The sequence below is a fragment of the Serratia sp. LTN-2 genome (assembly GCF_059740205.1).
This window is the reverse complement of record NZ_JCAXDO010000007.1, coordinates 1-56,739: the sequence shown is the minus strand read 5'-3', so window position 1 is coordinate 56,739 and position 56,739 is coordinate 1. Positions and strand designations below refer to the sequence as shown.

At 59.8% G+C, this 56,739-nt stretch carries 53 protein-coding genes and 1 other RNA gene (1 of these 54 only partly in view); 14 read left to right on the top strand and 40 right to left on the bottom strand.

The features are described 5' to 3' along the window. The 9 genes from ydcS to purL all read right to left on the bottom strand — a co-directional run. Positions 1 to 270, bottom strand: the start of a protein-coding gene (ydcS, locus tag AC6BYQ_RS15110) for a putative ABC transporter substrate-binding protein YdcS (RefSeq protein ID WP_019452335.1). It extends 885 nt beyond the left edge of the window; 270 of the gene's 1,155 nt are visible here — the first part of the coding sequence; the start codon lies at positions 268 to 270; the stop codon falls past the left edge of the window. Positions 271 to 343: 73 nt separating this feature from the next. Next, entirely contained in the window at positions 344 to 1,807 is a 1,464-nt protein-coding gene (locus tag AC6BYQ_RS15105) for a gamma-aminobutyraldehyde dehydrogenase (RefSeq protein WP_498057121.1), read from the bottom strand. Positions 1,808 to 1,922: 115 nt separating this feature from the next. Further along, positions 1,923 to 2,846, bottom strand: a complete 924-nt coding sequence (locus tag AC6BYQ_RS15100) for a LysR substrate-binding domain-containing protein (RefSeq protein ID WP_074055553.1) — start codon at positions 2,844 to 2,846, stop codon at positions 1,923 to 1,925. A gap of 216 nt (positions 2,847 to 3,062) precedes the next feature. Further along, entirely contained in the window at positions 3,063 to 3,401 is a 339-nt protein-coding gene (glnB, locus tag AC6BYQ_RS15095; RefSeq protein WP_004847623.1) for a nitrogen regulatory protein P-II, read from the bottom strand. Between the two features lie 11 nt (positions 3,402 to 3,412). Continuing rightward, positions 3,413 to 5,035, bottom strand: coding sequence for an NAD+ synthase (locus AC6BYQ_RS15090; RefSeq protein ID WP_019452332.1), 1,623 nt, complete (start codon positions 5,033 to 5,035; stop codon positions 3,413 to 3,415). 130 nt (positions 5,036 to 5,165) lie between these two features. Further along, a complete protein-coding gene (gene glrR / locus AC6BYQ_RS15085) occupies positions 5,166 to 6,503 on the bottom strand; it encodes a two-component system response regulator GlrR (RefSeq protein ID WP_019452331.1) in 1,338 nt (445 codons plus the stop codon). Then, positions 6,500 to 7,372, bottom strand: coding sequence for a two-component system QseEF-associated lipoprotein QseG (qseG, locus tag AC6BYQ_RS15080; protein ID WP_498057120.1), 873 nt, complete (start codon positions 7,370 to 7,372; stop codon positions 6,500 to 6,502). Before qseG ends, glrR begins: the two co-directional genes overlap by 4 nt. A gap of 3 nt (positions 7,373 to 7,375) precedes the next feature. Then, positions 7,376 to 8,812: a sensor histidine kinase gene (locus tag AC6BYQ_RS15075; protein WP_019452329.1), complete on the bottom strand. Its 1,437-nt coding sequence runs from the start codon at positions 8,810 to 8,812 to the stop codon at positions 7,376 to 7,378. An 887-nt stretch (positions 8,813 to 9,699) separates the two neighbouring features. Beyond that, on the bottom strand, positions 9,700 to 13,590 hold the full coding sequence (purL, locus tag AC6BYQ_RS15070) for a phosphoribosylformylglycinamidine synthase (RefSeq protein ID WP_498057119.1): 3,891 nt from the start codon (positions 13,588 to 13,590) through the stop codon (positions 9,700 to 9,702). Between the two features lie 277 nt (positions 13,591 to 13,867). Here purL and mltF point away from each other — a divergent pair, with 277 nt between their 5' ends. Beyond that, positions 13,868 to 15,328, top strand: a complete 1,461-nt coding sequence (mltF, locus tag AC6BYQ_RS15065; RefSeq protein WP_019452327.1) for a membrane-bound lytic murein transglycosylase MltF — start codon at positions 13,868 to 13,870, stop codon at positions 15,326 to 15,328. On the opposite strand, the gene tadA is transcribed toward mltF, so the two are convergent. Continuing rightward, the gene (gene tadA, locus AC6BYQ_RS15060) at positions 15,329 to 15,835 is read right to left on the bottom strand and encodes a tRNA adenosine(34) deaminase TadA (protein WP_019452326.1); all 507 of its coding nucleotides are present in this window, start codon (positions 15,833 to 15,835) and stop codon (positions 15,329 to 15,331) included. Between the two features lie 117 nt (positions 15,836 to 15,952). On the opposite strand from tadA, the gene AC6BYQ_RS15055 reads away from it, so the two are divergent. Further along, positions 15,953 to 17,005, top strand: coding sequence for a DUF2157 domain-containing protein (locus tag AC6BYQ_RS15055; protein WP_074055555.1), 1,053 nt, complete (start codon positions 15,953 to 15,955; stop codon positions 17,003 to 17,005). Between the two features lie 48 nt (positions 17,006 to 17,053). Here the strand turns inward: AC6BYQ_RS15055 and yfhb are convergent, their stop codons facing one another. The 3 genes from yfhb to murQ are packed head-to-tail and all read right to left on the bottom strand — an operon-like array spanning position 17,054 to position 19,993. Continuing rightward, positions 17,054 to 17,710: a phosphatidylglycerophosphatase C gene (yfhb, locus tag AC6BYQ_RS15050; RefSeq protein WP_019452324.1), complete on the bottom strand. Its 657-nt coding sequence runs from the start codon at positions 17,708 to 17,710 to the stop codon at positions 17,054 to 17,056. Between the two features lie 3 nt (positions 17,711 to 17,713). Continuing rightward, the gene (locus AC6BYQ_RS15045) at positions 17,714 to 19,081 is read right to left on the bottom strand and encodes a PTS transporter subunit EIIC (RefSeq protein WP_198637077.1); all 1,368 of its coding nucleotides are present in this window, start codon (positions 19,079 to 19,081) and stop codon (positions 17,714 to 17,716) included. Positions 19,082 to 19,099: 18 nt separating this feature from the next. Next, positions 19,100 to 19,993: an N-acetylmuramic acid 6-phosphate etherase gene (gene murQ, locus AC6BYQ_RS15040; RefSeq protein ID WP_498057118.1), complete on the bottom strand. Its 894-nt coding sequence runs from the start codon at positions 19,991 to 19,993 to the stop codon at positions 19,100 to 19,102. A 167-nt stretch (positions 19,994 to 20,160) separates the two neighbouring features. Here murQ and AC6BYQ_RS15035 point away from each other — a divergent pair, with 167 nt between their 5' ends. Next, positions 20,161 to 21,009 carry a MurR/RpiR family transcriptional regulator gene (locus AC6BYQ_RS15035; protein ID WP_063919905.1) on the top strand — a complete coding sequence of 283 codons (849 nt, stop codon included), beginning with the start codon at positions 20,161 to 20,163 and terminating at the stop codon, positions 21,007 to 21,009. Positions 21,010 to 21,061: 52 nt separating this feature from the next. Further along, a complete protein-coding gene (locus AC6BYQ_RS15030; protein WP_019452320.1) occupies positions 21,062 to 21,322 on the top strand; it encodes a YfhL family 4Fe-4S dicluster ferredoxin in 261 nt (86 codons plus the stop codon). 46 nt (positions 21,323 to 21,368) lie between these two features. Here AC6BYQ_RS15030 and acpS read toward each other — a convergent pair whose 3' ends face one another. The 7 genes from acpS to lepA form a co-directional block, all read right to left on the bottom strand. Further along, on the bottom strand, positions 21,369 to 21,749 hold the full coding sequence (gene acpS / locus AC6BYQ_RS15025) for a holo-ACP synthase (protein WP_019452319.1): 381 nt from the start codon (positions 21,747 to 21,749) through the stop codon (positions 21,369 to 21,371). Next, a complete protein-coding gene (gene pdxJ, locus AC6BYQ_RS15020; RefSeq protein WP_154747508.1) occupies positions 21,749 to 22,480 on the bottom strand; it encodes a pyridoxine 5'-phosphate synthase in 732 nt (243 codons plus the stop codon). Before pdxJ ends, acpS begins: the two co-directional genes overlap by 1 nt. A 71-nt stretch (positions 22,481 to 22,551) precedes the next feature. Beyond that, positions 22,552 to 23,283 (bottom strand): DNA repair protein RecO, encoded by a 732-nt coding sequence (recO, locus tag AC6BYQ_RS15015; RefSeq protein WP_019452317.1) that lies wholly within the window; start codon positions 23,281 to 23,283, stop codon positions 22,552 to 22,554. 6 nt (positions 23,284 to 23,289) lie between these two features. Continuing rightward, positions 23,290 to 24,198 carry a GTPase Era gene (gene era / locus AC6BYQ_RS15010; protein ID WP_004929162.1) on the bottom strand — a complete coding sequence of 303 codons (909 nt, stop codon included), beginning with the start codon at positions 24,196 to 24,198 and terminating at the stop codon, positions 23,290 to 23,292. Beyond that, complete coding sequence (rnc, locus tag AC6BYQ_RS15005; RefSeq protein ID WP_004929158.1) at positions 24,195 to 24,875, bottom strand: ribonuclease III; 681 nt, start codon at positions 24,873 to 24,875, stop codon at positions 24,195 to 24,197. Before rnc ends, era begins: the two co-directional genes overlap by 4 nt. Before the next feature lie 236 nt (positions 24,876 to 25,111). Further along, positions 25,112 to 26,089, bottom strand: coding sequence for a signal peptidase I (gene lepB / locus AC6BYQ_RS15000; RefSeq protein ID WP_063919908.1), 978 nt, complete (start codon positions 26,087 to 26,089; stop codon positions 25,112 to 25,114). 32 nt (positions 26,090 to 26,121) lie between these two features. Then, on the bottom strand, positions 26,122 to 27,921 hold the full coding sequence (gene lepA, locus AC6BYQ_RS14995; RefSeq protein WP_019452315.1) for a translation elongation factor 4: 1,800 nt from the start codon (positions 27,919 to 27,921) through the stop codon (positions 26,122 to 26,124). Between the two features lie 519 nt (positions 27,922 to 28,440). Here lepA and AC6BYQ_RS14990 point away from each other — a divergent pair. After that, positions 28,441 to 29,277: a hypothetical protein gene (locus AC6BYQ_RS14990; protein WP_498057117.1), complete on the top strand. Its 837-nt coding sequence runs from the start codon at positions 28,441 to 28,443 to the stop codon at positions 29,275 to 29,277. On the opposite strand, the gene rseC is transcribed toward AC6BYQ_RS14990, so the two are convergent. Genes rseC through rpoE form a run of 4 tightly spaced genes read right to left on the bottom strand, consistent with a single transcriptional unit; the run spans position 29,274 to position 31,965 of the window. Further along, positions 29,274 to 29,750: a SoxR-reducing system protein RseC gene (rseC, locus tag AC6BYQ_RS14985; protein ID WP_019452313.1), complete on the bottom strand. Its 477-nt coding sequence runs from the start codon at positions 29,748 to 29,750 to the stop codon at positions 29,274 to 29,276. The genes AC6BYQ_RS14990 and rseC overlap by 4 nt on opposite strands. After that, positions 29,750 to 30,706, bottom strand: a complete 957-nt coding sequence (gene rseB, locus AC6BYQ_RS14980; protein WP_498057116.1) for a sigma-E factor regulatory protein RseB — start codon at positions 30,704 to 30,706, stop codon at positions 29,750 to 29,752. Before rseB ends, rseC begins: the two co-directional genes overlap by 1 nt. Continuing rightward, positions 30,706 to 31,359 carry an anti-sigma-E factor RseA gene (gene rseA, locus AC6BYQ_RS14975; protein ID WP_019452311.1) on the bottom strand — a complete coding sequence of 218 codons (654 nt, stop codon included), beginning with the start codon at positions 31,357 to 31,359 and terminating at the stop codon, positions 30,706 to 30,708. Before rseA ends, rseB begins: the two co-directional genes overlap by 1 nt. Before the next feature lie 30 nt (positions 31,360 to 31,389). Continuing rightward, the gene (gene rpoE, locus AC6BYQ_RS14970) at positions 31,390 to 31,965 is read right to left on the bottom strand and encodes an RNA polymerase sigma factor RpoE (protein WP_004929136.1); all 576 of its coding nucleotides are present in this window, start codon (positions 31,963 to 31,965) and stop codon (positions 31,390 to 31,392) included. A gap of 214 nt (positions 31,966 to 32,179) precedes the next feature. Between rpoE and nadB the strand changes: the two genes are divergently transcribed. Beyond that, positions 32,180 to 33,781, top strand: coding sequence for an L-aspartate oxidase (nadB, locus tag AC6BYQ_RS14965; RefSeq protein ID WP_197830839.1), 1,602 nt, complete (start codon positions 32,180 to 32,182; stop codon positions 33,779 to 33,781). A gap of 38 nt (positions 33,782 to 33,819) precedes the next feature. Here the strand turns inward: nadB and trmN are convergent, their stop codons facing one another. Next, complete coding sequence (gene trmN, locus AC6BYQ_RS14960) at positions 33,820 to 34,599, bottom strand: tRNA(1)(Val) (adenine(37)-N(6))-methyltransferase TrmN (RefSeq protein ID WP_498057115.1); 780 nt, start codon at positions 34,597 to 34,599, stop codon at positions 33,820 to 33,822. Positions 34,600 to 34,698: 99 nt separating this feature from the next. On the opposite strand from trmN, the gene srmB reads away from it, so the two are divergent. Further along, positions 34,699 to 36,021, top strand: coding sequence for an ATP-dependent RNA helicase SrmB (gene srmB / locus AC6BYQ_RS14955; protein ID WP_498057114.1), 1,323 nt, complete (start codon positions 34,699 to 34,701; stop codon positions 36,019 to 36,021). 52 nt (positions 36,022 to 36,073) lie between these two features. Here srmB and AC6BYQ_RS14950 read toward each other — a convergent pair whose 3' ends face one another. From AC6BYQ_RS14950 to grcA, 3 genes are all read right to left on the bottom strand, one after another. Further along, positions 36,074 to 36,829 (bottom strand): ankyrin repeat domain-containing protein, encoded by a 756-nt coding sequence (locus AC6BYQ_RS14950; RefSeq protein WP_498057113.1) that lies wholly within the window; start codon positions 36,827 to 36,829, stop codon positions 36,074 to 36,076. Further along, on the bottom strand, positions 36,822 to 37,784 hold the full coding sequence (locus AC6BYQ_RS14945) for a Tle-like phospholipase domain-containing protein (protein WP_498057112.1): 963 nt from the start codon (positions 37,782 to 37,784) through the stop codon (positions 36,822 to 36,824). Before AC6BYQ_RS14945 ends, AC6BYQ_RS14950 begins: the two co-directional genes overlap by 8 nt. Before the next feature lie 188 nt (positions 37,785 to 37,972). Then, the gene (grcA, locus tag AC6BYQ_RS14940; protein ID WP_004929114.1) at positions 37,973 to 38,356 is read right to left on the bottom strand and encodes an autonomous glycyl radical cofactor GrcA; all 384 of its coding nucleotides are present in this window, start codon (positions 38,354 to 38,356) and stop codon (positions 37,973 to 37,975) included. Positions 38,357 to 38,702: 346 nt separating this feature from the next. Here grcA and ung point away from each other — a divergent pair, with 346 nt between their 5' ends. Continuing rightward, on the top strand, positions 38,703 to 39,386 hold the full coding sequence (gene ung / locus AC6BYQ_RS14935) for a uracil-DNA glycosylase (RefSeq protein WP_033635636.1): 684 nt from the start codon (positions 38,703 to 38,705) through the stop codon (positions 39,384 to 39,386). 56 nt (positions 39,387 to 39,442) lie between these two features. Here ung and grpE read toward each other — a convergent pair whose 3' ends face one another. Next, the gene (gene grpE / locus AC6BYQ_RS14930) at positions 39,443 to 40,027 is read right to left on the bottom strand and encodes a nucleotide exchange factor GrpE (protein WP_025159545.1); all 585 of its coding nucleotides are present in this window, start codon (positions 40,025 to 40,027) and stop codon (positions 39,443 to 39,445) included. A 125-nt stretch (positions 40,028 to 40,152) separates the two neighbouring features. Here grpE and nadK point away from each other — a divergent pair, with 125 nt between their 5' ends. The 3 genes from nadK to bamE all read left to right on the top strand — a co-directional run bounded on the left by nadK (position 40,153) and on the right by bamE (position 43,358). Further along, positions 40,153 to 41,031 (top strand): NAD(+) kinase, encoded by an 879-nt coding sequence (gene nadK / locus AC6BYQ_RS14925; RefSeq protein WP_019452304.1) that lies wholly within the window; start codon positions 40,153 to 40,155, stop codon positions 41,029 to 41,031. Positions 41,032 to 41,117: 86 nt separating this feature from the next. Next, positions 41,118 to 42,779 (top strand): DNA repair protein RecN, encoded by a 1,662-nt coding sequence (gene recN / locus AC6BYQ_RS14920; RefSeq protein WP_074055568.1) that lies wholly within the window; start codon positions 41,118 to 41,120, stop codon positions 42,777 to 42,779. A 240-nt stretch (positions 42,780 to 43,019) separates the two neighbouring features. After that, positions 43,020 to 43,358, top strand: a complete 339-nt coding sequence (gene bamE / locus AC6BYQ_RS14915; protein ID WP_004929101.1) for an outer membrane protein assembly factor BamE — start codon at positions 43,020 to 43,022, stop codon at positions 43,356 to 43,358. Positions 43,359 to 43,476: 118 nt separating this feature from the next. On the opposite strand, the gene AC6BYQ_RS14910 is transcribed toward bamE, so the two are convergent. Then, positions 43,477 to 43,761 carry an RnfH family protein gene (locus tag AC6BYQ_RS14910; RefSeq protein WP_019452302.1) on the bottom strand — a complete coding sequence of 95 codons (285 nt, stop codon included), beginning with the start codon at positions 43,759 to 43,761 and terminating at the stop codon, positions 43,477 to 43,479. Continuing rightward, positions 43,754 to 44,188: a type II toxin-antitoxin system RatA family toxin gene (locus AC6BYQ_RS14905; RefSeq protein ID WP_025159544.1), complete on the bottom strand. Its 435-nt coding sequence runs from the start codon at positions 44,186 to 44,188 to the stop codon at positions 43,754 to 43,756. The genes AC6BYQ_RS14910 and AC6BYQ_RS14905 overlap by 8 nt, the downstream gene beginning before the upstream one ends. 161 nt (positions 44,189 to 44,349) lie before the next feature. On the opposite strand from AC6BYQ_RS14905, the gene smpB reads away from it, so the two are divergent. After that, positions 44,350 to 44,832 (top strand): SsrA-binding protein SmpB, encoded by a 483-nt coding sequence (gene smpB / locus AC6BYQ_RS14900; protein WP_004929094.1) that lies wholly within the window; start codon positions 44,350 to 44,352, stop codon positions 44,830 to 44,832. 49 nt (positions 44,833 to 44,881) lie between these two features. Continuing rightward, positions 44,882 to 45,245: a transfer-messenger RNA gene (ssrA, locus tag AC6BYQ_RS14895) on the top strand. 133 nt (positions 45,246 to 45,378) lie between these two features. Here the strand turns inward: ssrA and AC6BYQ_RS14890 are convergent. From AC6BYQ_RS14890 to AC6BYQ_RS14880, 3 genes are read right to left on the bottom strand one after another with little or no spacing between them, the layout of a single operon-like run. Continuing rightward, entirely contained in the window at positions 45,379 to 46,515 is a 1,137-nt protein-coding gene (locus AC6BYQ_RS14890; RefSeq protein ID WP_498057111.1) for an HlyD family secretion protein, read from the bottom strand. A 9-nt stretch (positions 46,516 to 46,524) separates the two neighbouring features. Continuing rightward, complete coding sequence (locus tag AC6BYQ_RS14885) at positions 46,525 to 46,869, bottom strand: DUF3302 domain-containing protein (protein ID WP_498057110.1); 345 nt, start codon at positions 46,867 to 46,869, stop codon at positions 46,525 to 46,527. Between the two features lie 38 nt (positions 46,870 to 46,907). After that, positions 46,908 to 47,561, bottom strand: a complete 654-nt coding sequence (locus tag AC6BYQ_RS14880) for a DUF3313 domain-containing protein (RefSeq protein ID WP_498057109.1) — start codon at positions 47,559 to 47,561, stop codon at positions 46,908 to 46,910. Between the two features lie 135 nt (positions 47,562 to 47,696). Here AC6BYQ_RS14880 and AC6BYQ_RS14875 point away from each other — a divergent pair, with 135 nt between their 5' ends. Further along, positions 47,697 to 48,632 (top strand): LysR family transcriptional regulator, encoded by a 936-nt coding sequence (locus tag AC6BYQ_RS14875; protein ID WP_498057108.1) that lies wholly within the window; start codon positions 47,697 to 47,699, stop codon positions 48,630 to 48,632. Positions 48,633 to 48,660: 28 nt separating this feature from the next. Here AC6BYQ_RS14875 and AC6BYQ_RS14870 read toward each other — a convergent pair whose 3' ends face one another. The 6 genes from AC6BYQ_RS14870 to AC6BYQ_RS14845 all read right to left on the bottom strand — a co-directional run. Next, the gene (locus AC6BYQ_RS14870) at positions 48,661 to 49,971 is read right to left on the bottom strand and encodes an L-cysteine desulfidase family protein (protein WP_498057107.1); all 1,311 of its coding nucleotides are present in this window, start codon (positions 49,969 to 49,971) and stop codon (positions 48,661 to 48,663) included. Positions 49,972 to 50,001: 30 nt separating this feature from the next. After that, entirely contained in the window at positions 50,002 to 51,333 is a 1,332-nt protein-coding gene (locus tag AC6BYQ_RS14865; RefSeq protein WP_498057106.1) for an SLC5/6 family protein, read from the bottom strand. A 337-nt stretch (positions 51,334 to 51,670) separates the two neighbouring features. Next, a complete protein-coding gene (locus tag AC6BYQ_RS14860) occupies positions 51,671 to 53,332 on the bottom strand; it encodes a DUF2534 family protein (RefSeq protein ID WP_498057105.1) in 1,662 nt (553 codons plus the stop codon). Between the two features lie 71 nt (positions 53,333 to 53,403). Continuing rightward, the gene (locus AC6BYQ_RS14855; RefSeq protein WP_498057104.1) at positions 53,404 to 53,820 is read right to left on the bottom strand and encodes a DUF2946 domain-containing protein; all 417 of its coding nucleotides are present in this window, start codon (positions 53,818 to 53,820) and stop codon (positions 53,404 to 53,406) included. Positions 53,821 to 54,184: 364 nt separating this feature from the next. Beyond that, complete coding sequence (locus AC6BYQ_RS14850) at positions 54,185 to 54,607, bottom strand: LuxR C-terminal-related transcriptional regulator (protein ID WP_498057103.1); 423 nt, start codon at positions 54,605 to 54,607, stop codon at positions 54,185 to 54,187. A 1,899-nt stretch (positions 54,608 to 56,506) separates the two neighbouring features. Beyond that, the coding region (locus AC6BYQ_RS14845) for a response regulator transcription factor (RefSeq protein WP_498057102.1) at positions 56,507 to 56,739 on the bottom strand (233 nt) is incomplete at its 5' end.

The following is a 56,739-nucleotide window of genomic DNA, read 5'->3' as shown; positions in this document are numbered from 1 at the left end:
GCCACCCTTGGCCATCAGGCTGACCATTTCATCGGAGGTGGCGGCGGTCTTCACGTTCACCGCGCAGCCGGTTTGCTTTTCAAACTGGGTGACCCAGTCGTAATTTTTGTCGGACTGGCCGCGTTCGATGTAGCCGGGCCAGGCGATGATATCCAGCCGGCCTTCGCCTTTGCCCAGCGACTGCGGCAGATCGGCCGCCTGGGCCAGGCCGCACAGCACGGTGAGGCAGAGCGCGGAGACGGTGGTGGTGACTGCGGTAGTTTTTCCCATCGTAATTACCCCTGTGTTGCTTATCGGTGTGCGGCAGGGAACGGCTGCCGCCTGATTTTTCTTGATATAACCGTTAGAAGCTGGCTTTGAACTTCGCCATAACGTGCCTGACAACGCTGTAATCCTGCAGCGAATCGCTGGACAGATCCTTGCCGTAGCCGGAGCGTTTCAGGCCGCCGTGCGGCATCTCGCTCGCCAAGGTGAAATGGGTATTGATCCAGGTGCTGCCGTACTGCAGATGGGCGGCGATGTGCAGCGCCCGGTCGATATTTTGCGTCCACACCGACGAAGCCAGCCCGTATTCCGAGTCGTTGGCCCACTCGACCGCCTGCTCCAGGTGCTCGAAGCGCGTGACGCTGACCACCGGGCCGAACACCTCGCGCTGCACGATTTCGTCGCTTTGCAGGCAACCCGCCAGCAGGGTCGGCTGGTAGTAGAACCCCGGCCCGGAGTGGGCCGCGGCGCCGGTGATCAATTCGATATGCGGTTGGCTGAGCGCCCGCTCGACAAAGCTGGCGACGCGATCGCGCTGGCGGCTACTTATCAACGGGCCGATCTCGTTGTCCTGATCGCGCTTGCGGGCGAAGCGCAGGCTGGCGACCGCCTCGCCCAGCGCGTCCACCAGTTTGGGATAGATGCCGGCCTGCGCGTAGATGCGGCAGGCGGCGGTGCAGTCCTGGCCGGCGTTGTAATAGCCGTAGGTGCGAATGCCGTTGACCACTTCGTCGAGATCGGCGTCGTCGCAGACGATCACCGGCGCCTTGCCCCCCAGTTCCAGGTGGGTGCGCTTGACGCTTTTGGCCGCCGCCTGAAGAATTTTTTGCCCGGTGACGATATCGCCGGTGACCGACACCAGCCGCACCTGCGGGTGCCCTACCAGCTGGCTGCCGACCCCTTCACCGCCGCCGTAGACAATGTTCAGCACGCCCGGCGGCAGGATCTCCTGCAACGCCGGCACCAGCGCCAGAATGGTCAGCGGCGTATGTTCGGAGGGTTTAAACACCACGGTATTGCCCGCCGCCAACGCCGGCGCGATCTTCCACGCCGCCATCATCAGCGGATAGTTCCAGGGGGCGATCGAGGCCACCACGCCGACCGGATCGCGGCGGATCATCGAGGTGTGTCCCGGCACATACTCGCCGGCCAGCTGCCCTTGCTGCGTGCGGACCGCGCCGGCGAAGAAGCGGAACACGTCGACCGCCGCCGGCAGATCGTCATTGAGCGCCTGATGCAGCGGTTTGCCGCAGTTGAGGGCTTCCAGCTGCGCCAGCTGCGGTGCCTGCCGCTCGATGGCGTCGGCGATGCGCAGCAATAAGGCGGCGCGCTGGCCTGGCGTGGTGCGCGACCAGTGGCCGAACGCCTGCTGCGCGGCTTTCACCGCGCTGCTGACCTGCGCCGCAGAGGCTTCGGTCAGGGCGATCAGCGTCTCGCCGTTGGCCGGATTGACAATGCACTCCTGCTGGCCTTCGCCGTCGATAAGCTGACCGTTAATGAACTGCTGACAGGACAAACCCGAGAGAACCTGCACATCTGCCATCGCCTGACGCCCCTAAGTGACAAAAACGTTAACCAAATGTGAATAAGTTAGTTTTAATCAGCCTAAGCGAGCCTCTAGCGGGCAACAAATTCTAAATACTGAACGCCGCGTTCGATTAAATCGAATGCTTAAGTCCGGCGGCGTGCTTGCTGCCGTTCTCGCGCGCAATGGTCAGGAACGGCGTCACCAGCTCCGGCCGCGCGCTGCCGCGCCGCCACGCCAGCCCGATATCCAGCGGCTCCAGCAGATCGTCCAGCTTGCGCGCCTCGATCATGTTGCCCTCCAGCGACCAGGCGCGATACGCCATGTCCGGCTGGATAGACACCCCCATCCCCGCCGCCACCAGGCTGCGCACCGCCTCGGTCGAGGCGGTTTTCATGGCGATCTCCGGCTTCAGCCCGGCGCGCGACCAGATACGCCGCGCGTGCACGTCCATTTCATCGGCGTTGAGCTGGATCAGCGGCTGTTTGGCCACGTCCGCCAGGCTAATGCTCTCGTGATCCAGCAGCGGGTGCAGCGGCGGCAGCCACAGGCGATACGGCGAGTGCATCAGCACCTCGGTCTGCAGCGCATCGCGGTCTTCGATGTTCGACAGGATCAGCACGCCGATGTCGATCTCGCCGCTGACCAGCAGATGCTCGATATACGGGCGCTCGTCTTCAACCACCTGCACGGTGACGTTGGGATAGGCCGATTTAAAGCGCGTGAGCAGTTCCACCAGGAAGTAACCGGCCACCAGGCTGGTGACGCCAACAGTCAGCTTGCCGGTCAGGCTCTCGGTGCCTATCTGCAGGCTGCGCTTGGCGTTGTCCACCGTCGCCAGGATCAGATACGACTGGCGCAAGAACTGGTGCCCCTGATGGGTCAGCGTCATGCCCTTGGCGTGGCGATCGAACAGCCGCACGCCGATCTCGGTTTCCAGCTGCTGGATCGCCAGCGTCAGCGAAGACTGGGAGACAAACACCGCCTGGGCGCCGGCGGAGATCGACCCGGTTTCCGCCACGGCGATAAAGTGGCGAATTTGGCGTAACGTCATCATGGGGGTGATTCCTCAAGCAAAAACATTGCGTTGAGTGTAGACACAGGCCGTGAAGCGATCGGGAAAAGTATCAAAAACGCGATAGCGTTCGCTTTTTTAGAATGCCGACAGGCAAAAATGGGGGAAACAATGAGGCGAAGAAGTGCGATGTGCGGGGAACAGAAATGACAAGGGCGCAGCATGCTGCGCCCTGATGGCCGAGGACCCTTGCGAGGATCAGATCGCTTCTTCGTCCTGCTCGCCGGTACGGATGCGCACCACGCGTGCCACGTCGAAGACGAAGATTTTGCCGTCGCCGATCTTGCCGGTCTGCGCGGTTTGCATGATGGTTTCCACGCAGGTGTCGACGATGTCGTCGGCAACCACGATCTCGATCTTCACCTTAGGCAGAAAATCGACCATGTATTCGGCGCCGCGGTACAGCTCGGTGTGGCCCTTTTGGCGGCCGAAGCCTTTGACTTCGGTGACCGTCATGCCGGTGATGCCCACTTCGGCCAGCGCTTCGCGGACGTCATCCAGTTTGAACGGCTTGATAATCGCGTCGATCTTTTTCATCTTCTTTCCTTTTACCAATTTTTGCGGCCAAAACCGGATGTGATGGGGTAGCGGCGGTCTTTGCCGAAGTTACGGGCGGTGATGCGCGGCCCGACGGCGGCCTGACGCCGCTTGTATTCGTTGATGTCCACCAGGCGGATCACCTTGCGCACGATCGCTTCGTCGAACCCTTCGGCCACCAGATCGGCGACCGACTTGTCGCGCTCGACGTAACCTTCCAGGATCGCATCCAGGATATCGTACGGCGGCAGGCTGTCCTGATCGACCTGATCCGGCGCCAGCTCGGCGGACGGCGGACGATCGATCACCCGCTGCGGGATCACGTAGGAGACGGTGTTACGGTATTCAGACAGCTTGAACACCAGAGTTTTCGGCACGTCTTTCAGCACGTCGAAACCGCCGGCCATATCGCCGTACAGCGTGGCGTAACCCACCGCCATTTCGCTTTTGTTGCCGGTGGTCAGCACGATGCTGCGGCGTTTGTTGGACAGCGCCATCAGCACCACTCCACGGCAACGCGCCTGCAGGTTCTCTTCGGTGGTGTCGCGCTCGGTGCCGGCGAACATCGGCGACAGCTGGCCCATAAAGGCATCGAACATCGGCTCGATGGAGACGATATCGAACTCCACGCCAAGGATTTCCGCCTCTTCTTTGGCGTCGGCGATGCTGATATCCGCGGTATAGCGGAACGGCATCATCAGCGCCTGCACCTTGTCTTTGCCCAGCGCATCCACGGCGATCGCCAGCGTCAGCGCCGAGTCGATGCCGCCGGACAGGCCCAGCACCGCGCCTTTAAAGCCGTTTTTGGTCACGTAGTCGCGCACCGCCAGCACCAGCGCCTGGTACACCTGCGCCAGCTGCGGCAGCTCAGCGGCCGGATCGGCCATCGGCACCACGGCCAGATCGTTGAATTCCAGGCGGGTCACCTGCTCGTCGAAGGCCGCCAGACGGTGAGTCATGGTGCCGGCGGCGTCGAAGACCTTGGAGCAGCCGTCGAAGATCAGCTCATCCTGGCCGCCGACCTGGTTGAGGTACACTAGCGGCAGCTGAGTGCGCTGGCAGTGGCCGGCCATCAGCGTTTTGCGGATATACGGCTTTTCGCGGTTATACGGCGAGGCGTTGATCGACAGGATAATCTCCGCACCGGCCGCCTTGGCGGCGTCGATCGGCTCAGGGAACCACAGATCTTCGCAGATCAGCAGCCCCAGACGGTACCCTTTCAGCTCCACCACGCAGGTGTCGTTGCCGGCGTGGAAATAGCGCTTCTCATCGAACACGCCGTAGTTCGGCAACTGCTGCTTGAAGTAGCGGGTCAGCAGGCGGCCCTCGGCGAACAGCGACAGCGCGTTGTACAGCTTGTCGCCTTCGCGCCACGGGTGGCCGACCAGGATCGCCGTCTCGGCGGAGGCCTGCTGCAGACGCAGCAGCTGCGCATCGCAGCGCTGGTAGAAGTCATTGCGATACAGCAGATCTTCCGGCGGATAACCGGACAGCGCCAGTTCGGTGAACATGACCAGATCGGCTCCCGCCTTCTGCTGCTCCTGCACGATTTGCAACATGCGTTCGGTGTTGCCTTCAATGTCGCCGACCAGCAGGTTCAACTGGGCCAGGGCGATGGAAAGTGATCTGCTCATTTGTGTACGATCCCGCTTAATACGTTCCATGGTGCTCTACGCCGGGACATGCCGCGGCAAAGAGAACGGAGTGTAAATCATTCCGCCGGATTTGTTGAGAACCTGCATGGCAGGCACCGGCGGAACACTGTCATTCTTTAAAATCGTTGGCGTCCAGCTCGTGGCGCGACAGCAATTTGTAAAACTCGGTGCGGTTGCGGCCCGCCATGCGCGCGGCCTGTGTCACGTTGCCCTTGGTGATCTGCAGCAGCTTGCGCAGATAGTGCAACTCGAACTGGTTGCGCGCTTCGGCAAAGGTCGGCAGCGCGGTGTTTTCCCCTTCCAGCGCCTGTTCCACCAGCGCTTCACTGATCACCGGCGCCGAGGTCAGCGCCACGCACTGTTCGATAACGTTGACCAGTTGACGCACATTGCCCGGCCAGCTGGCGGTCATCAGCCGTTTCATGGCGTCGGTCGAGAAACTGCGCACGAACGGCTTGTGCCGCTGAGCCGCTTCGCGTAACAGGTGGTTGGCCAGCAGCGGAATGTCTTCGGCCCGCTCGTTGAGCGCCGGGATCTTCAGGTTCACCACGTTGAGGCGGTAGTAAAGGTCTTCGCGGAACTCGTTCTTCGCCATCGCCTTTTGCAGATCGCGGTGGGTGGCGGAGATGATGCGCACGTCGATGTCCAGATCGCGGTTGCTGCCCAGCGGCCGCACCTTGCGCTCCTGCAGCACGCGCAGCAGCTTCACCTGCAGCGACAGCGGCATATCGCCGATCTCGTCGAGGAACAGCGTGCCGCCCGCCGCCGCCTGGAACAGCCCTTCACGGCTGCTGACCGCGCCGGTGAAGGCACCCTTGGCGTGGCCGAACAGTTCGGATTCCAGCAGCTGCTCCGGCAACGCGCCGCAGTTGATGGCGATGAACGCCTTGCCGGCGCGCGGGCTGGCGCGGTGGATTGCCTGCGCCAACACCTCTTTGCCGGTGCCGCTCTGGCCGTTGATCAGTACGCTGACGTCGGACTGCGCCACCATATTCACCTGCTCCAGCAGGCGCAGCATCAACGGGCTGCGGGTGACGATGTCTTCGCGCCAGGCGTCGTCACCGGCCGGTGCCGACAGCGACAGCGCTTCATCGATAGCCTTGTACAGCGCATCGCGATCCACCGGCTTGGTGAGGAAGCTGAACACCCCCTGCTGAGTCGCGGCCACCGCATCGGGAATCGAGCCGTGCGCGGTGAGTATGATCACCGGCATGCCCGGCTGATGTTTCTGGATCTCGGCGAACAGCGCCATGCCGTCCATCTCGTCCATGCGCAGATCGCTGATCACCAGATCGATCTGCTCGCGCGCCAACAGGCGCAGCGCTTCCTGGCCGCTTTCGGCGGTGGTGACGTGAAAACCTTCGCTGGTCAGGCGCATGCCCAACAGCTTCAGCAGGCTGGGATCGTCGTCAACCAATAACAGGTTGGCCGGTTTGCGTGCGGTCATTGCGCGTGGGACTCCTTATTGGCGGGGTGCGGCGTATAGGTGTCTTCCGGTTCAACCGGCAGCGCGGTGCCCTTTTCCGGTTCGTCCTGCGACTCGGCGCCTTTGGCGGCCGCGCCATTTTTACCGGCGGCCTCGCCCTTTTGCGAGCCTGCACCATTTTCCGGGATTTCGCCTTGCAGCTGCTTGCGCGACGAGAGCTGACGCTCGATGTCGGTCAGGTTTTCCAGCTTGCGCGAGGTGTCCTGCAGCTGCGCTTGCAAGCGCGCTTGGTTCTGACGCAGCGAATCGATCTGGCTGTCACTGCTTTCCTGCAGATGCTGATAGCGCGCTTTTTCATCGAACAGCGTGATCTGCAGCATTTGCTGCTGGCGCCACAGCTGCGTCAGCGGACGCAGCGAACCGGGGAATTCCATGCGGTAGCTATTGATCCGATCGATTATCTGGCGGCGTTCACCGGAGGTCGGCTGTGCGCTTCCCAGCAGGATGCTCTGCTTGAAAACGCCGAACCAGCTGTCGCCAGGCACCGTTTTCGCCAGCGCGCGCGCCTGAGTCGAGCCGATGCGATCGGCGCAATCCATCGCGCGCAGCCAGTAGAGCGAGTTATCCAACGCGTCCTTATCGTCCAATTGCCACAGGGTATCGCAGGCCGCAGTACGGTAATCGATCACCTTGGTATCCGGGATCGCCTCTTGCTGCTGAGGATTCAGGCCGCCGCTGACGGCGCGATCGACACAGCCCGCCAGCAACAGCGGCATAAAGAAAACGGCGCCCAACCAGCTGATCGGGCGTTTGCCGAGCGGCGCTCTGTGCGTGGCACGCGGTGAACGTTCGGTCTGTGAAAGACGAAGGCGTTTAGACCATGTGTACATTATTTATTCATTCTCGGCGGTTAACGGCAGTTCAATGCGGAAGCAGACGTCTGCACCGGCGACCGTCGCCAGTTGCAGCTCACCGCGCATGCGACGGATACAGTCCTGAGCGATGCTCAACCCCAGTCCGCTTCCTTTTACCGCCCCTTTTCGCTGGTGACTACCCTGGAAAAAAGGCTCGAAAATCATGGCTCTTTCAGCCTCGGGGATCGGCGTGCCGGTATTGGCGACGTCGATTTGCACCCGTTGTCCAACCTGACGGCTGCGGATCCAAATGTTACCGGATTCCTTGCCGTAGTGCACCGCATTGGAGTAGAGATTATCCAGCACGCGCATTAATAGCGTAGGCTCTGCCCAGCAGATTTCCGCCTTCAGATCGATATCGGTGGCGATCATTTTCGCCCGTGCCGGCAAACTGTGCGCGGCGACCACCAGATCGACCATGTCGCGCAGCTCGACGTTCTCGTGTTCCGCCGGGCCGTCGGCCAGTTTGCGGTTGTAATCCAGCAGTTGTTCAATCAGCTGTTGCAGATGACGGCTGCTGTTGTCGAGGATCGCCACCACCTCTTTTTGATCGGAGGTCAACGGCCCCGCCACTTCGTCGGCCAGCAGTTCGGTGCCTTCACGCATGCTGGCCAGCGGCGTTTTCAACTCGTGCGAGATATGGCGCAAGAACTCGTGGCGCTGCGACTCCAGCCACGCCAACCGTTCGCTCAGCCAGATGATGCGCTGCGCCAGCGAACGCAGCTCGCGCGGCCCTTTGAACGACGCAGTGCTGCCCAGCGCGCGCCCTTCCCCCAGACGGTTGATCATCCGCTCCACGGCCTTGACCGGCCCGATGATCATGCGGGTGAACAGCACCACCAGCAGCACGCTGACCAGGAACAGCAGCAGCGCCTGCCAGCCGAAGAACTGACCGCGCTCGGCAATGGCCTGCTGCAGCTGCTGGCCGCGTGAAAACACCACCGCGCGCGTGGCCTGCACCATTTCGGCATTGGATCGTGAGAACGACTCGAGCAGGGCCGAGGCCTCTTGGTCCGGCCCGCTGTTATGGCATTTGATCGCCGCCAGCTGGGTCAGCAACTGACGCAGCGTTTGGTAATAACGTTCGTCCGGCAGGATCGGCGCGTGGGCGTCCAGCATCTGCGAATACTGTTTGCGCTGGTTCTGATACAGCTTCTGCAGCGTAGGATCGACCAGCACGCAGTACTGACGATAGCTGCGCTCCATCTCCAGCGCCACGCTGGTCATCGCCTCGCTGCGCCGCGCGTCCACCAGCGTGGTGCGGTTGATGTCCGCCGCCTGTGCGCTGAGGTGATCCAGGCTTTGATAAGCCTGATAAGCCAACACCAACAGCGGTAGCAGCACCAACAGGAACGCCAGCAACACCAGCTGCCGCAGCGAACGGGGGAATAAACGCCATTTTTTCAACGAAATCATCTCATTCTCTCAGCTCTGTCACGATGCTAACTGACTCGCCGGAAAGAGAAAAGCCCGGCAAGGGAGAATCCTGAACGCGCAAGGAAAAAGCCGCGGGATCGGTGAAGCGTGCGCACAAGCGCAGCGCACCGACGACACGCGGCAGCAATACGATAAACGGGAATAAAAGCGATACTGTTTGGACAACGTCTGTGTTCGCGGGCATAGGCGACGAAACAGGGATAAACGCAGCGTTGAGAATTGACGCCGGGGCAAGAAGTTTGCCCCGCCGCAAGGAAAGTGTGGATGCCCTTGAGTCTCGTCCCCAGGGTGATGTAGCGCAGCGGCTGGCATCGAACAGGACGAATAGCATCCGTAAGTATCCAGGATTGATGAACCCTTCATCACAGTTGGATACAGGCGGTGCCTCACTCCACGTGTCGCCCGATGCTTGATAAAGCCGCTTGCACGGTCTGTTATCGGTTTGGTTGGACGATAGGCACCATTTCTTTGGCATCATTCGGAGGCTTATGAGGTGATTTGCCGTCTAATTACGGCGCCGTCATAAAAAGTTGAATGAGCAACCGCTGAGAATAATGCACGTTGCATGCCAACTTTGCAATAAAAATCATAACATATTGATTTTAATTAAAAATAAATTTACAACGGCAAATATTCTCACTCATCAGGCACCGATGGGCGATGAAAAAAACGCCGTGCTGTCGCCAAACGCAGACAACTAAAGCCAAACCCAATTAGCATTAATAAAATCAACCAGTTAAATGTCTCCATTTAGCGACAGGAAAAATAGCCCTTGTCGCAAAATGCAGACACTGCCGCCCGGCGGTGAACAGCGACCATAAAAAAGGGCGCAATTGCTTGCGCCCTCTGTACGGTGGTGGTCGTTTTTAGCCCAACTGCTTACGGGCATTGCGGAACATGCGCATCCACGGGCTGTCCTCGCCCCACTCTTCCGGGTGCCAGGAGTTGCTGACCGTGCGGAACACGCGTTCCGGGTGCGGCATCATCACCGTAGCGCGCCCGCTGGCGCTGGTCACGGCGGTAATGCCGTTCGGCGAACCGTTCGGGTTGGCCGGGTAAGCCTCCGTGACCTGACCGGCGTTGTTGACGAACCGCAGCGCCACCAGGCCGTGGCTTTCCAGCGCCGCCAGATGCGCCGCATCGCGCACTTCGACATGCCCTTCACCGTGGGAAACGGCGATCGGCATACGAGAACCGGTCATGCCCTGCAGGAACAGCGACGGGCTGGCCGCCACCTCCACCAGGCTGAAGCGCGCCTCGAAGCGATCCGACAGGTTGCGCACAAAGCGCGGCCAGTGTTCGGCGCCCGGGATCAGCTCGCGCAGGTTAGACATCATCTGGCAGCCGTTGCATACGCCCAGCGCCAGCGTCTGCGGACGGTGGAAGAACGCTTCGAACTCGTCGCGCACCCGCTCGTTGAACAGGATAGACTTCGCCCAGCCTTCGCCGGCGCCCAGTACGTCGCCGTAAGAGAAGCCGCCGCAGGCCACCAGCGTGTGGAAGTCCTGCAGATCGCGGCGCCCCGCCAGCAGATCGCTCATGTGCACGTCCACCGCGTCAAAGCCGGCACGGTGGAACGCCGCCGCCATCTCAACGTGGGAGTTCACCCCCTGCTCGCGCAGCACCGCCACTTTCGGGCGAGCGCCCTTGGCGATATACGGCGCCGCGATGTCTTCCTCTGGTGCGAAGGTCAGTTTCACGCTCAGGCCGGGATCTTGTTCATCCTGCTTGGCCTGATGTTCCTGATCGGCGCACGCCGGGTTGTCGCGCAGGCGCTGCATCTGCCAGGTGGTTTCCGCCCACCAGGTGCGCAGCGTATTGCGGCTTTCGCTGTACAGCGCCTTGCCGTGTTGCTGAATGACGAAACGATCGCCGGCCTGCGCGCTGCCGATGTGATGCACGTTGTCGGTCAAACCGTGTTGAGCGAACGCCTGCTTCACGTCGTCGAGACGTTCGGCGCTCACCTGAATCACCGCGCCCAGTTCTTCGTTGAACAGCACCGCCAACGCATCGTCGCCGAGGCCGTCCAGGTTAACGTCCACGCCGCAGTGGCCGGCGAAGGCCATCTCCGCCAGCGTCACCAGCAGGCCGCCGTCGGCGCGGTCGTGATAAGCCAGCAGCGCGCGATCGGCCACCAACTGCTGCATGGCGTTGAAGAAGCCCGCCAGCTGCGCGACGTCGCGCACGTCGGCCGGTTTGTCGCCCAGTTGGCGATAAACCTGCGCCAGCGCGGTGGCGCCCAGCGCGTTATGGCCGTTGCCCAAGTCGATCAGCAGCAGCGCGTTGTCGCCCTTATCGGTGCGCAGCTGTGGCGTCACGGTGCCGCGCACGTCTTCCACGCGGGCGAAAGCGGTGATGACCAGCGACAGCGGCGAGGTCATTTCACGCTGTTCGTTGCCTTCCTGCCAACGGGTTTTCATCGACATGGAGTCTTTGCCCACCGGAATGGTGATGCCCAGCGCCGGGCACAGCTCTTCGCCCACCGCTTTCACCGCTTCGTACAGACCGGCGTCTTCGCCCGGGTGGCCGGCGGCGGCCATCCAGTTGGCGGACAGCTTCACGCGCTTCAGGCTACCGATCTCGGTGGCAGCCAGGTTGGTCAGCGCTTCCCCGACCGCCAGGCGACCGGAGGCGGCGAAGTCCAGCAGCGCCACCGGCGCGCGTTCGCCGATCGACATCGCTTCGCCGTAGTAGCTGTCCAGGCTGGCGGTAGTGACCGCGCAGTCGGCCACCGGGATCTGCCACGGGCCGACCATCTGATCACGCGCCACCATGCCGGTGACGGTGCGGTCGCCGATGGTGATCAGGAAGGTCTTCTCCGCAACGGCCGGCAGATGCAGCACGCGTTTCACCGCATCGGCCAGGGTGATGTTTTCGCGCTGTACCGCCTGGCCACGCGCCTGCAGGCGCGTGACGTCGCGGGTCATCTTCGGCGTCTTGCCGAGCAGCACGTCCAGCGGCATGTCGATCGGTTGATTGTCGAAGTGGCTATCGTTCAGCGTCAGGTGCTGCTCTTCGGTCGCTTCGCCGATCACCGCGTAAGGCGCGCGTTCGCGGCGGCAGATCTCGTCGAACTGCGCCATCTGCGCCGGGGCGATCGCCATCACGTAACGTTCCTGCGATTCGTTGCACCACACTTCCAGCGGACTCATGCCCGGCTCGTCGTTGAGAATATCGCGCAGTTCGAAACGGCCGCCGCGGCCGCCGTCGCTCACCAGCTCCGGCATGGCGTTGGACAGGCCGCCGGCGCCGACGTCATGAATGAACAGGATCGGGTTCTGGTCGCCCAGCTGCCAGCAGCGGTCGATCACTTCCTGACAGCGGCGTTCCATTTCCGGGTTGTCGCGCTGCACCGAAGCGAAATCCAGATCGGCGTCGGACTGACCGGACGCCATCGAGGACGCCGCGCCGCCGCCCAGGCCGATATTCATCGCCGGGCCGCCCAGCACCACCAGCTTGGCGCCGACGGTGATTTCCCCTTTCTGCACGTGATCGGCGCGGATGTTGCCGATGCCGCCCGCCAGCATGATCGGTTTGTGGTAGCCGCGCAGCTCAACGCCGTTGTGGCTGTTGACACGCTCTTCATAGGTACGGAAGTAGCCCAGCAGCGCCGGCCGGCCGAATTCGTTGTTGAACGCCGCGCCGCCCAGCGGGCCTTCGGTCATGATATCCAGCGCGGTGACGATGCGTTCCGGCTTGCCGAAATCTTGCTCCCACGGCTGTTCAAAGCCGGGAATGCGCAGGTTGGACACCGAGAAGCCCACCAGACCAGCCTTCGGCTTGGCGCCCCGGCCGGTAGCGCCCTCGTCGCGGATCTCGCCGCCGGAGCCGGTCGCGGCGCCCGGCCACGGCGAGATCGCCGTCGGGTGGTTGTGGGTTTCCACTTTCATCAGGATGTGCGCTTCTTCCTGATGATAATCGTACGTGCCGTTCTCCGGCGCGGCGAAGAAGCGGCCGACCTGCGAGCCTTCCATCACGGCGGCGTTGTCTTTATAAGCCGACAGCACGTAGTCCGGCGTCTGCTCGTAGGTATTCTTGATCATTTTGAACAGCGACTTGGGCTGCTGCTCGCCGTCGATGATCCAGTCGGCGTTGAAAATCTTGTGGCGGCAGTGCTCGGAGTTGGCCTGCGCGAACATATAAAGTTCGATATCCGTCGGGTTGCGCCCCAAACCGGTAAAGGCATTCAGCAGGTAGTCGATCTCATCCTGCGCCAGCGCCAGGCCGAGCCGGACGTTGGCCTGCTCCAGCGCGGCGCGCCCTGCGCCCAGCACGTCGACCGACTGATACGGCGCCGGCTGATGGTGCGCGAACAGCTGTTCGGCCTGTTGCAGCTCGCTGAAGACGGTTTCCATCATGCGATCGTGCAGCAGCGCTGCAAGCTGCCGCCACTGGGCTTCCGTCAGTTCAGGCGCCTTGACGTAGAACGCCAGACCGCGCTCCAGCCGCAGCACCTGTTGCAGACCGCAGTTGTGGGCGATGTCGGTGGCTTTGGAAGACCAGGGTGAAATGGTGCCCGGACGCGGCGTAACCAGCAGCAGCCGGCCTTCAGGGGCGTGTTCGGCGAGAGAAGGACCGTACTTGAGCAGACGCTGAAGTTTGGCGTGTTCTTCGGCACTTAACGGTGCGCTGACATCGGCAAAGTGGACGTACTCGGCGTAGATATCACTGACGGGCAGGTGGGCGTCCTGACAGCGGGACAGCAGTTTGGTAATGCGAAAAGCCGATAAAGCGGGCGAACCACGCAGAATTTCCATAATCAAAGTTCTCTCGTCTTCGAAGCGACGGATAAGACGCTTCATTGGGCGCAACAGGGGAAAACGCGCGTCATTATAGAGAATCCTCCGCGCCGACGAAACCGTTTGCGTAGGGATTATTGATAAAAGCGTGCCGCACCGTCGAATTGTCATAACGTGTCAATAAAGTTGCACACTGGCGTTTTGTTGCGCAAAATGCCCCCGCACTGGTGATTTAACCATGAGAAAAGTCGTGGCTGCCGTCGCCGGTGTACCTGTGCCACCACTGGATAACTATTTGAAACGTCTTAAAATAAACTACATCCTCATCGGCGTTGTCACCCTGCTTCTGGCTCTCGCGCTGTGGCCCAACATCACCTGGCGCAGCGGCCAGGGCGGGCAACTCCAGGAGATCATTTCCCGCGGCGAGTTGCGTATCAGCACGCTGAATTCACCGCTGACCTATTTCAACACCAAGCAAGGGCCGGGTGGGCTCGACTACGAACTGGCCAAGCGCTTCGCCAACTACCTCGGGGTGAAGCTGGTGGTGATCCCCCATCAGAACATCAATGACCTGTTCGACGATCTGGACGACGATGACGCCGACCTGCTGGCGGCGGGCCTGATCTACAACCAGGAGCGCCTCAGCCGCGCGCGCACCGGCCCGGCCTACTATTCCGTTTCCCAACAGCTGGTGTACCGGCTGGGCACCGCGCGGCCGAAAAGCTTCGCTGACATTAAAGGCAAGCTGGCGGTCGCCTCCGGTTCCGCGCACGTCAGCACGCTAAAGCAGCTCAAGCAGGATAAATACCCGGACCTCGCCTGGGAGTCCTCCAGCGATCTCACCTCCAAAGAGCTGCTGGAACGGGTTGCCGACGGCAAGCTGGATTACACCCTCGGCGATTCGGTGACCATCGCGCTGCTGCAGCGCATCCATCCGCAGCTGGCGGTGGCGTTCGACGTCACCGACGAAGAACCGGTCACCTGGTACCTCAAACGCGACGGCGACGACAGCCTGTACGCGGCGATGCTGGATTTCTACAGTCAGATGGTGGACGACGGCACCCTGGCGCGGCTGGAAGAGAAATACCTCGGCCACGTCGGCAGCTTCGACTATGTGGACACCAAAACCTTCCTGTCGGCCATCGACTCGGTGCTGCCCAACTTCCGCCCGCTGTTCGAGAAGCACGCCAACGAGATCGACTGGAAGCTGCTGGCGGCCATCGCCTATCAGGAATCGCACTGGAATCCGCAGGCCACCTCTCCCACCGGCGTGCGCGGCCTGATGATGCTGACCCGCGCCACCGCCGACGGTCTGGGGGTCAATGACCGCCTCGATCCGGAAGAGAGCATTCAGGGCGGCGCCCTTTACCTGCAGCGGCTGATGGCCAAGGTGCCGGACAGCGTGCCGGAAGACGAACGCATCTGGTTCTCGCTGGCGGCCTACAACATGGGTTGGGGCCATATGCTGGACGCACGCAAGCTGACCAAGACGCAAAAAGGCAACCCGGACAGCTGGGTCGACGTCAAGCAGCGCCTGCCGATGCTCAGCCAAAAGCGCTACTATCCGCAGCTGACCTATGGCTATGCGCGCGGGCGTGAAGCCTACAACTATGTAGAAAACATCCGCCGCTACCAGGTCAGCCTGGTGGGCTATCTGCAGGAAAAAGAGAGAAAGGCGGCGCAGGCGGCCGCCGAGCAGGAGGCGTTGGGGAAAGGCTATCCGACGGTGATGCCGGAACTGGCGCTCAACTACTGATTATTCCGGTTTATCCGCCGCCCGTTGCGCCAGCCTGAGCGCTTTTTTCTGTTCGCGGCGCAGGCGGAAGAAATTGCTCAGGGTGGCGGCGCATTCGTCCGCCAGCACGCCCGAGACGATCTCCACCTGATGGTTCATGCCCGGATGGCGCAGAATGTCCACCAGCGAACCGGCAGCGCCGGTTTTCTCGTCGGCGGCGCCATACACCAGCCGACGGATGCGGCTGTGCACCATCGCGCCGGCGCACATCACACAGGGCTCCAGCGTGACGTACAGCGTGGCGTTCAGCAGGCGATAATTTTGCAGCACCGCGCCGCCCTGGCGCAGCGCCATGATCTCGGCGTGTGCGGTAGGATCGTGGCGGCCTATCGGCCGGTTCCAGCCCTCGCCGATGACCTGATTGTCCAGCACCAGCAGCGCACCCACCGGCACCTCGCCCTCTTCCTGCGCGCGCAGGGCCAACCGCAATGCCTGACGCATCCAGTATTCATCGTTATATTCAGTCATCGCATAATTCCTCGTGCGCTTTTGCGGCGGGCATTATACACACTAGCCCCACTTTGTCGTAACCGCGCGACAATGGCTATACTGGCCGAATCAGCAGGTGATTCAGGGACAAGAAACATGAAACTCAGTAAAAAGAACGCCGTCGTGGTGCGCAAGGCGCTGGACGGCTGGGTCGGCGAAGGCGCCTTAACGCCCGAGCAACAACAGCAACTGCTGCAGCATATGGACGTGCAGCCTTTCGACTGGCGACGGCTGGCGCGCTATGCGTTTCTGGCCGCGCTGGCCTCGCTGCTGATCGCCGTCACCAGCCTGTTCGCCGACAACGAACTGCTGGCATGGCTCAGCGAGCTGTTCCGCTTTGACGCGCCGGTACGCATGGCGATCGCCGGCGTACTGGCGGCGCTGGCCTACGTCTGGGCGCTGCGTCGCCGCCGGCGGCATCCGGAGAAACGCTACGGCAACGAGGCGGCGCTGTTTGTCGCGGTGTTGCTCACCGCCTGCGCCTTATGGCAACTGGGGGTCTGGCTGGATAACGGCAGCGGGCGGGTTTCCGTGCTGCTGCTGTTCGCCGCGCTGCTGTACGGCGCGATCGGCTGGTTCAGCCGCTCCGGACTGGTGTGGTGGTTCGCCCTGCTGTCGCTCGGCAACGCCTTCGGCGCCGAGACCGGCTACCTGTCCGGCTGGGGCGCCTACTGGCTCGGCATGAGCTACCCGATTCGCTTTATCGCCTTTGGCGCGGTACTGATCGCCGCCGCGCTGCTGCTGCGGCCGCTGTTGGCGCAGCGCGGTCTGCAGCGGGTGTCGCTGGCGATGGGGCTGCTGTACCTGTTCATCGCCCTGTGGCTGCTGTCTATCTTCGGCAACTACGGCGATCTCGACAGCTGGTACAGCGCGCGCCAGATCGAGCTGTTCCACTGGAGCCTGCTGTTCGGGCTGGCCGCCCTCGCCGCCATCTGGCTGGGGTTGAAACATGACGACGCCATGCTGCGCGGTTTCGGGCTGACCTTCCTCGGCATCAACCTGTATACCCGCCTGTTCGAGTTTTTCTGGGACAGCATGCCGAAGACGATTTTCTTCGCGCTGCTCGGGCTGAGCCTGTGGGCGTTGGGACATTATGCGGAGAAGATTTGGCAGCTGGGGCGCAAGCCGCACGACGTGAGCGACGACTGATCGCAGTACCGATAACAACAACAAAGGGCGGAATCCTCCGCCCTTGGTTTATTCCAGCTGCTGCAGCTCACCCTGTTTGCTTACCCGCCAGCGGTGCTCGCAAAAGAACAGCAGCGGATTATCCTGCTTGCTGTCGCTGTAACCACTGTACAGCTTCAGCGGCGCACCGAGCCGCTGCTCCAGCTGCACCACTTTCTGCTCCCCCAGGCAACGCAGGGTCAAGACCCAACCGCCGCAGCGGCGCGTGATGCGGCTGCCGATCAACCGCACCCGCGGCAGAAACGCCGAATCGCGATACACCTGCTCCACCAGCCGTTCCGGCGAGCCGGTAATCAGCCACACTTCGGCATCGTGCTCCTCCAGATACTGCCGCAGCCGCATTTGCACCACCGGAAACGCGGTGACCTTCTGGCGAAAGGCCTCGATAAACTGCCGCTCCAGCGCCTTCAGCGTCGCTTCGGAACGCCCGAAAGTGATCGCCCACAGTAGCAGGCTCATCGGCCAGCGCGCAGCGCGCCCCAGCAGCAACAGCGCCAGACCGATCGGCAGCAGCAGCGGCACCACCAGCAGCAGGTTCAGCGGTAGGCGGCGTAGCAGGAAGCGCAAGAAACTGCCGAACATATCCTCCTGATGCAGGGTGCCGTCCAGATCGAAAAACACCACGCGGCGCCCTTCTGCGGCCGGTTGTTGCTGCTTGTCGCTCAAACGCTACTCCTCGGGATCGTTGAACCCCATCATCCAGGTGAAGAGAAAACCGGCGATAATCGTAATCAGCATCCCCGCCAGATACAACATCACCTTACCTGAGACGATGGTCAACGCCAAAGGCAGCCCCGAAATGCCGAAGGTGATGACCGTCGCCACCTTCCAGTAGCTGATCAGCGCGCCGCCGACCGCGCCGCCGAGGCAGGCGCCGATAAACGGCCGGCCCAGCGGCAGCGTCACCCCAAAGATCAGCGGCTCGCCGATGCCGAGAATGCCGACCGGCAACGCCCCTTTGATCACCTTCTTCAGCCGCGCGTTGCGGGTTTTCAACAGTACCGCCAGCGCCGCCCCCACCTGGCCAACGCCGGCCATCGCCAGAATCGGCAGCAGCGGGTTGGAACCGTGCGCCTGCACCAGTTCGACGTGGATCGGCACCAGCCCCTGATGCAGGCCGGAGAGCACCAGCGGCAGGAACAGCCCCGAGAGCAACGCTCCCACCAGCAGCCCGCCCTTGTCGATCGCCAGATTGGCGCCGTGAGCGATGGCGTCGGAGATAATGCCGCCGATCGGCTGCAAAATCAGGATCGCCAACGAGGCGGTCACCAGCGTGGTCAGCAATGGGTTAAGGATCAGTTCGACCGACTCCGGCAACAGCGTGCGCAGGCGCTTCTCTACCCAGCACATCAACGCCACCACCAACAATACGGCGATCACCCCGCCGCGCCCCGGCTGCAGCGCCTCGCCAAACAAGGTGATCTGCGCCAGCGCCGGACTGGAAAGAATGCCGGCCATCACGCCGCCCATCGCCTGCGAGCCGCCAAACACCCGCGCAGCGTTAACCCCGACCAGAATGTTCATGATGGCGAACACCGCGCTGCCGAAGATAGCCAGCAGCCCCAGCACGTTCGGATAGTCCACCGCCAGCTGGCCGGCGATGTCGGGCCGTTTCAGCAGGTTGATGATGCCGGTGATCAGCCCCGAGGCGATAAACGCCGGGATCAGCGGAATAAAAACATCGGCCAGCTTTTTCAGCGCACCGCTCATCGGCGCCGCGTACTTTTGCTTGGCCTGCGCTTTTGTGCGAGCGGCATCGCCGACGGCGGCAACGGGCTGCGCATCACCGCTCAACAGCCCGCGCATGGCGTCCACCACCTTGGCGGCGGCACCCGGGCCGACGATAAACTGATGCTGTTCACCCTGCTTGATATAGCCCTTCACGCCCGGCAGCTGCTTGAGGGCGGCCAGATCCAGGCGCTGCTCATCGCTGACCTCGACGCGCACCCGCGTCATGCAGTTTTCCAGTTTGAGGATATTGCCCTCGCCCCCCACACCCGCCAGGATCTGTGTCGCCAATGCCGTTGTCTTGTCCATCGCCGCCCCCACCGTGAATTAACGCGCCAACGCCGCGCGCAGATAACCGTCGTGCTGCTGCAGCCGCTGCTGCGCCTCTTCAGCGCTGACGCCGGCCAGAATCATCAGGATCGCCGGTTTGACCTCAAAGCCGGTCTGCGTCAGCGCCGCCTCCGCCTGAGCGCGTCCGGCGCCGGTGGCTTCCACCACGATGCGGCAAGCGCGATCTACCAGCTTGACGTTGGTGGCCTTCACGTCCACCATCAGGTTCTGATAGACCTTACCCAGCTTGACCATCGCGCCGGTCGACAGCATGTTGAGCACCAGTTTCTGCGCGGTGCCGGATTTCAGGCGAGTCGAGCCGGTCAGGGCCTCCGGCCCCACCACCGGCGAGATCGCCACCTGCGCTTCATGCGCGATAGGCGAGTCCGGGTTGCAGGAGATGGCCGCCGTCGGGCAGCCCAGCCCGCGGGCATAGCGCAGTGCGCCGATCACATAAGGCGTGCGCCCGGAGGCCGCCAGCCCCACCACCATATCGACGGCGGTCAGATTCAGCGCTCTGAGATCGGCTTCCCCCAGGGCTTCGTCGTCTTCCGCCCCTTCCACCGCTTTGAGCAGCGCGCCCGGTCCGCCGGCGATCAGCCCCACCACCACACCGTGCGGCACGCCGAAAGTCGGCGGGCATTCGGAAGCATCCAGCACGCCCAGCCGGCCGCTGGTGCCGGCGCCCAAATAAATCAGCCGTCCGCCGGCCTTTAGCGCCGCCGCCGCCAGGTCAACCGCCTGCGCGATCGCCGGCAGCACCTTTTCGATCGCTTCCGGCACCTTACGATCCTCCTGGTTAAAACAGCGGACCATGTTCAGCGTCGACATCTCATCCAGCCCCATGGTGGCCGGGTTGCGGGTTTCCGATACCAGTGCGCCTAAATTCATCTGTTCACCTTTGAATTTTTAATTCACAAAATTAAATCAATATTTGAATATTTTATTCAACAAAGCGAGCGCTATTTGCTATTTTAACGGTGAGCTCACAAAAATTTTCACCGCGCGTTTTCGCCCTCTGCATGGCAAAATGGCCGCTGGTTTCCAGGGAAAGAACAATGAGTACCCTTCTGCGCATTCGCCAGATGTATCCGACACTGGCGCAAAACGACCGCAAGCTGGCGGATTTTCTGCTGAATAACGCCGAGCAGGCGCGCCATCTCAGCTCGCAAAAGCTGGCTCAGCTGGCCGGCATCAGCCAATCGAGCGTGGTGAAGTTCGCCCAAAAGCTGGGCTATAAAGGCTTTCCGGCGCTGAAGCTGGCGCTGAGCGAAACGCTGGCCCAACCGCAGGCCGAGCCGGTGGTGACCGTTCACAACCACATCCTCAGCAGCGATACGCTGAAAATCGTCGGTGAAAAGCTGCTGGCGGAAAAGCAGGCGGCGCTGCGCGCGACGCTCGACATCAACAGCGAAGAACGGCTGCATCAGGCATTGGACATGCTGCGCCAGGCGCGCCGGGTGATGCTAATCGGCATCGGCGCTTCCGGGCTGGTAGCCAAGGATTTTTCCTTCAAGCTGCTGAAAATCGGCGTAATGGCGGTAGCCGAAGCGGATATGCACGTCCAGCTGGCGGCGGTGCAGGCGCTGGATAAACGCGATCTGCTGGTGGCGATCTCATTCAGCGGCGAACGGCGTGAAATCAATCTGGCGGCGGAAGAAGCGCGCCAGGCCGGCGCCAGGGTGCTGGCGCTGACAAGCTTCTCACCCAACGGCCTGCAGCAGCGCGCCGATCACTGCCTGTATACCATCGCCGAAGAGCCCCATACCCGCAGCGCGGCCATCTCTTCCAGCACCGCCCAGTTCGCTCTGACCGATCTGCTGTTTATGGCGCTGATCCAGCACGATCTCGATCATGCGCGTGACCGTATCAGGCACAGCGAACAATTAATGAAAAAGTTGGTTTAATCGGTATAATGCCGCTGCGAAAAATACCCCTGTTAAAAATGAGAGATATGCCATGGCGCTGCTAATCACACGCAAATGCATCAACTGCGACATGTGCGAGCCGGAATGCCCGAACCAGGCGATTTCGATGGGTGATGACATCTACCAGATCGATACCGATCGCTGCACCGAGTGCGTTGGCCATTACGATACGCCGACCTGCCAGCAGGTCTGCCCGATCGACAACACCATCATTACCGATCCGCTGCATCGCGAGACCAACGAGCAGCTGTGGGACAAATTCGTGGTGTTGCACCACGCCGATCGCCTTTAGCCCGCCGCAGAACTGACAAGGGCGCCACAGGGCGCCCTTTCTCTTTTCAGCTTTCGACGATCACCGTCGCGCAGGCATAGCGCCGTTCGTCGGCCAGCGAAACGTGGATCGCGGCGACCCCCATCTCCCCCGCCAGCTCGGCGGCGCGGCCGTGCAAACGAATATTCGGCTTGCCCAACGCATCGTTGAACACTTCGAACTGGTTGAACGCCAGGCCGTTGCGGATGCCGGTGCCGAACGCCTTGGCAGCGGCCTCTTTCACGGCGAAACGCTTGGCCAAAAAGCGGATCGGCTGCTGGTGCTGCTGATACAGCGCCCACTCGGCATCGCTCAGCACCCGGCGCGCCAGACGGTCGCCGCTGCGCTCCACTACCGCTTCGATACGCGCCATCTCAACGATGTCGGTACCCAGCCCGAGCACCGCCATTACCGGCGCGCTTCCCGCATCAGCACTTTCATATCGGCAACCGCGGCCGGCAGCCCGCACATGACCGCCTGGCCGATAATCGCATGGCCGATATTCAGCTCGTGCATTTCCGGCAGCGCGGCGATCGGCTGCACGTTGTGGTAAGTCAGACCGTGGCCGGCATTGACCTTCAGTCCCTTCTCGGCCGCGTAGGCGGCAGCCACCGCGATGCGGTGCAGCTCGGCCTGTACCGCCAGCTCGCCCTGCGCTTCGGCGTAAGCGCCGGTGTGGATTTCGATATAAGGAGCGCCCACCGCCACCGCCGCGTCAATCTGGCGATGATCGGGATCGATGAACAGCGAAACCAGAATGCCCGCCTGCGCCAGGCGCTCGACCGCCACGCTCATTTTGTCCAGCTGGCCAGCGACGTCCAGGCCGCCTTCGGTGGTCACTTCTTCGCGTTTTTCCGGCACCAGGCAGCAGAAATGCGGCTTCAGCTCAACGGCGATGTCCAGCATCTCGTCGGTCACCGCCATCTCCAGATTCATGCGCGTCTGGATGGTCTGGCGCAGCAGGCGCACGTCGCGGTCAGTGATGTGACGGCGGTCTTCGCGCAGATGCACGGTAATGCCGTCGGCCCCCGCCTGTTCGGCAATGAATGCCGCCTGAACCGGATCCGGGTATTGGGTTCCGCGCGCGTTACGTAACGTGGCGATGTGATCGATATTGACGCCCAGCAGCAAATCAGCCATGACAACCTCTAAATACGATTTTCAGTGCCAGCAGTGTACACGCGGGCGCAGGACGGCAAAAGGGGAAAAGGTCAGGCGTCGTCGACCGGCGTATTCGGCTGTTTGCGCACGAACTGGCGGAACAGTTCGCGGCTCTTCAACGGCTTGCCGCCGAGGTAGGGTTTCAGCGCCATGCGGGTGAAACGCTTGGCGGCGCGCAGCGTGTCGGCATCGGGAAACTGACGCTCCGCCAGCGCACGCAGTTCGCGGCCGGTGAAGCTGTAATGATCCACCACCAGGCTGGCGATAAAGCCTTTCTCTTCGCGGTAACGGTAGGTCATGGCGTCATCCACCGGCAGGCCGCTGCCGGCGCAGTGCAGAAAATCGAGGCCGTAGCCGAGGTGATGCAACAAGGCCAGCTCGAACTGGCGCAGCGCCTGTTCCGGCGAACTGTCTTCCGCCGCCAGCGCCTGCAGGCATTGCAGATAGTCGAAGAACAGCACCGAGTAGTTGGCTTCTTGCTCCAGCACCCGCGCCAGCAGTTCGTTCACATACAGGCCGCTGTAGAGCATCATGCCGCTGAGGGGTAAACCGAGAGAGACCGCTTCGGCGTTGCGCAGCGTTTTCACTTCGCCGCGGCCGCCCCAGCGCACTAACAGAGGGGTAAAGGGCTGCAGACAGCCCTTCAGATTGGAGCGGCGGCTGCGCGCGCCTTTCGCCAGCAAGCGCACCCGCCCATGACCTTCGGTAAACAGATCCAGCATCAGACTGGTTTCACTGTACGGCCGCCCATGCAGGACGAAAGCGCGCTCCCAGCCGTCCACGGATCGTTACTTCAGATCGTCAACGTAGCCCAGGCTGCGCAGCGCACGTTCGTCGTCCGCCCAACCGGATTTCACTTTCACCCACAGCTCCAGATGCACTTTGGCGTCGAACATCTGTTCCATGTCCTGGCGCGCTTCGATGCCGATGGTTTTGATCTTGGCGCCCTTGTTGCCGATGACCATTTTCTTCTGGCCTTCGCGCTCGACCAGGATCAGGCCGTGCACATCGTAACCACCGCGATCGTTGGCCACGAACTGTTCGATTTCCACCGTCACCGAATACGGCAGCTCTTCACCCAGGAAACGCATCAGCTTCTCGCGAATGATCTCAGACGCCATAAAGCGCTGGGAGCGATCGGTGATGTAATCTTCCGGGAAGTGGTGTTCCGCTTCCGGCAGCAGTTTGCGCACGATGCCGGCGATGGTGTCGACGTTCATCCCTTTCTCGGCGGAGATAGGCACCACGTCGAGGAAATTCATCTGCTGGCTGAGGAACGCGATGTGCGGCAACAGCTTGGATTTGTCGGTGACGTTATCAACCTTGTTGATCGCCAGCAATACCGGGCAGCGCAGGCTGCGCAGCTTGTTGACCACCATTTCGTCGTCGGCGGTCCAGTTGGTGCCTTCGACCACGAAGATCACCAGTTCGACGTCGCCGATCGAGCTGCTGGCCGCGCGGTTCATCAAACGGTTGATGGCGCGTTTTTCTTCGATGTGCAGCCCAGGGGTATCGACGTAGATCGCCTGATAGGCGCCATCGGTGTCGATGCCCATGATGCGGTGACGGGTCGTCTGCGGCTTACGCGACGTAATGGAAACCTTCTGCCCCAGCAGTTGGTTCAGCAACGTCGATTTGCCCACGTTCGGGCGGCCGACGATGGCGATGAAACCGCAGTGTTGTTTTACTTCGCTCATTCAAGCTCCAGCTTTTTCAGCGCTTGTTCCGCTGCCGCCTGCTCGGCTTTACGGCGGCTCGAGCCGGTGCCCACTACGGGCTCGCTCAAACCACTCACCTGGCAGTGGATGGTAAACTCTTGGTCGTGCGCTTCACCGCGAACCTGCACCACCAAATAAGAAGGCAACGGCAGATGACGCCCCTGCAAAAACTCCTGCAAACGGGTTTTCGGGTCTTTCTGCTTATCACCGGGGCTGATTTCGTCCAATCGGCTGCGATACCAGTCCAAAATCAGTCGTTCAACGGTCTGAATGTCGCTGTCCAGGAACACGCCGCCGATCAATGCCTCCACCGTATCCGCCAGGATTGACTCGCGGCGGAACCCACCACTTTTCAATTCGCCCGGCCCAAGCCGCAGACATTCACCCAGGTCAAACTCGCGCGCCATCTCCGCCAGCGTGTTGCCGCGCACCAGCGTGGCGCGCATGCGGCTCATATCGCCCTCGTCTACGCGAGGAAAGCGGTGATAGAGCGCATTGGCGATGACAAAGCTCAGAATCGAGTCACCCAGAAACTCAAGACGTTCATTGTGTTTACTGCTGGCGCTGCGGTGAGTCAAAGCCTGCAGTAAAAGCTCCTGCTGTTGAAAAGTGTAGCCCAGCTTCCGCTGCAGCCTGTTTATTACGATGGGATTCATGAGTTACCAATAGATCAAGAATGCGTCAAAAACTTGCAGCATACGGAACAGGCCTGCTTCGCTGAAAGCCGATCCAAAGCTGTTTCGTTTGCAGTGGCTCCCAGCAGAGAACCAACTTTTTATCGCTCGAGAAAGTATTCTACAACGAGTGGAAACATAATGCTGTGTTTATATCCCCTTAATCTTTCACGCCGCAGTAGGCTGCGGCGTGAAATTTACGGAAAATAAGTCAGCGATTAATGAATGCCGCCAATCCGACTGAAACGCACGCCGGTCGGCCACTCACCTTCCTGCTTTTCAAAGCTCATCCAGATGGCCGTGGCTTTGCCCACCAGATTCTTCTCCGGCACAAAGCCCCAGTAACGGCTGTCCGCGCTGTTGTCGCGGTTGTCGCCCATCATGAAGTAATGCCCGGCAGGCACCACCCACTCCGCCAGCGGTTTACCCGGCTGTTGATAGTAAGCGCCCACCCGATCCTGTGCATCCGGCACAGTCAGGATACGGTGCGTCACGTTGCCCAGGCTCTCCTGACGCTCACGCAGGCGAATGCCGCCCGGCGGCACGTCGTCGTTCAGCGGGATCTGGTAGAAACCGTTGCTGGCCTCGCCCATGCCGCTGCGGCTGAACAACTGCACGAAGTCGCTCGGCTGCGCGTCGGCGTAGGTCACCGCCAGCGCGGTGTCGCAGGACTGCCCGCTGTTGCATGACGGCTGCACCGTGACACGCTTATTTATCGGATCGTAAGTAATACGATCGCCCGGCAGGCCGATCACGCGCTTGATATAATCCAGTTTTGGATCCAGCGGATATTTAAATACCGCGATATCGCCGCGCTTCGGATGACCGGTTTCAATTAGCGTGGTCTGGGTAATCGGATCTTTAATGCCGTAAGCATATTTCTCCACCAGAATGAAATCGCCAATCAACAGCGTCGGCATCATTGAGCCGGACGGGATCTGGAACGGTTCGTAAATAAACGAACGCACCACAAACACCAGCAGCAGCACCGGGAAGACCGAAGCGCCGGTCTCTACCCAACCTGGCTGCTTCGCCACTTTCGCCAGCGTTTTATCGTCTACGGCGCCCGCAGTCTGTTCGTTGACCGCCGCGATCTTCGCGCGGCGGGCCGGCGCCCATTTAAAGCGCTCGAAGCACCAGATGATCCCGGTGACCAGGGTGGCCAACGCCAGGATCAGGGCAAACATATTCGCCATGCAAACTCCCTCGTTTCGCGAACTCGTCGCGGTTACTTGCCGTCTTTGCCCACGTGCAGAATGGCCAGGAACGCTTCCTGCGGCAGCTCGACGTTGCCGACCTGCTTCATGCGCTTCTTACCGTCTTTCTGTTTCTGCAGCAGCTTTTTCTTACGGCTGACGTCGCCGCCGTAGCACTTCGCCAACACGTTTTTACGCAATTGCTTCACGGTGGAGCGCGCGATGATGTGCGTGCCGATCGCCGCCTGAATCGCGATATCGAACTGCTGACGCGGGATCAGATCTTTCATCTTCTCCACCAGTTCACGGCCGCGATACTGCGAGTTGTCGCGGTGGGTGATCAGCGCCAGCGCATCCACGCGCTCGTTGTTGATCAGCACGTCCACGCGCACCATGTCGGAAGCCTGGAAGCGCTTGAAGTTGTAATCCAGCGACGCATAACCGCGCGACGTGGACTTCAGGCGGTCGAAGAAGTCGAGCACCACTTCCGCCATCGGGATTTCATAGGTCAGCGCCACCTGGTTGCCGTGGTAGACCATATTGGTCTGCACGCCGCGCTTTTCTACGCACAGGGTGATGACGTTGCCCAGGTATTCCTGCGGCATCAGCATGTGACATTCGGCGATCGGCTCGCGCAGTTCCTGGATGTTGTTCAACGGCGGCAGCTTGGACGGGCTGTCGACGTAGATCACTTCCTTGCCGGTGGTTTCCACTTCGTAGACTACCGTCGGCGCGGTGGTGATCAGATCCAGATCGTATTCACGCTCCAGACGTTCCTGAATGATCTCCATGTGCAACAGACCGAGGAAGCCACAGCGGAAGCCGAAGCCCAACGCGGTGGAGCTTTCTGGCTCGTAGAACAGGGAGGCGTCGTTGAGGCTGAGCTTGCCCAGCGCATCGCGGAAGGATTCATAGTCGTCGGAGCTGATTGGGAACAGACCGGCGTACACCTGCGGCTTCACTTTCTTGAAGCCCGGCAGCGCTTTATCCGCCGGCTGACGCGCCTGCGTCAGGGTATCGCCCACCGGCGCGCCGAGGATGTCTTTGATCGCACAGACCAGCCAACCCACTTCGCCACAGTTCAGCACGTCGCGATCGACCTGCTTCGGCGTGAAGATGCCCAGGCGATCGGCGTTGTACACCTGGCCGGTGCTCATGACCTTGATCTTGTCGCCCTTGCGCAGCGTACCGTTCTTGACGCGCACCAGAGACACGACACCCAGGTAGTTATCGAACCAGGAGTCGATGATCAACGCCTGCAGCGGCGCATCCGGATCGCCCTGCGGCGCAGGAATGTCGCGCACCAGACGCTCCAGCACGTCGGGCACGCCGACGCCGGTTTTAGCCGAGCAGCGCACCGCATCGGTGGCGTCGATGCCGACGATGTCTTCAATTTCCTGCGCGGCGCGATCCGGATCGGCGGCCGGCAGGTCGATTTTGTTCAGCACCGGCACCACTTCCAGATCCATTTCGATCGCGGTGTAGCAGTTGGCCAGCGTCTGGGCTTCTACGCCCTGACCGGCGTCAACCACCAGCAGCGCGCCTTCGCAGGCCGCCAGCGAGCGGGAAACTTCATAGGAGAAGTCGACGTGGCCAGGGGTGTCGATAAAGTTGAGCTGATAGGTCTGCCCATCCAGCGCTTTATAATCCAGCGTAACGCTCTGCGCTTTGATGGTGATGCCGCGCTCACGCTCCAGATCCATGGAATCGAGCACCTGCGCAGCCATTTCACGGTCGGACAGGCCGCCGCAGATTTGGATAATGCGGTCAGACAGCGTCGACTTACCGTGGTCAATATGGGCAATAATGGAGAAATTTCGTATATGCTTCATTATAAAAGTTTTTCTGCCTTGGTATTTCTGAATTACTCGCCTATAGAAACCCGCATGGACCTAAAGCGACAGTGAATGGGTTAGGCCGTCTTGCACCTGAATCGCTGCATTCTACATGCCACACCACTGAAAACCTAGCGATCGGTGCAGTGAAGGCACTCTATTATGCGCGGCTTAATGTTACAGGGCGCTCCAGGTTGTGAAAACAGATGTTAACACGAGCGATGCCACCCGAACCCAAGGCTGGCACCGCCTCCGCAGCAACCAAACCCCGGTGTTAATACATAAGCGGCCGCAACGCAATAAACCCTCTCCGAAATTATAAAAAAAGAATATTTGGATCAACCTCTTAGAATTCAATTTCGTCCCTCTGCGTTTAGGAAAAACCCCATATACGCCACTGCCTTCCCTCGGATAGAAAGGGCGTGAACTCCGCGACAAAACATTATTCCGGGCACTACATCGGCAGCCCACCGGGGTTCACCAGCATATCTGCGTACGTTGATTGGAAGGTGCATCATGATCGATAAAGGGCAAATGCTGAGCCGGCACGATTTTTCGAAGGTCAACTGGGGCATTCTGGCGGCGGCGGCGTTGCTGTTTAGCGTGGGGGCGGCGCTGTTGGTGCTGCCGCTGCTGAGCAGCATTGATGAGAGCGAAGCCATCACGCTGCTGCAGGCCGGCGCGGGCACGATTTTACTCGGCTGTACGCTGCTGGCGCTGCGGCATTATCTGCGTCCGGCGCTAACCTATCGTCTGTATGAACACGGCGTGCGGGTCTTTGACGGCCATCATCACAAAGAGCGTTTCATCCCGTTTGAGAAAATCGGCGACATCTATCGCTTTCGCGGCGGTAAGGCTTTCGGCGGGTGGCTCGACGTCACGGCGTTTCGCACTGGCGCGGATCAGCCCTGGTGTACGGTCTTCAGCAATGTCGCCCATTCGTGGCGGCTGGCGGACGTGATCGTCGATCAGCAGTTGCAGCAGCGCGGGCCGCTGGCGTTGAATGCGCTTTATCAGGGGGAGACGGTGTCGTTTCACACCGTTGAGGGCGACGCGCGCTGGTTGTGGCAGCTGCTGCTCGGCAAGCGGCAAAGCACACCGGCGAATACGCTGCGGCTGAGCGCCACTCTGCTGACGACTGAACGGGGCAATGTGCCGATCGAACAGATCCGCGCGCTGGAAAACCATCCGCAGCGCGGCATCCGTTTACTCGACGGCCAGGGAAATGTGCTGTTCGCTATTAACTATGATTCGTTGCTCAGCGCCGATCTGTTCATCGCGCTGCTGGAACATATGATCCACAACCGCATCCCCGCCTATCACACCCCGGCGATGACGCGGCCGTCGGTTTAAATCAGCGGGGAGTTTTCCGCCTGCATGCGCATCGCGGTAGGCGGCAAGCCAATCTGCAGCACCACCGGCTGATAATCGGCCTGCTCGCCCAGGCGCCGGGCCAACCGGCGCGCCAGCATAAAGGCCGCCCCGCCACCCAACACGGCGCCCACTGCCGCCGAGGCGTCACTGCCGAAGCCATATTGCAGCAGCGTGCCGCCCAGCATCATGCCCAGCAGCGGCGTCAGGTAAACCAGCATGGCGGAGCGCAGCAGGCTGCCTTCCGCAATACCGACCTCGACGCGCTGCCCCGGCTCGAGCGGCTGATCGATACGCACCTGCAGCTGATGCTCGGTTTCCGGCACCAGCTCGTTCAACGCACGCGCGCCGCAGCCGGAACGCGCAGTGCAGCTGCCGCAGCCGGCCTTGGGTTCACAGCGCAGCAGCGCTACGCCCTGTTGCCACGAAACCACCGTGGCCCACTCTTTCATCATTACGGCGATACCTTGAAAGAAATGCTGTCGGCGATACGCTTGGCCGTCGCCGGCGGCAATTCGCCCACAATAGTGATTTCGTTGCCCGCGCGCACTTCGGTCTGAATGGTGCGGCGCCCCTGACGGTAGTACTGCTGCCCGGCTCCGCTGCCCGCCGGGCTGACGTTGACCGAGAAGCTGAACAGGCCGTCGCTGTAGAGCCGGGATTCAACCGGCACGGCGACGTTCGGCAATTTACGGCGATTGCGCGCCACCTCGTCCACCCCGGCCGGCAACCAACCGATGCTCCAGCTCAGCTGGACCTTTTCCACCGCCGGCAGCGACAACAGCGGCGGCAAATTGGCTTTGAGCAGCCCCTGCATCGCGCCCTGCACATCGGCGCCGACCGCGAAGGAGATCACCCGATATTGCTCCAGCGTTTCGCCATCGCGATCGAGCAAATCCACCCGCAGCGGCAGCTTGGTGTCCTCGTCCATCCAGACGATGTAGCTGTAGCGGGAGCCGTCGCGCGCCACCACGCGCAGCACTTCACACGGCCGATCGGCGATGCGGGTGCTACCCACGGAAATGAAGTCGTAGTACTTGGCCAGGCGATCGAAATCGGCATAGACAATGGCCGGCAGCGCATCGACGATGTGATCGCCGGTGAGCGTGAACGGCTCAAGGCCGGGTTCGAAGTAGCTGATCCCGCCGCCGCGCTGCAGCACTTCGCGGCGCGGGCCGTCCATATGCAGCAGCTGGCCGAGCGGCACTTTGCCGATCACCGCATGGCGATAGCGCAACGACTCGATTCCCTGCTTGCTGATGCTGATGTAGGCGAGCTCGTAATTGAGAGAACGGCTGGCACTGCTCATCTGTTGCAATAACGCCCCGGACGCAGTCGGCTGCGCCGGGGCGATGCTGGAATAGAGCAGGCTGCCCGTCAATAAACAAACGGAGAACCAGATTTGCTTCATTACTGCTGTTGCATTCCTAAAGACTGAGTTCCGGGAACCTGAATGGCAGCCTGTTGCGGGTTGCTTTGCTCAAGCTGCAGCTGATCCGAATGCAGGCGACGTTGCAGTTCATAGTCCTGCAGCATGGCGTTGATACGCTTACGCTGTTCCTGCACCTGCTGCTGTTGGCCGCTGCCGGTGGAGAAACTATCGGCCGGGACGCCCAGGCTGACCGGTGAGGCTTGGCCCATGATCGGCAGTGTAGTGAAGGCCGGCGATTCGGACGCGTTCGATGACGCAGCGGGCTGGTTGTAGTGCTGCACGCCGACGATCACCGCCAGCGACACGCAGGCCGCCATGCCGATTTGCGTAATCTGGCTCGCCCAAGGACGCACTTTGTGCCAGAACGGCATTTTCTGCCAGGTGTGTGGCTGCGGCTGAGATTCCTGAACGGCGGAAGGCACCAGCCGGGCAGGTTCTTTCTCAAGTGCAGCGGCGACGCGATCGGCGATATCGAAATGCATCACTTGTCCGATATCACCCCGCAGCGTGTCACGTATCAGGTGATAGCTCTGCCAGCTTTGTTGAAGCGTTCGATCTTGCGACAGAGAACTCAACAGCTCGCTGTCGAACGATTCACCATCCATCAGAGCGGAAAGCTTTTCTTTCTGCATGCCTAAGTACCCTTCCTGTGCCCGCCATTGCTAACGCTGGATCAGCGGTTGAACTTTATTATCGATAGCTTCCCGGGCGCGGAAAATACGCGAACGTACAGTTCCGACCGGGCAATCCATGATGGCAGCTATCTCTTCGTAGCTTAGACCATCCAACTCCCGCAGGGTAATCGCCATGCGAAGATCCTCTGGGAGCGACTCAATGGTACGGAAAACTATCTGTCTCAGCTCTTCTGACAACATTAAGTTCTCAGGGTTCGAAATTTCTTTCAGTGCGCCCGCACTTTCGTAATTTTCCGCATCGTTGGCGTCCACATCACTGGATGGCGGACGGCGCCCCTGAGCAACCAGATAATTCTTTGCCGTGTTCACGGCGATTCGATACAACCAGGTATAAAAAGCGCTGTCGCCACGGAACGATTCCAGTGCGCGATAGGCCTTGATAAACGACTCCTGCACCACATCGGGCACATCGCCCTGCGGCACATAGCGGGAAACGAGACTCGCCACCTTATGCTGATAGCGCACTACCAGTAGGTTAAACGATTTCTGGTCGCCCTTTTGGACCCGCTCAACCAGAACTTGATCCGTTAACTGCTCGCTCATCCGAGGTAAACTCTCCCCAAATCCGTCTCCACGCGTAAAATTGTACTGCCAGCCATACATTATTTTCCTGAGCAAGCACTCGCTTGGAGTTCATATAGAACACGAAGTTCCATATCGCCATTGTTTTTTCTGTTGATGTCACCCTATCCGTGGCTTTTGCCCGGACAGTTAGGCTAACATGAAATTCACTCTTCTTCTGCACACATCATACGTTATGCAACCATCATCTGAACATGTTAGCGATGTACTGATCGTCGGCAGCGGCGCTGCGGGCCTGTCACTGGCGCTGCGCCTGGCGCAGCATTGCAAGGTTACCGTTCTCAGCAAGGGGCCACTCAGCGAGGGGGCCACCTTTTACGCCCAGGGCGGGATCGCCGCGGTGTTCGATGAGACGGACAGCATTGCCTCACACGTTGATGACACTTTGATTGCCGGCGCCGGCCTGTGCGACAAAGAGGCCGTCGAGTTCATCGCCGGCAACGCGCGCCACTGCGTGCAGTGGCTGATCGATCAGGGCGTGCTGTTCGACACCGAGGTCAACGCGCAGGGCGAGGAGCATTATCACCTCACGCGCGAAGGCGGCCATAGCCATCGCCGCATCCTGCACGCCGCGGACGCTACCGGTAAGGAAGTAGAGACCACGCTGGTAGGGAAAGCAAGCGCTCACCCCAATATTTGCGTGATGGAACGCCGCAACGCGGTCGACCTTATCACGTCGAACAAAATCGGCCTGCCGGGTACCCGCCGCGTAGTGGGCGCTTACGTCTGGAACCGCGAGCTGGAGCGAGTGGAAACCTACCGCGCCAAAACGGTGGTGCTGGCGACCGGCGGCGCGGCCAAGGTGTACCAATACACCACCAACCCGGACATCTCCTCCGGCGACGGCATCGCCATGGCCTGGCGCGCCGGCTGCCGGGTCGCCAACCTGGAGTTCAACCAGTTCCACCCGACCTGCCTGTTCCATCCGCAGGCGCGCAACTTCCTGCTGACCGAAGCGCTGCGCGGCGAAGGGGCTTATCTGAAGCGCCCGGACGGCAGCCGCTTTATGCCGGATTTCGACCCGCGCGGCGAACTGGCCCCGCGCGATATCGTCGCCCGCGCCATCGACCATGAAATGAAGCGCCTGGGCGCCGACTGCATGTACCTGGACATCAGCCACAAGCCGGTGGAGTTCATCACCCAGCACTTCCCGATGATCCACGAAAAGCTGCTGACGCTGGGCTTCGATCTGACCCGGCAACCGATCCCGATCGTCCCGGCGGCGCACTACACCTGCGGCGGCGTGATGGTCGATCAGCATGGCCGCACCGATCTCGACGGGCTGTACGCCATCGGCGAGGTCAGCTACACCGGCCTGCACGGCGCCAACCGCATGGCGTCGAATTCGCTGCTGGAGTGCCTGGTTTACGGTTGGTCGGCGGCGGAAGACATTCTGCAGCGCCTGCCGTTCATCCAGCAGGCCAAACAGGTGCCGCACTGGGATGAAAGCCGGGTGGACGATGCGGACGAACGGGTGGTGATTCAGCACAACTGGCACGAGCTGCGGCTGTTCATGTGGGATTACGTCGGCATCGTGCGCACCACCAAGCGGCTGGAGCGCGCCCTGCGCCGCATCAACACGCTGCAGGCGGAAATCGACGAATACTACGCCCACTTCCGCATCTCCAATAACCTGCTGGAGCTGCGCAATCTGGTGCAGGTGGCCGAGCTTATCGTGCGCAGTGCCATGGCGCGCAAAGAGAGCCGCGGCCTGCACTACACGCTGGACTACCCGGATTTGCTGCCGGAAGCGCTGCCGACCATCTTGCAGCCTTAAACCATGCGACAGGGCGCCTTATCGGCGCCCTTTTCTTTTCAGTAGAACAGGTAAAAGTCGGCTATCAACCGGCGGAAATCGTCGGTATAGCTGCCGTCGGCCTGTTTGATCGCCAGCGCCTGCTCCCGCAGCGGCGTTTCCTTACGCGTCAGCGCCAGCAGCACCCGGTGCAGCGGCGTGTCGGCCCGATCGCTGACGTTCACTTTCGCCGCCGTGTGCCAGCCGCTTTGCTGCGCCAATCGTTCAAATTCGGCGCCGATGTCGTGCGGCAGCACCACGCAGAACGTTCCTTGCTCCACCAGCAGCTGCGCCGCGCAGGCCAACAGCGCTTCGTGCGTCAGGGTTTCGGTGTAACGCGCGTTGTGGCGCGCCTGGTCGCGGCAGGCCACCGCCGGCTCGAAATACGGCGGGTTGCTGACGATCAGCTCATACTCAGCGGCATGCTGCTGCGCATAATGGTGGATATCCTGCGCATGCACGCGGATGCGCTGCGGCCACGGCGACTCCGCCGCGTTTTCGCGCGCCTGGCCGGCGGCGGCTTCATCCAGCTCCACCGCGTCGATGGTCACCTCGTCGCCGCTGCGCTGCGCCAGCATCAGCGCGATCAGCCCGCTGCCGCTGCCGATATCCAGCACCCGGCTGGCCTGCCCCAGCGGCACCCAGGCGCCGAGCAACACCCCGTCGGTGCCCACTTTCATGGCACAACGATCGTGGGCAACAAAGAATTGTTTAAAGGTAAAACCCCCGCGGCGCGGGGTAAAATCGGCTTTCGAACGCTTGCTCACACTCACCACCTGGCTATAAAACTGGCGTAGCATAAGGCAATCTGATGGGCGGGAAAAGAGCGGCTTTCCGCTTAAATAGGTGAAGATCGCGGCCAACCCGTCTATAATCGGCGCCCCAAGTAGAGGTAGACCATGACAGCAACCACTTTTTCCGAACTCGAACTCGATGATCGCCTGATCGACGCGCTGCGCGACAAAGGCTACGATCGCCCCACTGCCATTCAGGCCGCTGCGATCCCGCCGGCGATGGACGGGCGCGACGTCTTAGGTTCGGCTCCGACCGGCACCGGCAAAACCGCCGCCTTCCTGCTGCCCGTGTTGCAGCACCTGCTGGACTTTCCACGTAAGAAATCCGGCCCGCCGCGCGTGCTGATCCTGACGCCAACGCGCGAACTGGCGATGCAGGTCGCCGACCAGGCGCGTGAATTGGCTGCTCATACCTCGCTGGATATCGCCACCATCACCGGCGGCGTAGCTTACATGAACCACGCGGAAGTGTTCAGCGAAAACCAGGACGTGGTGGTCGCCACCACCGGCCGTTTGCTGCAATACATTAAAGAAGAGAACTTCGACTGCCGCGCAGTGGAAACCCTGATCCTCGACGAAGCCGACCGTATGCTCGACATGGGCTTCGCGCAGGACATCGAAACCATCTCCGCCGAAACCCGCTGGCGCAACCAAACGCTGCTGTTCTCCGCCACGCTCGAAGGCGAGGCGATCCGCGAATTCGCCGAGCGCATCCTGAAAGAGCCGGTGGAAGTGGAAGCCGACCCGTCGCGCCGCGAACGCAAAAAGATCCTGCAGTGGTACTACCGCGCCGATGACGTGCAGCACAAAACCGCGCTGCTGATCCATCTGCTGAAGCAGCCGGACGTGCAGAAATCGGTGATCTTCGTGCGCAAGCGCGAGCGCGTGCACGAGCTGGCCACCTGGCTGCGCGAAGCGGGCATCAATACCTGCTATCTCGAAGGCGAAATGGTGCAGGCCAAACGCAACGAAGCGGTTAAACGCATGATGGATGGCCGGGTTAACGTACTGGTCGCCACCGACGTCGCCGCGCGCGGTCTGGATATCCTCGATATCACCCACGTGTTCAACTTCGACATGCCGCGCACTGCGGATACCTACCTGCACCGTATCGGCCGTACCGGCCGCGCCGGGCGCAAAGGCACCGCCATTTCGCTGGTGGAAGCGCACGACCATCTGCTGCTGGGCAAAGTGGGCCGTTACCTGAACGAGCCGCTGAAAGCGCGCGTGATCGACGAGCTGCGGCCGAAAACCAAGGTGCCGAACGAGAAGAGCAACGGCAAGCCATCGAAGAAAGTGCTGGCCAAACGCGCGGAAGATAAAGCGAAGAACAAAGAAAAGACCAAGGTGAAAGTGCGCCATCGCGACGCCAAAAACGTCGGCAAACGCCGTCAGGCGAAGGCCAAGCCGGCCGGCGACGCGGAATAACCGCCGCTGCCTAAGAAAAAACCGCCTGTGCAGGCGGTTTTTTTATGGGCGTTTACTGCTGCGCGTAGTGCGTGGAAAGACGATGCCCCTGCAGCCATTTGTCCAGCTCGCGGAACTGCGCCTTCAGCTCGTCATTCTGCAAATGCGCCGGCGTTTGCGAGAAGTAAAACTGGAACGCGACGCCCTGCTGGTTGCGCGCCCGGGCATCGGCCCCGGCCTGCAACAGCAGCAGCGCCAGGTGTGGCGCGTTGATCTTCGCCGCCAGATGCAGCGGCGTATCCCCCAGCCGATCGCTCAAGGTAGTGTCCGCTCCGGCCGCCAGCAGCAGCCGCAGCTGCTCCTCACGCCCGGCCAATACCGCCGCCGCCAGCGGCGTAGCGCCGGTCACGGCATTGCGCACGTTCACCTGCCCCCCTTGGGTCAACAGCAACCGCAGGTACTGCGGGTCTTGCAGCATCGCCGCGGTGTGCAGCGCGCTGTTGCCGTCCAGCCCCGCAGCCGCTGCATCGGCGCCGAGATCCAGCAGCGTCTGCACGCTGCCCGGCTGCTGCGAAAGCACCGCCCACTGCAACAGCGTGACCTGCCGATCGCCCCGCTCGCGCAAACGATCCTGCGTCGCCTGCGCATGGATGCCCTGCGTATCGCCGCGCGCCACCGCCTGAGCCAGCGCCAGATTGCTGCGGCCGTCAAACGGCGAAATCTCCTGCCCCATCTGTTGCTCCTTAGCCATCATCAGTAAACCGGCCACCGCGACCAGCGCCAGTAAGGCTATCGCCAGCGCCCGCCGCAAGCGACGCCCTTCAGGCATTGGCCTTGGCCTCCCACGGCTTTTGTTCCGCCATCGAGCTTATCACCTTGTCGATGCCGTGCGCCGTCAGGCTGCGATCCAGGTGCTTGCTCGGCCGCCAGTCATCGATGCCGGTCAGGGTATCGTTGTTGGCCAGGGTGATGTTGTGGCCGATAGCGTCCGGGATCAGCGAGGTTGATTCCTGAGTGCTGGTCAGCATGTCATATTGTTCGCTGTAACGGCGAATGCCACCGGCTTCGGCATCTTTCTTCGCCGCCGCCGGATCGATGCCCAGGCGATTCAGGGTGTAATCCGACACTCCAGCCGCGTTGAAGGTGACCGCCGTAGTGCCGGTCGCCAGCGCCGCCGTAGCCGCCAGACCGCCGCCGAGCGAATGGCCGGCGATCACCAGCGCATCGCCAAAGGCCGTCTTGGCGCTTTTGGCAGCGGCAACCGCCTGATTGTACTGCACATCGTCATAGCCCGTCGCCTGCCGCACGTTGCTCAGCCAGTCGCGCCAGTCGTTGGTGCCGGCAAACGCCAATACAAACTGCTTGTCGTTGCTGTAAATCCCGGCCTGGAAACCGCTGCCCGCGTCGTGCAGGCTGGCGGGATCGATGCCGAAACCGAGCAGTGCGCTGTCGCTCAGGCGGTTGAACCCGGCGGCGCCCTGGCCGTTCAGCGAGTAAACGTCCTTGGCCAACAGCGCCAACGCATAATCGCCCTCTTGCGATTGCTGCCCCCGGGTCACGCCCGGCGCTGCTGCCGCCGTCGGCGCCGCCGCGGAGAGATCGCCGACCAGCGTATTCAACAGATTCTGCGCATTGAGCGTGTTCTGAGAGGGGGTAGCCACCGGCGCGGGACTTGCCGGCGCGGCTGCGGGCTGCGCCGCCGGTGCCGTCTCGGCGATGGCGCGAGGTGTAGGGATCGCGGCCACCGGAGATACTGCAGAGGTAAAACTTAAAGGCATACTCATGCCGACTCCTTGTCGATAGACTTTTTATTGAGCACCTGAATAGGTACTGATTTAGCTATCGGCAGGTCGGATGAGTTCTGTATTAGGAATGCTTAACTTTGTGCAAATTGTGATCCACGTTCGGTTTTCGGCCGTCAAACGCAAAAAAGGGAGCCGAAGCTCCCTCATTGCTACGATTGCGCCGCCGATTACAGGCTTTCGGTAAAGGTGCGGGCGATAACGTCGCGCTGCTGTTCCGGCGTCAGAGAGTTGAAGCGCACCGCATAGCCGGACACGCGGATGGTCAGCTGCGGGTATTTTTCCGGATGCTTGACCGCGTCTTCCAGGGTTTCACGGCGCAGCACGTTGACGTTCAGGTGCTGGCCACCTTCTACGCGCACGGTCGGCTGCATTTCCAGCGGCACTTCACGGTATTCGATCTGGCCCAGGTCGCTGACTGCGACAACCTGATCTTCCGCGTAGTTGGCCTTGGCGCACACGCAGCGAGCTTCCGCTTTTTCATCGTCCAGCAGCCAGAAAGAATTCACCAGCGCCTGGTCGTTCGCTTTGGTAATTTGAATACCGGTAATCATTATGTTGCCTCCGTACAAGGGCGTAAAAATTCACGTCGTGAGAAAACCCAATTCTGGTTTCGGCCATTTGGTAAAACCATTGTTGTCTTGTTGTTCTGTATACCAGCCTGACCGGGCCAGTTCTTTGATTAAAGTCAATTTTTACCGGGTAGGCACAACGCAAGAAGGGGCAAATTTATGTTTTATATCAATTTTCCCGCCGCGCCAAAAACCAATTATTTTTGTAAATTTTCAAAAATAATTGCATTTCGCGCGACGGCGAGAAACGAAAAGCGGGTTTCACTGCGCGTGCCGACACGGTAAGCTATAGCCTATGAATTGCTAAAGAAAACAAAGGAGAGCGTTTATGGCCACCTCCCTCACCTGGCATGACGTGATCGGCAAAGAGAAAGAGCAGCCCTATTTTGTTGAAACGCTCGCCTTTGTTGCCGCTGAGCGCCAGGCCGGTAAGACCATTTATCCACCGCAGAAGGACGTGTTCAACGCTTTCCGCTATACCGAGCTGGCGGACGTCAAGGTCGTCATCCTCGGCCAGGATCCCTACCACGGCCCCAACCAGGCGCACGGCCTCTCTTTCTCGGTACGCCCCGGCGTACCGGCGCCGCCGTCGCTGGTGAACATGTATAAAGAGCTGGCGACCGACATTCCCGGCTTCGAACGCCCGGATCACGGCTACCTGCAAAGCTGGGCCGAGCAGGGAGTACTGCTGCTCAACACCGTGCTGACGGTAGAAGGCGGCCGCGCGCACTCGCACGCCAACCTGGGCTGGGAAACCTTTACCGATAAAGTGATCGCCGCCCTGAACGAGAACCGTGAAGGCGTGGTCTTCCTGCTGTGGGGCTCGCACGCGCAGAAGAAAGGCAACTTTATCGATCGCAACCGCCACCACGTGCTGAAAGCGCCGCATCCGTCGCCGCTCTCCGCCCACCGCGGTTTCCTCGGCTGCCGCCACTTCTCGCAGGCCAATCAGTTGCTGGAGCAGCAAGGCCTCACGCCGATCGACTGGATGCCGCGCCTGCCGCAGGCGTAGCCCAGAGACAAAAAAGGCACCCTCGGGTGCCTTTCTTTATGCCGTTGCCGGGGCGATTACGCCTTGGCTTTGGAGACCGCGACCATCGCCGGGCGCAGCAGGCGGCCGTTCAGCGTGTAGCCTTTCTGCATCACCATCATCACATGGTTCGGCTGGTGATCGGCGGATTCCATCATGCTCATCGCCTGATGCACTTCCGGGTTGAACGGCACGTTGACGTCGCCGACGATTTCGATGCCGTACTTGCGCACCACGTCCAGCAACGATTTCAGCGTCAGCTCGATGCCTTCGATCATTGCGGCCAGTTCCGGATTGTTTTTATCCGCCAGATCCAGCGCGCGCTCCAGGTTGTCGATCACCGGCAGCAGATCGCCGGAGAATTTCTCCAGGGCGAACTTGTGCGCTTTCTCGACGTCCAGTTCGGCGCGGCGACGGATGTTTTCCGCTTCCGCTTTGGCGCGCAGCAGGCTGTCGCGCTCGTGCTGCTGCGCTTCCGCCAGTTGGGCTTCCAGTTCGGCGATACGCGCATCGCGCAGATCGACGCCTTCCGCCGCTTCCGGCAGCGTATCCTCGTGATGAGCGTGTTGTTCCATTTCTTCCGAGACTTGCTCGTTTGGCGTCTTCTGTTCTTTACTACTCATGAATATCTCCGCGTTTTAGCATTAATCTCGCAACTTGGCTTATTATGGGGATCAAAACCGGGGTTTCAAGTCAACCGGTCACAATGTGGGGCATAAACGGGTCCCGGTGAGGAAAATCACAACAAATGAATAAAAAATTCGCCTGTATTGGCATTGTTGGCCACCCGCGTCACCCTTCAGCGCTGGCAACCCACGAGATGCTGTTCCACTGGCTGGTCGCCCGCGGCTATTCGGTGATGGTCGAACGCCAGATCGCCCATGATTTGGGGCTGAAGGACGCCGTCACCGGCAGCCTGGCGGATATTGGCCAGCGCGCCGATCTGGCGGTGGTGGTCGGTGGCGACGGCAACATGCTCGGCGCCGCGCGCGTGCTGGCGCGCTACGACATCAAGGTGATCGGGGTCAACCGCGGCAACCTCGGCTTCCTCACCGATCTCGATCCCGACAACGCCCTGCAGCAGCTGGCGGACGTGCTGGAAGGCGAGTATATCGACGAACAGCGTTTCCTGCTGGAAACCATCGTGCATAAAGAGCACCAGCAGTGCCGCATCAGCACCGCCATCAACGAAGTGGTGCTGCACCCCGGCAAAGTAGCGCACATGATCGAATTCGAAGTGTACATCGACGATCGCTTCGCCTTCTCGCAGCGCTCCGACGGCCTGATCATCGCCACGCCGACCGGCTCCACCGCCTACTCGCTCTCCGCCGGCGGGCCGATCCTCACCCCGTCGTTGGAGGCGATCGCGCTGGTGCCGATGTTCCCGCACACCCTCTCCGCTCGGCCGCTGGTGATCAACGGCGACAGCACCATCCGGTTGAAGTTTTCGCAGATCGGCAGCGATCTGGAGATCAGCTGCGACAGCCAGATCGCGCTGCCTATCCAGGAAGGTGAAGAAGTGCTGATCCGCCGCAGCGATTTCCACCTGAATCTGATCCATCCGAAGGACTACAGCTATTTCAACACGTTAAGCACCAAGTTGGGCTGGTCGAAAAAATTGTTCTAAAATCTGCGCCGGCCACTTTACTGTATATAAAACCAGTTTATACTGTATGAAACTACAGTTATGTGTTTATACACAGGAAGGTTCCCATGCTGGCGCAATTAACCATCAGCAACTTTGCTATCGTTCGTGAGTTGGAAATCGATTTTCAACCGGGTATGACGGCGATCACCGGTGAAACCGGTGCCGGCAAATCCATCGCCATCGATGCGCTGGGGCTGTGCCTCGGCAACCGCGCCGACGGCAACGTGGTGCGCCTGGGAGCCGCCCGCGCCGACATCTGCGCCCGCTTCTCGCTGGCGGACACCCCGTCCGCGCGCGAGTGGCTGGAGCAAAACCAGCTGGACGACAGCAACGAATGCCTGCTGCGTCGGGTGATCAACGCCGACGGCCGTTCGCGCGGCTTTATCAACGGCACCGCCGTGCCGCTGTCGCAGCTGCGCGAGCTGGGGCAACGCCTGATCCAAATCCACGGTCAACATGCCCATCAGCTGCTGCTCAAGCCGGAGCACCAAAAAGCGCTGCTCGACGCCTACGCCGACGAACCCGCCCTGCTGGCGGCGATGAGCCAGGCCTATCAGCGCTGGCACCAGAGCTGCCGCGAACTGGCGCATCACCAGCAGCAGTCCATCGAGCGCGAAGCGCGCAAGCAGCTGCTGCAATACCAATTGAAAGAGCTGAACGAATTCGCGCCGCAGGCCGGCGAGTTCGAGCAGACCGACGCCGAGTACAAGCGCCTGGCCAACAGCGGCCAGCTGCTGACCCTCAGCCAGCAGACGCTGCAGCTGCTCGCCGACAGCGACGAGAACAACATGCTCAGCCAGCTCTACAGCGCCAAACACCTGCTGATCGAGCTGGCCGGGCTGGACGATAAGCTCAGCGGCCTGTTGGACATGCTGGAAGAGGCCTCTATCCAGATCAGCGAAGCCAGCGACGAACTGCGCCACTACGCCGATCGCATGGATCTCGATCCCAACCGCCTGCACGAACTGGAACAACGCCTGTCGCGCCAAATCAGCCTGGCGCGCAAACATCAGGTCGCGCCGGAAGAGCTGCCGCAGCTGCATCAGCAGTTGCTGGATGAACAACAGCAGCTGTCGCAGCAGGAAAGCGACCATGAGCACCTGAACGAGGCGGTTACCCTGCATCACCAGCAGGCGCTGGCGCTGGCGGAAGAGCTGCACCAGAAACGCCTGCACTACGCGGCCGAACTGACTGCGCTCATCACCGACAGCATGCAGGCGCTCTCCATGCCGCACGGCAAATTCAACATCGACGTGCGCTTCGAACCGCAGCACCTGAGCGCCGAAGGGGCCAGCCGCACCGAGTTCTGCGTCTCCACCAACCCGGGGCAGCCGCTGCAGCCGCTGGCGAAGGTCGCCTCCGGCGGCGAGCTGTCGCGCATCGCGCTGGCCATTCAGGTGATCACCGCCCGCAAGATGGAAACCCCGGCGCTGATCTTCGACGAAGTGGACGTGGGTATCAGCGGCCCAACCGCCGCCATCGTCGGCCGCCTGCTGCGCCAGCTCGGCGAATCCACCCAGGTGATGTGCGTCACCCACCTGCCACAGGTGGCCGGCTGCGGGCATCAGCATCTGTTCGTCAGCAAGCAGACCGACGGCACGGTGACCGAAACCCAGATGGCACCGCTGGATAAACGCGCCCGGCTGCAAGAGCTGGCGCGCCTGCTCGGCGGCAGCGAAGTTACCCGCAATACGCTGGCCAATGCCAAAGAACTGCTGGCGGCATAAAAAAGCTCAACTTTTTCACTTTCCTGCGGTCTGACAGTGACGCTGTTGGCCCGAGAAATATCTAAAGTGCGCCGCGGCGGCGATCCGAAGCCATCTCAACGGCCTGAAACAGGCCAAGCGCTTGAGGTGCTGAAGGAAAGCCAATGCGTCGCAACGTGAAAGATGAAGGGTATAAAGGTTTCCAACTGCCGCAAGGTCTATTATCATCGGCATCCTATGCCCTAAAGGAATGTGATTACTATGCGCTGTAAAACGCTGACTGCCGCCGCTGTAGTTCTTGTGATGCTGACTGCAGGCTGTTCTACTTTTGAAAAGGTGGTTTATCGTCCTGACATCAACCAGGGGAACTACCTGACGTCGACCGACGTGGCGAAAATCCAGAAAGGGATGACCCAGCAACAGGTCGCTTACACATTGGGCACCCCAATGCTGCAAGACCCGTTCGGGACTCAGACGTGGTTCTATGTGTTCCGCCAGCAGCCTGGCCATGAAGATATCACCCAGCAAACGCTGACGTTGACCTTCGACAGCGCAGGCGTGTTGACCGATATCCAGAACAAACCGGCACTGACCAAGTAATCGGCGCCGCCCGCTCTTCCGGCCCATGAGGAGGCATGATGTTCCTCATGACAGTGGCAGGCTGCAACGCGGAAGAGAGAATCAGTTTCAGATAAAAAAATAAGGCGCTCATAGCGCCTTATTTTTTTGCCTTTTCTGCCCGTTGCCGGCGCAGTTCTTTCGGATCGGCGATGAGCGGCCGGTAGATCTCAACCCGGTCACCGTCGTTTAGCGTGTCGCCCAGCTTGGCCGGGCGGCTGTAGATACCGATTTTGTTGCTCTTGAGATCGATATCCTGACGCAGCTCCAGCAGGCCCGAAGCCGCAATTGCCTGCTCGACGCTGCTGCCCTCGGCCAGCTTCACCTTGCGCAGGTACTGGCGCTCCGGTAAGGCGTACACCACCTCGACCTGAATGTCAGACACTGTAGACCTCTTTCGCGCGCTGGGTGAATGCCTGCACCATGCTGCCCGCCAGCTCTTTAAATACCTTGCCGAACGCCAGTTCGATCAGTTTGTTGGTGAACTCGAAGTCCAGGTGCAGCTCCACCTTGCAGGCCTCTTCGCTCAGCGGTGTGAACTGCCAACCGCCCATCAGCTTGCGGAACGGACCATCGACCAGCTGCATATTGATGCGTTGGTTATCCAACAGCGTATTGCGCGTGGTGAAGGTCTTGCTGATACCGGCCTTGGCGACGTCCACCGCGGCGGTCATTTCATTGGGGGTAGCGTTAAGCACCCGGCTGCCGGTGCAGCCTGGCAGAAAATCGGGATAAGAATGAACATCGTTAACCAACTGATACATCTGCTCGGCGCTGAACGGCACTAATGCAGACCGACTGATCTGGGGCATATCATTTCCTGTAAGACATAAAACGTACAGATAATACCATTTATCTGGCGGCAAACAAAAAATCTGCTAAGGGATGAGGGAACCAAAAATGCGAAAAATTGCGCAGGTGCTGAACGGGAAAGGATTTCTTTCGCTGAAGCATCCAGTATAATGAACGCACTATGACAAAGAAAAAAGCACACAAACCCGGTTCCGCCACCATTGCCCAAAACAAGCGCGCGCGTTTCGAATACTTCATTGAAGAAGAGTTCGAGGCTGGCCTGTCGCTGCAAGGGTGGGAAGTTAAATCGCTGCGTGCTGGCAAAGCCAACCTCAGCGACAGCTACGTGACGTTCCGTGACGGTGAAGCCTATTTGTTTGGCGCCACCATCACTCCGCTCAACGTGGCCTCGTCGCATGTGGTGTGCGATCCGACACGTACCCGTAAACTGCTGCTGAACAGACGCGAGCTGGACACCTTGCTCGGCCGCGTCAACCGCGAGGGTTACACCGTGGTGGCCTTGTCCCTGTATTGGAAAAATGCCTGGAGCAAGATCAAGATCGGCGTAGCCAAAGGCAAGAAAGAGCACGACAAACGCGATGACATTAAAGATCGCGAATGGCAGACGGCGAAAGCCCGTATCATGAAGCACGCCAATCGTTAAGCCGCTGGCTTATCGAGGTAAACTTCTGGTATACTGCACAAAGTTACTTGGGGCTGATTCTGGATTCGACGGGATTTGCGAAGCCCTAGGAGCATGCCGAGGGGCGGTTGGCCTCGTAAAAAGCCGCAAAAAAATAGTCGCAAACGACGAAAACTACGCTTTAGCAGCTTAATACCCTGCTTAGAGCCCTCTCTCCCTAGCCTCCGCTCTTAGGACGGGGATCAAGAGAGGTCAAACCCAAAAGAGATCGCGTGGATGTCCTGCCTGGGGCTGAAGCGTTAAACTCAATCAGGCTAGTCTGTCAGTAGCGTGTCCATCCGCAGCTGGCCGGCGAATGTAAAGATTGGACTAAGCATGTAGTGCCGACGGTGTAGTAATTTCGGACGCGGGTTCAACTCCCGCCAGCTCCACCAAATACGTCGCCAGTGAACCAGATAGACCCGGCGATAATAGCGAAAAAGCCCACAACTTCGGTTGCGGGCTTTTTTGTTTTTGTCACATTCAAAGGGAAACCCCACGGCCTGGGCTCTCCCGGGCCGATGCTGGCTAATGGTCCAGATAGAGGTAATGCAGCCAGCTGGTCATGCGCAGCAGCACTTTACGCATCACGGAAACGTGCTCAAAGTGCCCGGTATACACCGCCGCCTGGGCGCTCACGCCGTCGGGCAAGTGAGCCAGATCGGGGTTAGCCGCCAGATCGATCATCACGTACACCCCTTCCCGACCCGGCGTGGCGCTCAGGCCCTGCAGTGTGCCGCTGGCCTGATAGCTGCCGTCCGGTATCGCCGGCAACACCCGGCTCACGGTGCCGCCATAAACCTGTCCCGGCAAGCCGTTGAACACCACTTCAGCCTGATCCCCCTGCGCCAAACGCAGGATGGCGTTCTGGCGGAACACCGCCACCACCTGGCGCTTTTGCTGCGGGATAAAGATCATCACCGGTTTGAACGGCAGGCGAACCGCCGCCGTGCCCGGCCGTGCCAGCACCTGCGTGACATAACCGTCGCTCGGCGCACGCACCACCGTTTGTTCCAGGTTGTAACGCGCTTCGGCAATTTGCGATTTCAGGCTGGCTATCGTGGCGTCTTCGCCGTCATAGCGCCCGGACAACCGCGCCTGTTCCTGTTGGAACTGGGCTTTCGCCGCCTGCAGCGCAGCGGATTGCGCCTGGTACTGCTGCTGCGCATGGCTGACGTCCTGCTCCGAGAATGGGTTGACCGGCATGGCCGCCCCTTTCGCATAGCGCTGGTAATCCTTACGGGCGCGCTCGTATTCCGCGTTCGCCCGCTGCACGTTGGCGGCGGACTCGCTGAGCGCCGCCCGTCGCGTCCTGATCTCCGCCTCTGCACTAGCCAGGTCAGCCTCCAACCTGGTGAGCCGCGCGCGGTAGCGGCTGTCGTCGAGCCGGAACAGCACTTCACCTTTGTGCAGCAGCACGTTGGTTTTCTCCGTCACCTCAACGATCATGCCCGAGACCTGCGGCACCATCGGCACAGAAACGGCTATTTTCTGCGCCCGATCGCTGTACGGATGGTTGTAGTTCATCGTCAGAATCAGCGCGCCGACGATAACGATCCCGCCGAGCACCGCAGTCGGCACGGTCCATTTATTAACCGGAATACGGAACAGCTTAAATACGCCGTAGCTCAGCGCCACGTAGCTGAGAATAATAAGTAAATCCATAGGCTACGCTCAACTCACCGTGGGGCCGGGAACCGCCGTCGGCTTTTCCTGCAGGCGTTGCAATTCGGCTTCGAGCAGCGCGATGCGCGCCTTCAGATCCTTTGAAGGTTCCGTGCTTTCACTCATGCCCCAGCCGCGTTCCGGCCGATAGAGCGTCGCCCAAATCCACAGCAGCGGCCAAATGGCGTGCAGCGTAAACAGGCTGACCCAACCGGCGACATGAATCGCATCCTGATGCGGATGCTGGCGCTTTTTCGCCAGTAAATAGGGAATGTCATGAATAATAATGACGCCGTAGAATAAAATCAGGAATACCGCGATCAGTACGCCTAAAGCAAAATAGTTTAGAAACATGTAAAGCCCTGGTTGGTCTTAGCGGAAATAAACGATGTTTATAGCGTGTTATATTGTCTGATATCGTTGGCGATAGTATCGATAGCGTTCTTCACATCGCTGACTTTCAGCTGTGCTTTCTCATTATTGAGATTTTCGCCCGAGGCCTTGCGCACCACTTTAATCACCGGCTGGTTGGTCGCCGCATCGATAAACTCACCTTCCATATAGACTGCGCTTTCCATGGTGCGATGGCCGGTCACGCTTTGCGTGGCGGCAATCAGCAAGGTGATCGGCAAGACTTCATAGATCTGCAACCCTTTCTTCTGCGTGTCGATCGCCGTGATAGCGCCGCGGAAGATCAGCGTATGCTCACGCGGCATGTCAACCAGCGTGAAGTGGGTGCCCATCGCCTGTTTAAACTGCTGGTTGGTGTAATTCAGGATATTGTCGAGCGCGCGTTGGCTCACCATTTCGCTCGGTTTCGGCCGTGGGAAATAGATCATCGGCTGATAAACCAAATATTGATAACGGGAAAAGTCGACGTTCTGATCTTTCCAATATAAAACGTCTTTGCCGGATGCGGATTGACCTTTATTGATATCGTTATAATTGGTCAGAAAGGTCGAGTATTTTTCTTTTTCGGTCACGGCGGACGAGCACGCGGCCAATAATAACAGCGCAGGTAAAATCACCGTTCTTGTTACTTTCATTGACGGATTTCTCTTTATTTATGTGGATAGCAAATAATCAAATCGAATGATACCCACCCGCCCGTGATAAGTCATATGACAATGCCGCCAAAGGTGTATATCATTTTTGATATACAAACTCATAAGAGCCGGCCAGTGAAACAGAAAGACTTCCGCATAGAAGAACTGAGGATCGTCCGCGTCATCGCCGAAACGGCGAGCGTCAGCAAAGCGGCGCAGCTGTTGGACATGCCGCAATCCAACGTGTCGCGCGCGCTCACCTCACTGGAACGCCGGCTGGGTCTGGAACTGTTTCTGCGCAGCCCGCGCGCCCTGGCGCTGACCGAGTTCGGCGAGCAATTCTTGCGCCGCGCCGCACTGCTGCTGGACGAGCACAGCGATCTGCTCGATATGTCCGACACCTATAAGCGCAGCCTGAGCGGCATGGTCACGCTCGGCGCGCCGATCGGTATCCACGCGTTCCTGGCCAGCTATTTGCTGCCGCCGCTGCTGCATGCCGCACCGGAGTTGACGGTCGATCTGGTGACCCGCAATCCCGATGAACGCGAAAAAAAGTATGGTGCAGTGTTCGACAGCGACTGCGATTTGCTGATCAGCTTCTTCCAGCCACAAAACGAAAGCCTGATCGCCAGGCCGCTCACCCGTTTTCGCGTCGGGCTATTCGCCGCGCCGGATTACATCACCCGCTCGCCGCTGAATGACCTGAATGAGCTGTCGCAACATCGCTGCATTACCTTGCGCATGCTGGGCGGCATCCGCAATACCTGGAGCAGCTATAATGCGCAGGGGGAGTTGGTGCAAGTCGAGATCGACGGCGCCAGCGTCTGCGATAACATTCTGCCGGCTATCGAGCTGGCGAAACAGGGCCTGGGCATCGTCTACGCCCCGTATTATTCCGTGGCCGCCGAGCTCGATGCCGGCACTCTGCTGCCCTGCCTGGCGCGCGAGCGCTGCATCGATATGCAGGCCTATCTGATCTACCGCCGGCGCGGCGTTTTGCCGCACCGCGTTCAGGTGATGATGGACAGCATCATGGAAAGCGTGCAACAGCACGCACACCGGCTGATTTAACAAAAAACCCCGCCACAGCGGGGAAAGCTCAGGAGGCTTTTTTCGCCATAATCTCAATGATCTGCCTGTCGGTGTGCTGCATCGATCGGCTGGCCAGCGCGCAAAGGTTGGCGATCGACTGCTCAACATCATTCGCCACAATCCCCTCGTTGCCGGTTACCGCCGTGTCGTCCAGCGCCATCAGCACCGCCTTCCACGCCGACGAGGCGCTGGTGGAAACCTTCATCGCACAGCTGTTGGAAGCGCCATCGCAAATCATCCCGCTCACATCGCCAATCATGCTGCCGATGGCCTTGGCGATGGTGTCGTACCGGCCATCCGCCAGCCACGCCATCCCGGCGGCCGCCCCCATCGAGGCGGTAGTGGCGGCGCACAGCGCGGAGAGGCGCGGCAGGCGATAGTGAATATAAATGGCGCTCAGGTGCGACAGCATCAGCGCACGCGCCAGCTGTTCCTCATCGGCCGCGAAGTGCTCCGCCACCACCATCACCGGCAAGGTGGCAGCGATCCCCTGATTGCCCGAGCCGGAGTTGCTCATCGCGGGCAGCGTCGCCCCGCCCATCCGCGCATCGGACGCCGCACTGGTGCGGATCACGATATCGCTGGCCAGATCGCTCGCCATCAATCCGCGTGCGCGCTGTTTTTGCAACGTGGCACCCACGTGCAGCCCCCACTGGCTGCGCAACCCTTCTTGCGACAGCGCACCGTTGAGGCGCGCGGCATCGAGAATAAAACGGATATCCGCGAACGGCGCCCGCTCGATGAAATCCACGATCTCACGCAGCGAAGTCTGCGCCAGCACCTGCAGCGGGCGTGCCGGCTCGGCGCCCTGCGGCTGCGCCTTCAGCGTATAGAGCGTCTCGCCCTGCCGCTCGATGCTGACGATGCGGGTATGCCCGCCGACGATGGTGGCGCTGGCCCATTGATCGCCAGCGTAAACCTTCGCCCGGGAATAGAGGATATCTTCGCAAGGCGACTGTAGCATGACGCGCACCGCCCCCTGCGCCAATAGCCGCTTCGCTTGCGTTATGGCCGCTGCAGAGGCCTTCTCGAGCACTTCCAAACCGCCGTCGGCATCGCCGCCGATAGCCCCCAACGCGGCGGCTATCGGCAATCCCACCATGCCGGTGCCGGGCACCGTCACGCCCATGCCATTTTTCATCAAATTCGGCGAAACCCAGGCTTCAATGCGATCCACCGGCCCCGGTAAGTGAGCCGCCGCCGTGGCGCTGGCCAGCGCCAGGGAAACCGGTTCGGTACATCCCAATGCAGGCTTCACCTCCTCCTGCACGACGCGGATGTATTTTTTCCATAATGAAAGACTTTCAGGGTTAAACATAATGACAACCTTAATACCGTATTAGCTCTATCAGGAAAATGCCAGGAACGGGGAGACGCACAGAAGCAAGCCGGTCACGATGATAAGCACCAGCGATGCGCCTTTATATTTGTGCAACGCCGGCACCTTATGGACCAGCCACGCAGGAATAAGGCAGCCCACCAGGCCAAAGATCGGGCTGCAAATGGATGTGAAGCTCAGCACCGGCGCATTCAGCACAATGGCGCTCCAGGCCAGCAGAATAGCGAACACCATAATGCCGCGCTGCACATAGGTTTCATTGATGTTTTCCAGCGGCAGCTTGCGGCGCAGCAGGTTCATTACGATGCCCTGCGTCGCTTCGCGAAAGCCCAAATAAACACCGAAAAAGGCGGTCATCACGGCGAAAATATTGAGGATCACGCTGACGACTTTGACCCAGGCGGCGCCGTCACCGCTAATGAACTGAGCGGCGATCGCCAGGGCGGAAATGTTCTGTTCGTAGGCTTTTACCGCCTCATCATGCCCCATCGCCAGCGTAAAAGAGACGGCATAGAAAAAGACGGTGGTAAACAGAATGCCAAAGGCGATATTCATGGCGCGCAGCGCTTTATGGCGGGCAACCTCAATCGATTTCTCACGCGAGCGGTAGGAAATGACCATCGGGCTGAGCGTCTGAATAAACAGAATCGAAGTCAGAGTAAACGGCAGCGTAATAATGGCGTTTTTAATCAGCAGCGCCGCCGGCGGCAGCGCGCCGATATTATGCACATGCCACAGGCCAATCATCGACACGCCAAGCGCCGCCACAACCAGCAGCTTGGTCAGCACCATCAGGCTTGAAAGTTTGAATAGCAGCTGTTCACCGCGCGATGAAATCGCCACTAAAATGCAGATCAGCACCAGGCCATAAAAAGGGTTGTCGGACAACAGCCCTTCCGTCACGCCGAAGGTGTGCAAATAAGACGCGCTGTCGTTGGTAATGGCGGTGGAATAAACGAACATCCAGATCACCAGCATGACAAAATAGAGTGCGCCGAGCAGGATGCCCCAGTTTTTCCCCAGATAGCCGCTAATCACGCTGGGATAGTCTTTGCACTCGGGCGATTCCGCGAGGGTATTGATAAATAAACGCTGGAATAAATACATAGCCGGATAACCGATAATAGAGGAAAGCAGAAATACCCACAGCCCCATCAATCCAACCTGCACCGGTAAAAAAACAATGCCGGCGCCAATCGCCATGCCGATACTCATAATCACCCAGCCGGTATCAGTGCTGTCGAATTTAATTGCCTCACGCCATTCACTTTCCGTCATCTTCGCCCGCAACGCCGGCGACGTGTCATCCAATAGCACGCTATTATTTGAAGCCGTTTCCATAAGGTTCTCGCTTGTGTAGGTAGAGGTTTTTTTTAATAGTTTCTGCACGATGGATAATTCTAAAATGCAGGCGAGTTATCGTTTTAATGTGCGAAATCTTACCCCTGAAACAAGAGAAAAAAGTCACAATATTTATATGGATTAAGGCTATCAAAGAGGAAAAAATCCCATAAAAAAAGAATAAGAAGAAAGAAATTCTATCAACAACCAGTATGAGAGGCGCATCACATTATCCCGACGCGCCACAGTATGAATCATCAGACCGGGTGAAGGCAGCGTTCCGCCCGTTTTGCATTCACAGCGCCCGGTAGGCTAAACCGCATACCGGGCGCCCCCTTTACCGCCCCTCTTTCTCCCCCAGGAAGAAATACCATAGCGGAATGGAAAGCAGCAGGGTGAATACCAGCGTATACAGCAACACCATCAGGCTCTGCATCACGATCATCTGTGCGCTCCAGGCGCCGATCGGCAGCTGAAACTGCTCGACGGTGCCGCCGAGGATCGCCTTGCCCATCACGCAGCCGACCGCCACCGCGACCGTCGCCACCGCAGCGCGGAACTTACGCACCTCTACGCGCCGAGCGGCCGCTTCTGGCGTTTCTTCGCCATGCCCCTGCCGTTGGCCACGCCAGCGCCACACGTCCGCCACCAATAGCGCCGCGAGGCTCACGCCCATCAGCGGCAGACAATAGCCCAAGGCTACGGCGATCGACAGCGTGATTACCCGCGCCGGCAGGGAAAGCGCCAACCAGGCGGCGAACAGCGTATGCACCGGATGTTGCTCACCCGCCGCCGGACGACGCAGCCACCACATCCGATAGCCCAGTACGATCATCAGACACAGCCCAAGGCCGAACGCCGCCAGCAGCAACTGATTCGGCAAACCGAAGAGGATCCCCATGTGGGCGTCGATGCCCCAGCGGGTCAGCTTGGCGATCAACGGGAAGGTGCTGAACCGCACCTGGTCGACGACGGCGAAGCTCTGCGGCGCAATAGCAACGCTGTCCACCTGCGTTGGCCAACTGCGATCCACTTCTGTCACCGTCCAGGCTTTGCCCTCGCCCTTCGGCTGACGCAGCTCTATCTTGGCAGCATCGATCCCAGCGGCGCGCGCGGCGTGCAGCGCCCGATCCCAATCGCCGTTCAGCGCATTGGCCTGCGCGGCAGGGGGCATCTTCATACCCGGCATCATCCCACGGTGCTCAGCGTGCGGATCGGCCGGCGTCTGCGACGCATCGGCCTGCAGGCTGGTGTTGACCTGCGGCGTCAGCCAGCCCAGGTTGGCTCGCAGCGCATCGATGTTGCCGCCGGCCCACTGCGACCAGGTCAGCCCGGTGGCCGAGAAGAACAGCAGCCCCGCCAGCAGCGCCACGCCCAGCGTGATGTGCCAATGGCGGCTGGCGGCGAAGCGCCCTTTCGGCCTCTTCAGCTTGCGCTTCGGCCGCGTCGTCAGCCACAGCGCTACGCCGCCCAACGCGGCCACCCACAGCCAGGAGGCCGCCAGCTCGCTGTAATTGCGGCCCAGATCGCCGAGCAACAGGCTGCTGTGCAGCTTGTCTAGCCAGGTGCGCAGCGGCAACACGCCGGAGGTGCCGTACACCGTCATGTCGCCCTTGATGGCCAGCGTATAAGGATCGACAAACAGCGCACGCGACTCGGAAGCGCCCAGATCGGCGCCGACGAACTGCACACGGGTGGTGTCCGTTGCACCGGGCGCCGGGCGCACGGCGTAAATGCGCGCCTCGTCACCCGCTTCACGGCGAGCGGCGGCGATTTGGTCGGCCAGCGGTCTCGCCTGCCCATGCGGTTCGGTAGACAGCGCATCGCGATACAGCGCCTCTTCAAGCTGCGGGGTCAGCACATACAGCGTGCCGGTCAGTGCAGCGACCAGAATAAAAGGAGCAATCAGCAGGCCGATATAAAAATGCAGCCGTCTGATCAGGTTCAGCATCGCGCCACGCGGCGATGCGGCAGGTGGAGTTTTGGTTATTGAAGACATGGCCTTTCTCGTTTTTCAAACTTTGTGCGCAGGCAAACCGTCCGCAGCGATACGGACGGCATGACCCATGATCAAGCAATAAGGAAAAACGGCTGGCCGGGCGGCCCGCGCGGACTTGGCCGCAGAGCAAGACGCCGAATGGGCGGGGGGACGATGCGCGGCGCGCAAGGCAGGCGCGCAATACGCGCCATCAGCCACAGCAGCGGGACGAATACCCACAGCAGCAGCGGTACGTGAATCAGCAGCTCGCAGTAGCCGCAGAAGATCATCTCTGCCGGATCCATGCCATGGTGGCCGGCATGTTCGGCGGCGGGCATCACCATTCCGTGCATCTCATGCTGCATGGTAGCTGCCGGCTGCGCCATGCCGCTCATCATCTGATGGTGCATCAGCGATTTCGACACCACCGGCGCCACAAACAGCAACAGCACCGCCATAATGGCGATGCAGGCGGCAAAGCGTTGCTGTAGCTGGCGTGGCACTCTCATCGCGGCGGTGAATTAACCCGGTCAGTTGCGAACAAGCGGCCAGTGTAACCTCTATGCATCAAGAGGTGAACGAAAAGTGAAATAGATGTTGAAGGGGATAGGCGCGGGCACTCGCTGTGAATTAACGCCCGATTTATTGAACGTTGAGTAATACGCTAACGCCCTAATAGCGCCTCTTTAAGGCCTACCCAATATTTCTTCTTTCTGGCTTTTAGCTCTAATTTTCTCTTACTGATAAGTTTATAATGCATATAGAATGAAAACAAACTCAGGACAAACAAAAAAAACGCAACCCAAAATAGTATCACCGCCATCCCTTTTTAATTAAAGCTCATTGCCACGCAAAATTAACCAGTTGTAGAGTTCAATATTGCGATTGAAGCCATATTTCTTCATGACTCCCCCCTCGATGCGAGCTGACGTTTTTAATGCTGATATTCAATTGCATTGAAATCTCTGCCGGCGTGACACCTTTTGCCAACAGGTACAAGTTCTCTCGTTGCCCTTTACTCAGTTCCTCGTCCCGGGATGGGGGCCGCCTGCCCACACCAGAAACATCTCGCCTATTCCATAATTCATCCAAATAAAAGTGCAGTTGTTTCAGGTCACCTTGCTTAGGCAACATTTTCTGCAATCGCCCCAGCCGCCATGTAGCCGGAACATTTTTTCTCTCACACAAAGAAATAACGATACAGTCCTTCATGCCTGAGCCCAACGCGTTACCAATTAGGTAAACAATTGAGTAGCCAGGATAATAAAAGATAATATCGGCGATATTTACATGCATTTGATTAACAAACCCCACCGTTTTTTCTCACTACGAAAACACTCAAACAGAAAGCCCCCCCTGAGAAATAACCCCTACCCACAAAGCGATACAAATCAAAATCATCAAACCCCTTTATCTTAGCTCGTATATAAATAGCCTCCAGCCATGCAAACAACAGGAAAACCGAGAGACGTGTGAGATTGACGTCTGCGGTTCACGTCGAGGCAGCTCATGAGCACTTACCCGCAGGCGTAAACAGAAATTCAAGGTAATACGTACACAACGTAATTCCCTGCATTAATGTTGCCGGTGGCGTCTAGAACAAAATATATATACCCGCCATACTTAATGTTGGCTGCACCTTGATGCAACGCTAATTATTTTTTGGTATATCCCCATTAAACCTCAAGATGCTGACTCTCTATGCATGAAACAATTTAAAGTCAAAAGGATGCCACGGTTTAGATATGCATTTTGAAGTATTTTGGGTATAACTAATTGATTAGCGCCGATCCCGAATAAGACATTCATCCCACGAGTGTCAAGAACCGCGTTACCGAGCCGGAGGGAAGACATCAGCCCCCAGTTTTATTGTATCGTCAATGGTATACAGTTTCGCGGCCATACCCTCGTCCCCCGTTTATGGGAGCCTCACAGTATCTCTACATAGACTACCGTCGAGCCGCTATACTCACCGCCGGGGGCATCTCCTGCCAGCGTGGCAATAAGAGGGAAGTTCAGGGGGGCACTTCCCACCAGCATAGTTACCCCCGAGACGAGTTCTCCCTCCGTGGTCGACAATCGCGCGGTTAGCGTGGAAGAAAGGCGAATCTCAGACCCGGCTCGAACCCGAACAGTAGCTAATTGGTCGCATACTACGGCAACGGTCTGCATTTTTTTGAGCCCGTTAATGCTCCCCTTCCTCGCACTGAATAGGAAATCGACCGCCCCCCCCCCAGTGAAGTCGCACTTATTATCAGGCGGGGCGATCCCGGAGCACACCACCCCCTGAACGGGCTCAAGAACATAGGTTTTATCCCCCCACATGAGCCCAACGCATTGGCCACTCCCGATGTGTTCGGGTACAAACGTTACCTGGGTACGGGCAATCGCCCCGTTCTTTCTATAAAAACGGTTAACTGCGTCCCGCGCGGGTTCGCCAGGCTCAACCGCGACCACAGACACCTCGCCAACTGAACTCCACAGTTTGCACCCCTTGACCTCCCCATACCCTACTGAGCACACACCGAGGGTCTTTGCCGCCGGAGGCACAACCCCCGGCAGGTCGTCTGCGGATCCGGAAGTCGTCATGTCGTATAAGTAGTTTTTCCCAACTTTACGGTTGAGATGCACATCGTACGTCACTGGCACCGCACGGACAGTTACAGCGGCAAATAACAACGTAAGCCAGCAGTACCGTGGTAATAGTTTTTTGCGTGTTGTTGAAGACATTGTAAGGCCTCTTGTAACGATATAATAATCGGCATGTAGCATATTCGGTGGTCACCATCCTACCGCCTCCAGAAGATACTTCACCCCATTCATCTACCGGGCCGCATAATCTCGCCCCCCGCGTTTCAGTCTCTGCCTTCGACAGCGTCCAAATACCAACCGGCTTATAAAGCCGTGCGATATGTTCCCAATGGTTCTTTCATGCTCTCGGGGCTATCTTTCCGTTCCCAGCACGGCTCCACCACCAGCGTCGTCAGCCATCGGCTGACGCCTTGTTCATCCTTCGCTCCTTATTGATAATTGGCCTGTAACGTCGTCCAAGCTTCGCCCCCCCGGTAGATCCGAATCCCCAGGTCACCCTTGTTGGTCGCCAGCGCCTGCTTATTGAATGAAAACAAACTTAATTACAATAGAAAAACGCTAAATATAGAAAAATCATCAACAGCCTTATATTAACAAATCCATTTATAGCTCATTACCACGTAGAATAAGCCAATTATAGAGCTCAATCTTGCGGTTAAAGCCGAATTTCTTCATGACCGCGCCCCGGTGTGAGCTGATGGTTTTAACGCTGATATTCAGCCGCACTGAAATATCCGCCGGGCTGATGCCTTTGGAGAGCAGCCGCATGATCTGCCGCTGCCGCACCGTCAGCGTCTCTTCCTCGAACAGTACCGCCTTATCTGAACCAGATGTTT

Bases quoted from the DNA above. Each gene is read 5' to 3' on its own strand.
- AC6BYQ_RS15105 (WP_498057121.1), bottom strand. From the start codon at position 1,807: ATGGCAGATGTGCAGGTTCTCTCGGGTTTGTCCTGTCAGCAGTTCATT.
- AC6BYQ_RS15100 (WP_074055553.1), bottom strand. From the start codon at position 2,846: ATGATGACGTTACGCCAAATTCGCCACTTTATCGCCGTGGCGGAAACC.
- glnB (WP_004847623.1), bottom strand. From the start codon at position 3,401: ATGAAAAAGATCGACGCGATTATCAAGCCGTTCAAACTGGATGACGTC.
- AC6BYQ_RS15090 (WP_019452332.1), bottom strand. From the start codon at position 5,035: ATGAGCAGATCACTTTCCATCGCCCTGGCCCAGTTGAACCTGCTGGTC.
- glrR (WP_019452331.1), bottom strand. From the start codon at position 6,503: ATGACCGCACGCAAACCGGCCAACCTGTTATTGGTTGACGACGATCCC.
- qseG (WP_498057120.1), bottom strand. From the start codon at position 7,372: ATGTACACATGGTCTAAACGCCTTCGTCTTTCACAGACCGAACGTTCA.
- AC6BYQ_RS15075 (WP_019452329.1), bottom strand. From the start codon at position 8,812: ATGATTTCGTTGAAAAAATGGCGTTTATTCCCCCGTTCGCTGCGGCAG.
- purL (WP_498057119.1), bottom strand. From the start codon at position 13,590: ATGGAAATTCTGCGTGGTTCGCCCGCTTTATCGGCTTTTCGCATTACC.
- tadA (WP_019452326.1), bottom strand. From the start codon at position 15,835: ATGACTGAATATAACGATGAATACTGGATGCGTCAGGCATTGCGGTTG.
- AC6BYQ_RS15055 (WP_074055555.1), top strand. From the start codon at position 15,953: ATGAAACTCAGTAAAAAGAACGCCGTCGTGGTGCGCAAGGCGCTGGAC.
- AC6BYQ_RS15045 (WP_198637077.1), bottom strand. From the start codon at position 19,081: ATGGACAAGACAACGGCATTGGCGACACAGATCCTGGCGGGTGTGGGG.
- murQ (WP_498057118.1), bottom strand. From the start codon at position 19,993: ATGAATTTAGGCGCACTGGTATCGGAAACCCGCAACCCGGCCACCATG.
- AC6BYQ_RS15035 (WP_063919905.1), top strand. From the start codon at position 20,161: ATGAGTACCCTTCTGCGCATTCGCCAGATGTATCCGACACTGGCGCAA.
- AC6BYQ_RS15030 (WP_019452320.1), top strand. From the start codon at position 21,062: ATGGCGCTGCTAATCACACGCAAATGCATCAACTGCGACATGTGCGAG.
- acpS (WP_019452319.1), bottom strand. From the start codon at position 21,749: ATGGCGGTGCTCGGGCTGGGTACCGACATCGTTGAGATGGCGCGTATC.
- pdxJ (WP_154747508.1), bottom strand. From the start codon at position 22,480: ATGGCTGATTTGCTGCTGGGCGTCAATATCGATCACATCGCCACGTTA.
- era (WP_004929162.1), bottom strand. From the start codon at position 24,198: ATGAGCGAAGTAAAACAACACTGCGGTTTCATCGCCATCGTCGGCCGC.
- rnc (WP_004929158.1), bottom strand. From the start codon at position 24,875: ATGAATCCCATCGTAATAAACAGGCTGCAGCGGAAGCTGGGCTACACT.
- lepB (WP_063919908.1), bottom strand. From the start codon at position 26,089: ATGGCGAATATGTTTGCCCTGATCCTGGCGTTGGCCACCCTGGTCACC.
- lepA (WP_019452315.1), bottom strand. From the start codon at position 27,921: ATGAAGCATATACGAAATTTCTCCATTATTGCCCATATTGACCACGGT.
- AC6BYQ_RS14990 (WP_498057117.1), top strand. From the start codon at position 28,441: ATGATCGATAAAGGGCAAATGCTGAGCCGGCACGATTTTTCGAAGGTC.
- rseC (WP_019452313.1), bottom strand. From the start codon at position 29,750: ATGATGAAAGAGTGGGCCACGGTGGTTTCGTGGCAACAGGGCGTAGCG.
- rseB (WP_498057116.1), bottom strand. From the start codon at position 30,706: ATGAAGCAAATCTGGTTCTCCGTTTGTTTATTGACGGGCAGCCTGCTC.
- rseA (WP_019452311.1), bottom strand. From the start codon at position 31,359: ATGCAGAAAGAAAAGCTTTCCGCTCTGATGGATGGTGAATCGTTCGAC.
- rpoE (WP_004929136.1), bottom strand. From the start codon at position 31,965: ATGAGCGAGCAGTTAACGGATCAAGTTCTGGTTGAGCGGGTCCAAAAG.
- nadB (WP_197830839.1), top strand. From the start codon at position 32,180: ATGCAACCATCATCTGAACATGTTAGCGATGTACTGATCGTCGGCAGC.
- trmN (WP_498057115.1), bottom strand. From the start codon at position 34,599: ATGCTACGCCAGTTTTATAGCCAGGTGGTGAGTGTGAGCAAGCGTTCG.
- srmB (WP_498057114.1), top strand. From the start codon at position 34,699: ATGACAGCAACCACTTTTTCCGAACTCGAACTCGATGATCGCCTGATC.
- AC6BYQ_RS14950 (WP_498057113.1), bottom strand. From the start codon at position 36,829: ATGCCTGAAGGGCGTCGCTTGCGGCGGGCGCTGGCGATAGCCTTACTG.
- AC6BYQ_RS14945 (WP_498057112.1), bottom strand. From the start codon at position 37,784: ATGAGTATGCCTTTAAGTTTTACCTCTGCAGTATCTCCGGTGGCCGCG.
- grcA (WP_004929114.1), bottom strand. From the start codon at position 38,356: ATGATTACCGGTATTCAAATTACCAAAGCGAACGACCAGGCGCTGGTG.
- ung (WP_033635636.1), top strand. From the start codon at position 38,703: ATGGCCACCTCCCTCACCTGGCATGACGTGATCGGCAAAGAGAAAGAG.
- grpE (WP_025159545.1), bottom strand. From the start codon at position 40,027: ATGAGTAGTAAAGAACAGAAGACGCCAAACGAGCAAGTCTCGGAAGAA.
- nadK (WP_019452304.1), top strand. From the start codon at position 40,153: ATGAATAAAAAATTCGCCTGTATTGGCATTGTTGGCCACCCGCGTCAC.
- recN (WP_074055568.1), top strand. From the start codon at position 41,118: ATGCTGGCGCAATTAACCATCAGCAACTTTGCTATCGTTCGTGAGTTG.
- bamE (WP_004929101.1), top strand. From the start codon at position 43,020: ATGCGCTGTAAAACGCTGACTGCCGCCGCTGTAGTTCTTGTGATGCTG.
- AC6BYQ_RS14905 (WP_025159544.1), bottom strand. From the start codon at position 44,188: ATGCCCCAGATCAGTCGGTCTGCATTAGTGCCGTTCAGCGCCGAGCAG.
- smpB (WP_004929094.1), top strand. From the start codon at position 44,350: ATGACAAAGAAAAAAGCACACAAACCCGGTTCCGCCACCATTGCCCAA.
- AC6BYQ_RS14890 (WP_498057111.1), bottom strand. From the start codon at position 46,515: ATGGATTTACTTATTATTCTCAGCTACGTGGCGCTGAGCTACGGCGTA.
- AC6BYQ_RS14885 (WP_498057110.1), bottom strand. From the start codon at position 46,869: ATGTTTCTAAACTATTTTGCTTTAGGCGTACTGATCGCGGTATTCCTG.
- AC6BYQ_RS14880 (WP_498057109.1), bottom strand. From the start codon at position 47,561: ATGAAAGTAACAAGAACGGTGATTTTACCTGCGCTGTTATTATTGGCC.
- AC6BYQ_RS14870 (WP_498057107.1), bottom strand. From the start codon at position 49,971: ATGTTTAACCCTGAAAGTCTTTCATTATGGAAAAAATACATCCGCGTC.
- AC6BYQ_RS14865 (WP_498057106.1), bottom strand. From the start codon at position 51,333: ATGGAAACGGCTTCAAATAATAGCGTGCTATTGGATGACACGTCGCCG.
- AC6BYQ_RS14860 (WP_498057105.1), bottom strand. From the start codon at position 53,332: ATGTCTTCAATAACCAAAACTCCACCTGCCGCATCGCCGCGTGGCGCG.
- AC6BYQ_RS14855 (WP_498057104.1), bottom strand. From the start codon at position 53,820: ATGAGAGTGCCACGCCAGCTACAGCAACGCTTTGCCGCCTGCATCGCC.
- AC6BYQ_RS14850 (WP_498057103.1), bottom strand. From the start codon at position 54,607: ATGCATGTAAATATCGCCGATATTATCTTTTATTATCCTGGCTACTCA.